47 protein-coding genes (2 of these 47 cut by a window edge) are annotated in these 57671 nt (G+C 44.3%); 21 read left to right on the top strand and 26 right to left on the bottom strand.

Going from position 1 to position 57671, the window contains the following annotated elements; genetic code table 11:
* Both GJV22_RS17580 and nifH read right to left on the bottom strand, forming a co-directional pair.
* A protein-coding gene (locus GJV22_RS17580; protein WP_163716915.1) for a P-II family nitrogen regulator crosses the window boundary here: on the bottom strand, positions 1-147 show its 5' portion. The gene continues 180 nt to the left of window position 1, outside the view; the window shows 147 of its 327 coding nt (coding positions 1-147); the start codon lies at positions 145-147; its stop codon lies beyond the left edge, outside the window.
* A 53-nt stretch (positions 148-200) separates the two neighbouring features.
* Complete coding sequence (gene nifH / locus GJV22_RS17575) at positions 201-1025, bottom strand: nitrogenase iron protein (protein ID WP_163716912.1); 825 nt, start codon at positions 1023-1025, stop codon at positions 201-203.
* A gap of 362 nt (positions 1026-1387) precedes the next feature.
* Between nifH and GJV22_RS17570 the strand changes: the two genes are divergently transcribed.
* The 5 genes from GJV22_RS17570 (at position 1388) to GJV22_RS17550 (ending at position 8912) form a co-directional block, all read left to right on the top strand.
* Positions 1388-2464 (top strand): CNNM domain-containing protein, encoded by a 1077-nt coding sequence (locus GJV22_RS17570; protein WP_238480354.1) that lies wholly within the window; start codon positions 1388-1390, stop codon positions 2462-2464.
* Between the two features lie 193 nt (positions 2465-2657).
* Positions 2658-3107, top strand: a complete 450-nt coding sequence (locus GJV22_RS17565; RefSeq protein WP_163716909.1) for a MarR family winged helix-turn-helix transcriptional regulator — start codon at positions 2658-2660, stop codon at positions 3105-3107.
* A gap of 41 nt (positions 3108-3148) precedes the next feature.
* Positions 3149-4333: an efflux RND transporter periplasmic adaptor subunit gene (locus GJV22_RS17560; protein WP_205461930.1), complete on the top strand. Its 1185-nt coding sequence runs from the start codon at positions 3149-3151 to the stop codon at positions 4331-4333.
* A 13-nt stretch (positions 4334-4346) separates the two neighbouring features.
* The gene (locus tag GJV22_RS17555) at positions 4347-7496 is read left to right on the top strand and encodes an efflux RND transporter permease subunit (protein ID WP_163716906.1); all 3150 of its coding nucleotides are present in this window, start codon (positions 4347-4349) and stop codon (positions 7494-7496) included.
* Positions 7497-7520: 24 nt separating this feature from the next.
* The gene (locus GJV22_RS17550) at positions 7521-8912 is read left to right on the top strand and encodes an efflux transporter outer membrane subunit (protein ID WP_163716904.1); all 1392 of its coding nucleotides are present in this window, start codon (positions 7521-7523) and stop codon (positions 8910-8912) included.
* A gap of 626 nt (positions 8913-9538) precedes the next feature.
* Here GJV22_RS17550 and GJV22_RS22480 read toward each other — a convergent pair.
* The 16 genes from GJV22_RS22480 to GJV22_RS17470 all read right to left on the bottom strand — a co-directional run bounded on the left by GJV22_RS22480 (position 9539) and on the right by GJV22_RS17470 (position 25955).
* Positions 9539-11821, bottom strand: a complete 2283-nt coding sequence (locus GJV22_RS22480) for an NADP-dependent malic enzyme (RefSeq protein WP_163716901.1) — start codon at positions 11819-11821, stop codon at positions 9539-9541.
* 273 nt (positions 11822-12094) lie between these two features.
* Complete coding sequence (locus tag GJV22_RS17540; protein WP_163716898.1) at positions 12095-13327, bottom strand: acetate/propionate family kinase; 1233 nt, start codon at positions 13325-13327, stop codon at positions 12095-12097.
* A gap of 331 nt (positions 13328-13658) precedes the next feature.
* Entirely contained in the window at positions 13659-14471 is an 813-nt protein-coding gene (locus GJV22_RS17535; RefSeq protein WP_163716895.1) for a YybH family protein, read from the bottom strand.
* Between the two features lie 344 nt (positions 14472-14815).
* Positions 14816-15139 carry a hypothetical protein gene (locus GJV22_RS17530; protein WP_163716892.1) on the bottom strand — a complete coding sequence of 108 codons (324 nt, stop codon included), beginning with the start codon at positions 15137-15139 and terminating at the stop codon, positions 14816-14818.
* A 16-nt stretch (positions 15140-15155) separates the two neighbouring features.
* Positions 15156-16580 carry an NADH-quinone oxidoreductase subunit N gene (locus GJV22_RS17525; protein WP_163716888.1) on the bottom strand — a complete coding sequence of 475 codons (1425 nt, stop codon included), beginning with the start codon at positions 16578-16580 and terminating at the stop codon, positions 15156-15158.
* Between the two features lie 27 nt (positions 16581-16607).
* Positions 16608-18113: a complex I subunit 4 family protein gene (locus GJV22_RS17520; RefSeq protein ID WP_163716885.1), complete on the bottom strand. Its 1506-nt coding sequence runs from the start codon at positions 18111-18113 to the stop codon at positions 16608-16610.
* Between the two features lie 34 nt (positions 18114-18147).
* The gene (gene nuoL, locus GJV22_RS17515; RefSeq protein ID WP_163716882.1) at positions 18148-20067 is read right to left on the bottom strand and encodes an NADH-quinone oxidoreductase subunit L; all 1920 of its coding nucleotides are present in this window, start codon (positions 20065-20067) and stop codon (positions 18148-18150) included.
* Positions 20068-20175: 108 nt separating this feature from the next.
* Entirely contained in the window at positions 20176-20493 is a 318-nt protein-coding gene (gene nuoK, locus GJV22_RS17510) for an NADH-quinone oxidoreductase subunit NuoK (protein WP_163716880.1), read from the bottom strand.
* A 4-nt stretch (positions 20494-20497) separates the two neighbouring features.
* Complete coding sequence (locus tag GJV22_RS17505; protein ID WP_163716877.1) at positions 20498-21013, bottom strand: NADH-quinone oxidoreductase subunit J family protein; 516 nt, start codon at positions 21011-21013, stop codon at positions 20498-20500.
* Positions 21010-21492 (bottom strand): 4Fe-4S binding protein, encoded by a 483-nt coding sequence (locus GJV22_RS17500; RefSeq protein WP_205461929.1) that lies wholly within the window; start codon positions 21490-21492, stop codon positions 21010-21012. The genes GJV22_RS17505 and GJV22_RS17500 overlap by 4 nt, the downstream gene beginning before the upstream one ends.
* A gap of 11 nt (positions 21493-21503) precedes the next feature.
* A complete protein-coding gene (gene nuoH / locus GJV22_RS17495) occupies positions 21504-22592 on the bottom strand; it encodes an NADH-quinone oxidoreductase subunit NuoH (RefSeq protein ID WP_163716874.1) in 1089 nt (362 codons plus the stop codon).
* Positions 22593-22604: 12 nt separating this feature from the next.
* Complete coding sequence (locus tag GJV22_RS17490) at positions 22605-23732, bottom strand: NADH-quinone oxidoreductase subunit D (RefSeq protein ID WP_205461928.1); 1128 nt, start codon at positions 23730-23732, stop codon at positions 22605-22607.
* A gap of 9 nt (positions 23733-23741) precedes the next feature.
* A complete protein-coding gene (locus tag GJV22_RS17485; RefSeq protein WP_163716870.1) occupies positions 23742-24197 on the bottom strand; it encodes an NADH-quinone oxidoreductase subunit C in 456 nt (151 codons plus the stop codon).
* Positions 24198-24206: 9 nt separating this feature from the next.
* On the bottom strand, positions 24207-24746 hold the full coding sequence (locus GJV22_RS17480; RefSeq protein ID WP_238480353.1) for an NADH-quinone oxidoreductase subunit B: 540 nt from the start codon (positions 24744-24746) through the stop codon (positions 24207-24209).
* Positions 24747-24757: 11 nt separating this feature from the next.
* Complete coding sequence (locus tag GJV22_RS17475) at positions 24758-25108, bottom strand: NADH-quinone oxidoreductase subunit A (RefSeq protein WP_163716866.1); 351 nt, start codon at positions 25106-25108, stop codon at positions 24758-24760.
* Positions 25109-25586: 478 nt separating this feature from the next.
* Positions 25587-25955 (bottom strand): DUF423 domain-containing protein, encoded by a 369-nt coding sequence (locus GJV22_RS17470; protein ID WP_163716864.1) that lies wholly within the window; start codon positions 25953-25955, stop codon positions 25587-25589.
* A 1432-nt stretch (positions 25956-27387) separates the two neighbouring features.
* On the opposite strand from GJV22_RS17470, the gene GJV22_RS17465 reads away from it, so the two are divergent.
* The 4 genes from GJV22_RS17465 to GJV22_RS17450 all read left to right on the top strand — a co-directional run bounded on the left by GJV22_RS17465 (position 27388) and on the right by GJV22_RS17450 (position 33487).
* On the top strand, positions 27388-27927 hold the full coding sequence (locus GJV22_RS17465; protein ID WP_163716861.1) for a T9SS type A sorting domain-containing protein: 540 nt from the start codon (positions 27388-27390) through the stop codon (positions 27925-27927).
* A gap of 3 nt (positions 27928-27930) precedes the next feature.
* Positions 27931-29463 carry a hypothetical protein gene (locus GJV22_RS17460; protein ID WP_163716858.1) on the top strand — a complete coding sequence of 511 codons (1533 nt, stop codon included), beginning with the start codon at positions 27931-27933 and terminating at the stop codon, positions 29461-29463.
* A gap of 904 nt (positions 29464-30367) precedes the next feature.
* On the top strand, positions 30368-30877 hold the full coding sequence (locus GJV22_RS17455) for a T9SS type A sorting domain-containing protein (RefSeq protein WP_163716855.1): 510 nt from the start codon (positions 30368-30370) through the stop codon (positions 30875-30877).
* A 3-nt stretch (positions 30878-30880) separates the two neighbouring features.
* Positions 30881-33487, top strand: coding sequence for a right-handed parallel beta-helix repeat-containing protein (locus GJV22_RS17450; protein ID WP_163716853.1), 2607 nt, complete (start codon positions 30881-30883; stop codon positions 33485-33487).
* Positions 33488-33649: 162 nt separating this feature from the next.
* On the opposite strand, the gene GJV22_RS17445 is transcribed toward GJV22_RS17450, so the two are convergent.
* Together GJV22_RS17445 and GJV22_RS17440 are read right to left on the bottom strand one after the other, a co-directional pair.
* Positions 33650-34117, bottom strand: coding sequence for a GNAT family N-acetyltransferase (locus GJV22_RS17445; RefSeq protein WP_163716850.1), 468 nt, complete (start codon positions 34115-34117; stop codon positions 33650-33652).
* Between the two features lie 51 nt (positions 34118-34168).
* A complete protein-coding gene (locus tag GJV22_RS17440; protein WP_163716847.1) occupies positions 34169-35731 on the bottom strand; it encodes a sigma-54 interaction domain-containing protein in 1563 nt (520 codons plus the stop codon).
* A gap of 222 nt (positions 35732-35953) precedes the next feature.
* Between GJV22_RS17440 and GJV22_RS17435 the strand changes: the two genes are divergently transcribed.
* Together GJV22_RS17435 and GJV22_RS17430 are read left to right on the top strand one after the other, a co-directional pair.
* A complete protein-coding gene (locus GJV22_RS17435) occupies positions 35954-36703 on the top strand; it encodes a polyprenol monophosphomannose synthase (RefSeq protein ID WP_163716844.1) in 750 nt (249 codons plus the stop codon).
* A gap of 103 nt (positions 36704-36806) precedes the next feature.
* The gene (locus GJV22_RS17430; RefSeq protein ID WP_163716840.1) at positions 36807-38150 is read left to right on the top strand and encodes a dihydroorotase; all 1344 of its coding nucleotides are present in this window, start codon (positions 36807-36809) and stop codon (positions 38148-38150) included.
* A gap of 58 nt (positions 38151-38208) precedes the next feature.
* Here the strand turns inward: GJV22_RS17430 and GJV22_RS17425 are convergent, their stop codons facing one another.
* Together GJV22_RS17425 and GJV22_RS17420 are read right to left on the bottom strand one after the other, a co-directional pair.
* Entirely contained in the window at positions 38209-39081 is an 873-nt protein-coding gene (locus tag GJV22_RS17425; RefSeq protein WP_163716837.1) for a Cbp1 family collagen-binding glycoprotein adhesin, read from the bottom strand.
* Positions 39082-39245: 164 nt separating this feature from the next.
* Positions 39246-39611, bottom strand: coding sequence for a helix-turn-helix domain-containing protein (locus tag GJV22_RS17420; protein ID WP_163716836.1), 366 nt, complete (start codon positions 39609-39611; stop codon positions 39246-39248).
* Between the two features lie 516 nt (positions 39612-40127).
* Here GJV22_RS17420 and GJV22_RS17415 point away from each other — a divergent pair.
* From GJV22_RS17415 to GJV22_RS17390, 6 genes are all read left to right on the top strand, one after another.
* On the top strand, positions 40128-41447 hold the full coding sequence (locus tag GJV22_RS17415) for a serine hydrolase domain-containing protein (protein ID WP_163716831.1): 1320 nt from the start codon (positions 40128-40130) through the stop codon (positions 41445-41447).
* Positions 41448-41505: 58 nt separating this feature from the next.
* Positions 41506-42918, top strand: a complete 1413-nt coding sequence (locus GJV22_RS17410) for an alpha/beta hydrolase family protein (protein ID WP_163716829.1) — start codon at positions 41506-41508, stop codon at positions 42916-42918.
* Positions 42919-42960: 42 nt separating this feature from the next.
* Positions 42961-43971: a glycoside hydrolase family 43 protein gene (locus GJV22_RS17405; protein WP_163716827.1), complete on the top strand. Its 1011-nt coding sequence runs from the start codon at positions 42961-42963 to the stop codon at positions 43969-43971.
* A gap of 100 nt (positions 43972-44071) precedes the next feature.
* A complete protein-coding gene (locus GJV22_RS17400) occupies positions 44072-44482 on the top strand; it encodes a Fur family transcriptional regulator (RefSeq protein ID WP_163716824.1) in 411 nt (136 codons plus the stop codon).
* A gap of 62 nt (positions 44483-44544) precedes the next feature.
* Positions 44545-46710 (top strand): TonB-dependent receptor, encoded by a 2166-nt coding sequence (locus tag GJV22_RS17395; protein ID WP_163716821.1) that lies wholly within the window; start codon positions 44545-44547, stop codon positions 46708-46710.
* Between the two features lie 192 nt (positions 46711-46902).
* Positions 46903-47478, top strand: a complete 576-nt coding sequence (locus GJV22_RS17390) for a CDP-alcohol phosphatidyltransferase family protein (protein ID WP_163716819.1) — start codon at positions 46903-46905, stop codon at positions 47476-47478.
* Positions 47479-47610: 132 nt separating this feature from the next.
* On the opposite strand, the gene GJV22_RS17385 is transcribed toward GJV22_RS17390, so the two are convergent.
* Complete coding sequence (locus GJV22_RS17385; RefSeq protein WP_205461926.1) at positions 47611-47955, bottom strand: thioredoxin family protein; 345 nt, start codon at positions 47953-47955, stop codon at positions 47611-47613.
* 164 nt (positions 47956-48119) lie between these two features.
* Between GJV22_RS17385 and mfd the strand changes: the two genes are divergently transcribed.
* The 3 genes from mfd (at position 48120) to GJV22_RS17370 (ending at position 53711) form a co-directional block, all read left to right on the top strand.
* Positions 48120-51443, top strand: a complete 3324-nt coding sequence (gene mfd / locus GJV22_RS17380; protein ID WP_238480352.1) for a transcription-repair coupling factor — start codon at positions 48120-48122, stop codon at positions 51441-51443.
* Positions 51444-51714: 271 nt separating this feature from the next.
* Positions 51715-52104: a BlaI/MecI/CopY family transcriptional regulator gene (locus GJV22_RS17375; protein WP_238480351.1), complete on the top strand. Its 390-nt coding sequence runs from the start codon at positions 51715-51717 to the stop codon at positions 52102-52104.
* A 2-nt stretch (positions 52105-52106) separates the two neighbouring features.
* The gene (locus tag GJV22_RS17370) at positions 52107-53711 is read left to right on the top strand and encodes a M56 family metallopeptidase (RefSeq protein ID WP_163716817.1); all 1605 of its coding nucleotides are present in this window, start codon (positions 52107-52109) and stop codon (positions 53709-53711) included.
* A gap of 73 nt (positions 53712-53784) precedes the next feature.
* Here the strand turns inward: GJV22_RS17370 and GJV22_RS17365 are convergent, their stop codons facing one another.
* From GJV22_RS17365 to GJV22_RS17355, 3 genes are all read right to left on the bottom strand, one after another.
* Positions 53785-54165: a VOC family protein gene (locus GJV22_RS17365; protein WP_163716814.1), complete on the bottom strand. Its 381-nt coding sequence runs from the start codon at positions 54163-54165 to the stop codon at positions 53785-53787.
* A gap of 87 nt (positions 54166-54252) precedes the next feature.
* Positions 54253-54876: a hypothetical protein gene (locus GJV22_RS17360; protein WP_163716811.1), complete on the bottom strand. Its 624-nt coding sequence runs from the start codon at positions 54874-54876 to the stop codon at positions 54253-54255.
* A 487-nt stretch (positions 54877-55363) separates the two neighbouring features.
* Positions 55364-56200, bottom strand: coding sequence for an ATPase (locus GJV22_RS17355; RefSeq protein ID WP_163716808.1), 837 nt, complete (start codon positions 56198-56200; stop codon positions 55364-55366).
* Between the two features lie 216 nt (positions 56201-56416).
* On the opposite strand from GJV22_RS17355, the gene GJV22_RS17350 reads away from it, so the two are divergent.
* Positions 56417-57671, top strand: partial view of a glycoside hydrolase family 10 protein gene (locus tag GJV22_RS17350; RefSeq protein ID WP_238480356.1) — the 5' portion only. Its footprint extends 251 nt past the window's final position; the window shows 1255 of its 1506 coding nt (coding positions 1-1255); its start codon is at positions 56417-56419; its stop codon lies beyond the right edge, outside the window.

The following is a 57671-nucleotide window of genomic DNA, read 5'->3' as shown; positions in this document are numbered from 1 at the left end:
GTAGGTAACATCACCAATTTTGATACCTCTTTGTTTACCACGACCAACAACCGGAATTTTTGTTACTGCAGGGTAGCCAGCTTCAAAAAGAGTTGTCAATACTTTGCTTGATTTTTCGGGGCGGATGATTGCTCTTATCATTAACATATCTGTGTTCTCCTATTTTTAGTTTTAGTTAGTTGATTTAAAAAAGGGTTTGACTAGTTGGCGATACCGAAGTCGATCAACAGTTTTTCCAATTCTTCCATTTCTAATGGAGTAGGAATAATGAACATTTGGTTTGCATCGATAGCTGCAGCCAATGTTGCATATTCGCCAGCTTGTGGATGTTCAGGAGCAAATTCGATTACGGTTTTACGGTGAATCTCTGCTTGCTGAACCATGTTGTCACGTGGTACGAAGTGAATCATTTGAGTTCCCAATTGACGAGCCAACTCTTCGATCATTTCACGTTCGTTATCAACTTTACGAGAGTTACAGATAAGTCCTCCAAGACGAACAGTACCGGCTTGAGCGTATTTCTTAATACCTTTACAGATGTTGTTAGCAGCATACATTGCCATCATCTCACCAGAAACTACAATGTAAATTTCTTCTGCTTTACCATCACGGATAGGCATTGCGAAACCACCACATACAACGTCACCAAGTACATCATAGAAAGTATAGTCAGTTTCATATTTAGCATCCCAAGCACCTAATTGCTCCAACAAGTTGATTGAAGTAATGATACCACGACCTGCACATCCAACACCTGGTTCCGGACCACCTGACTCAACACAACGAACTTCTCCGTAACCTCTTTTGATTACATCATCGATTTCAACGTCTTCACCTTCTTCACGAAGTGTGTCCAAAACTGTTTTTTGTGCAAGACCACCTAATAAAAGACGGGTAGAATCAGCTTTAGGGTCACAACCCACAACCAATACGTTTTTTCCCATTTTTACCAAACCTGCAACTGTGTTCTGTGTAGTGGTAGATTTACCGATACCACCTTTTCCATAAATAGCTATCTTTCTCATCTTTTTAAAATTTTGAGGGTTCAACATTTTTTTCTTTGCTCCCTTAATAGCGAGAAGAGTGCCAAGATGCCAAACAACATATAAACGAATGCAACGAAACACAACCAAATATCTTATTTACTGATACTTGAGTTGTAATTTATTTTTTGGCACGCTTTGGCACAGGTCAAAATATCCTACATTTTGGTAGGAAGGACCTTATTCAAACACATTCTATGTTATAGAGCATAATATCCCATTTTACAGGGGGTTCAGGAAGAAGGACAGGAATAGTGGTTACAAATATGTAAGAAACCCCACTTTCATCATTTTGGTAGATTAACCGATAAATATCTAAATTATCGTTTCAATATGACAGCAAAATGAATTATCTTGTAGCAAACCGGCACACAATGGCTAGCATGTTGATTTTCTATTTGGTTCTTGCTCTAGGTATATCCTTTCTATGTTCTGTTTTGGAATCGGTTATACTTACAGTGAGTCTACCTTTCATTTATTTGAAAAAACAGGAAGGGCACCGCTCTGCTTCTTTGCTAAAGAAAATCAAACAGGACATTGACCGTCCGCTGGCAGCTATTCTTACTTTAAATACTATTGCACACACGATCGGGGCTGCCGGAGTCGGCTCTGAAGCCACTAAACTTTTTGGAGAAGTCTATTTCGGAATTGTCAGTGCTGTTTTGACTTTACTTATATTAATTGTCTCCGAAATCATACCAAAGACGATTGGTGCCCTCTATTGGAGAAGACTCGCTCTACCTGCCGCCCGAATGATTCAGTTTCTTATAATAATAACGTATCCTCTGGTGCTGTTATCCGAATTAACAACCAAAGCTTTCTCTCATGGTAAAGTTTCGGACACCGTAAGTCGGGAAGAAGTGGCCATGCTAGCTTCGCTGGGCGGAGAAGAAGGTGTGTTTGATGAAATGGAAAGCAAAACCATTATTAACCTGATTCAACTGAAGGATATCAAAGCGAAGGATATTATGACGCCCCGAACGGTATTGATTGCTGCTCCTGAAAACCTAACGACAAAAGAATTCTTCGCGAATCAGGACTTTCTACAAGTTTCGCGAATTCCGATTTACAGAGATAATGTAGACCAGGTAACCGGCTATGTATTAAAACAGGATATCCTGGAGCATCTTTTGAGCGATGAAAAAGAAAGAACATTAGAACAGGAAAAACGGTCGATCGTAACCTGCTACGAAAATATTAGCATCCCCAAGGTGTTCGAAAAGCTACTTGTCAAAAAGGAACACATTGCGTTAGTCATTAATGAATATGGTGGTACCGAAGGAATTTTAACCATGGAAGACATTATTGAGACAATCCTGGGATTGGAAATTACTGACGAGCGAGATACCCAAACTGACATGCAGCAGCTGGCTCGTGAACGCTGGTCCAAACGAATCAAGAACAGTAATCTGAATAACTAGTCGAAACGACACCTAAAACCGGCCATTTCCACGGAGCCGATTACATTTGGTTAACATTCAATCAAAAAACCAATCACATTACAATCAACAACTTAAGACATCAAGGTCTTATTTATTTATTATCAAAGCTCAATTTAGTTGACTTTTGCAACTAAATCGTTGTATATTTGCGATTCGTTAAGCAAAACAAAGCATGAATACAGAAAAACCGTTAACATATTTGCTTGGACAAACCATGAATATGGTTAAGTTAAAGCTTTTGTCCACCTTCAAAGACAACAGTATTGAATTGACTCTGGAGCATTTTATTATCCTTCATTACCTCAGCGAAAAGGAAGATTTGACACAACAAGACCTGGCGAATCATTTCTTACGAGATAAATCAATCATATTGCGTCAAATAAACACACTAATTGATTTGCGGTATATAGTCCGGATTACAGACAAAGATGACAAACGAAAAAAAAATCTGATTCTGACTAAAAAAGGATATGACATGCTCGTTACTGCAAGGCAAACCGCCGAGAAAATTTCAGCTGAATTATTAACAGGAGTGACAGAAGAAGAACTGATTCATTTCGAAAATGTAATTCAAAAAATTCAACATAACACAGGCCACAAAAACGAAGGTTGCAACTGTTGACATATGCAACCAAATCAGAAAGATATTAACAAACAGATACCATGAAAACAATTATGCATTTAAAAAATCTCAGTTTTATCGCAATTTTATTGGCGGTATACTCGTGCTCGAACAGCAAAGGAGGTCAAGCCGGAATGGCTGGCCAGGTTCGGGAGTATCAAGTAGCAAAAGTTCAGCCGCAAAGCACGACGCTATTTAAAGACTACCCCACTACCCTTCAGGGTGTGCAAACCGTAGAAATTCGTCCGCGCATTGCCGGCTACATCGAAGAAATTTTGGTCGATGAAGGCGACTTTGTTAAGAAAGGCCAAATCTTATTTCGCATCAATGCAAACGACGTTCAAGCTCAGGTACGTTCAGCCGCAGCCCAGGTAAAAGTAGCTGAAGCCCAGGTTTCGACTGCGAATATTAATGTCGAAAAAACAAAACCGTTGGTTGACAAAAATATTGTCAGCCAGTTTGAACTTCAATCAGTTGAAACCAATCTGACAGCAGCAGAAGCGCAACTAGCGCAAGCGCAAGCGAATTTAGCTAACGCTAAAGCAAGTTTAGATTATACAATAATTACCAGTCCGACGAATGGCATTATTGGTAACTTCCCTTATCGCGTGGGTAGCCTGGTTAGCAGTAGTATCACTCAGCCGTTAACGACTGTTTCGCGTACCGATAACATGTATGCCTATTTCGCAATTAATGAGCGGGACTTCATAACCATGATCCGCAACTTACAGGGAGCAAGCACAACGGAAAAGTTGAAACAACTTCCGGCAGTGGATTTGGTATTGTCTGACAATTCGATTTACGAGCAACAAGGAAAAATTGAAACCGCCAGTGGTATTGTAGATCAGGAAACCGGCTCAGTAAACATCCGGGCAATATTCCCGAATACATCCGGCATGTTGCGAAGCGGAACCAGCGGTCTGGTGCGTATTCCCCAACAAATGGATTCCGTTTTAATTATCCCGCAGGATGTTACCTTCGAGCTACAGGGAAGACATTTTGTGTACACGGTTAATAGCGACAGTAAAGTGCAGAGCACTCCTATCGGCGTGATCGTTGGTAATCTGAAAGACTCCTACATTGTAACAAGCGGATTAAAAACCGACGACCAAATTGTAATTGAAGGGATCGCGTCTTTACGCAACGATACACAGATCAAGCCTAAATTAGTTGAATTACCAAGTTTAGCTGAGAACTCTGATTCAGTAAATCCAGCGAAAAACTAATACACGGAAAACAATGTTTAGAAAATTTATAGAACGGCCGATTTTATCATCGGTCATTTCCATCATTATTGTCATTTTGGGGGTACTTGGCTTACTGAGTCTCCCAATTGAGCAATATCCGGACATCGCTCCGCCAACGATCCAGGTTTCGACCACCTACACCGGTGCCAATGCCGAAACTGTTTTGAAGAGTGTGATTACCCCGCTCGAAGAGCAAATTAATGGGGTTGAAGATATGACCTATATGTCGTCGACTGCCAGTAACAATGGAACTGCTACGATACAGGTTTTCTTTAAACAAGGTACCGACGCCGATATGGCTGCCGTTAACGTACAGAACCGGGTTGCTCGGGCAACCAGTTTGTTACCGTCCGAGGTGACCCGTGCCGGCGTAATTACAGCCAAACGGCAAAACAGTATGTTGATGGTATTCTCGCTGTATAGTGAAGACGGCCGGTACGATGAGACCTTCCTTCAAAACTACAGTAAAATCAACTTGCTGCCTCAAATTCAACGGGTGAACGGTGTTGGTGAAGCGATGGTATTCGGTTCGAAAGACTATTCCATGCGTATATGGCTGAAGCCGGATGTGATGGCAACCTACAACCTGATCCCATCGGATGTTGTTGCCGCATTAAGTGCACAAAACCTGGAAGCTGCTCCCGGACGTTTTGGTGAGCAAAACAACCAGACGTTTGAGTATGTGTTGAAATACAAAGGGAAACTATCGATGCCCGATGAGTTCGAAAACATCATTATTAAAGCCGATAAAAACGGGAATATTCTTCGCCTTCGCGATGTGGCCGATGTAGAACTTGGTTCATTAAGCTATGCTTCGTCAACTGCAGCGATGGGTAAGCCGGGTATCGCCATGGCCGTTTTCCAATCTCCGGGGTCCAATGCCCGCGACGTGATCATTGAAGCACAAAAAGTGCTGGACGATGTTGCGAAAACATTCCCCGAAGGTGTAAAATACCACATCCTGATTAACGCGAACAACTTCCTGGACTCATCGATTGAAAAGGTAATTCATACGCTGATCGAGGCGTTCATCCTGGTATTCTTTGTGGTTTTCATTTTCCTTCAGAATTTCAGGGCAACATTAATCCCGGCGATCTCGGTTCCGGTTGCGATCATCGGTACATTTTTCTTCTTAAGTCTTTTTGGCTTCACCATTAACCTGTTAACCTTATTTGCGTTAATTCTCGCCATTGGGATTGTGGTCGACGATGCCATTGTGGTCGTCGAAGCGGTCCATGCCAAGTTGGACCAGGGAGCTAAAAATGCCAAAGAAGCTGCGATCTCTGCCATGAGCGAGATTTCGACTGCAATTGTTTCCATCACCCTGGTAATGGCCGCGGTATTTATCCCGGTAACCTTTATCACCGGAACAACCGGCGTATTTTACAAACAATTCGGGATTACCTTAGCGGTAGCAATTGTCTTATCGGCAATTAACGCATTAACGCTTAGTCCTGCACTTTGTGCCATATTCCTAAAACCGCATAAAGACAGCGAACTACATAACAAAGGATTTTTGCAGCGTTTTTACAGCTCCTTCAATGTCGCTTTCGACACCATGACTGCGAAATACCGGAAGACAACCCACTTCTTCATGGTAAGAAAATGGATGTCATTCGGACTAATCATTGTGTTCGCCGCTGCATTGGTCTATTTGACCAAAACAACCCCAACAGGTTTTGTTCCGTCGGAAGATACCGGGATCTTAATTGTTGACATCAGCATGCCACCGGCTACATCTGCTGAAAAAACACAGGAAGTCGTTGACAAGGTCGACCAAATTTTACAACAAACACCCGAAATTCAAGGTAGGGCAATGGTTGTGGGACGATCAATCATCAGTGGGCAAGGGAGCTCGTATGGGATGATGTTCTGTGACCTCAAGCCATTCGACGAGCGAACAGAAAAAGGCCACGATATTAACAGTGTTATTGGTCGTCTTTACGGTGCAGCGTCACAAATTAAAGATGCCCGTATCCTGTTCATCACTCCACCAATGGTTCCGGGCTTCAGTATTTCCGGTGGTGTCGAGTTCCAGTTGCAGGATAAAACAGGTGGAGATATTCAAAAATTCGAAGGAATCGCACAGCAGTTCCTGGGAGCGCTCAACCAACGCCCCGAAATGCAGTATGCAATGACTTCGTTCAACACCAGGTTCCCGCAGTTCGAGGTTGACGTGAATGTTGCCAAATGTATGCAGTCGGGTATTACAACCAGCACTGTGCTTTCTGCTTTGCAGGGCTATATCGGTGGCTTTTATGCTTCCGACTTTAACCGCTTCGGTAAACAATACCGTGTAATGATGCAAGCTGATGCAAGCTACCGCGGAAACCCCGACGACCTGAATAACATCATGGTACGCACCGGAACCGGCGAGATGGCACCCATCACGTCATTTATTACGCTAAGCCGCGTTTACGGACCGGAAAACATCACCCGCTTCAACATGTACACCTCTATTTCGGTGAACAGTGCTCCAAATATCGGGTACAGTTCCGGTGACGCCATTAAAGCGGTTAACGAAGTGGCTTCACAAACACTGCCACCGGGTTATACTTACGAATTCTCCGGTTTGACCCGTGAAGAAATTGCTTCGGGAAACCAAACGATTTTCATCTTCATTCTCTGTCTGGTCTTCGTTTACTTCTTGCTGGCAGCCCAGTACGAAAGTTATATGCTACCGCTGGCCATCTTAATTTCATTACCAATTGGTATTGCCGGAGCATTCATTTTCGCTTGGGTTATGGGCGTGGAAAACAACATTTACCTGCAAATTTCATTGATCATGTTGATTGGTTTGCTGGCTAAGAATGCGATTCTGATTGTAGAGTTCGCTTTGCAACGACGTATGGCCGGTATGACCATCATTCAATCGGCCGTTGAAGGTGCAACAGCCCGTTTGAGACCAATCTTAATGACCTCTTTCGCCTTCATCTTTGGGTTGATTCCATTGGTTATCGGTGGCGGTGTTGGTGCTAATGGTAACCGGTCGATCGGTGTTGGTGCCGTTGGTGGTATGTTTATCGGAACAATGATCGGAATCCTGATCATCCCGGCCATGTACGTGGTATTCCAAACGCTGCAGGAAAAAATTAAGAAACCGGAGATCACGGAAATATCTGAGATGAACAGTCTGGATTAATAAACGGAATAAGTTGATAGAAATATGAAAACAAATTCATTTAAAAATATAACACTCGTGCTGGTTGTCACTGCGACGATGCTTTCGTGCAGCAGCAGCAGACATTACGAGCGAAGTTCGGAGGCTACGAACGGAATTTTCGGTTCGGTCACCAGCGACAGCACCAGTAACCTGGCAAACGAAGCCTGGGAAGGCCTGTTCAACGATCCTATTCTGGATAGTTTAATTGCTGAAGGACTGCAAAACAACCTGGATCTGCAAGCTGCAATTCAACGCGTTTACGCATCCGAAGCCTACTTTAAACAAGGCAAAGCAGCAATGCTGCCCGGTCTTACAGCACAAGGCGGCTATACTTATGTACGCAATTCAGAATCGACCTATCCTGACGGCCCCCGGGAATACCAAGGGCAACAACTGGCGTTGCAAGCCAGCTGGGAAATTGATATCTGGGGAAAATTAAACAGTGCCAAGAAAGCTGCTTACGCTGACTACCTGGGTACCGACGCTGCCCGCAAAGCAGTACAAACCAGTTTAATTGCCAACATTGCTTCGGCTTACTATAATTTGCTTGGCCTCGACAGCCAACTGGCGATTACCAAAGAGACCGTGCAAACGAATGCCGACCTGGTTGAAACCATGAAAGTGCTGAAAGATTTTGGAAGTGTTACCGGTGCAGCGGTGGTGCAAAGTGAAGCAGCCCGCTATGCCGCTGAAGTGACTATTCCGGATTTGGAGCAACAAATTAAGGCAACCGAGAATACCATTTGCCTGCTGCTCGGCCGTACACCGGGACCGATTGTTCGCGGCGAACTTGGTCAACAACAAGCCAGCGAAATGCTAACCATCGGCGTTCCTTCTGAGTTACTGGACAACCGCCCGGATGTGATGCAAGCAGAATATGCCGTGATCAGTGCCTTTGAAATGACCAACAGCGCGAAGGCTTACTTCTATCCGTCGGTTACTTTAACCGCCAACGGAGGTTTCGAGTCACTGGATTTGGCCGATTTACTCGATCCGGGTTCTTTTGCAGCCAATGTTGTGGGCGGATTGGCAGCTCCTATTTTCAATAAACGCGGAAACCGCACACGACTCGAAGTCGCCAAAGCCCAAAAAGAAGAGGCTTTACTGAATTTCAGAAGTGCCCTGTTGAATGCCGGCGCCGAAGTGAACGATGCCCTAAATACCTATGACGCATCTGTCCGGAAAATGGACCTTCGCCAAAAACAACTGGCGTCGCTCGAAAAATCAGTTGAATACACCAAAGAATTATTGACATACGGATCGGCAACCTATACCGAAGTATTGAATGCACAACAGAGCTACCTCGGAGCCCAATTGAGCAATGTAAACGACCACCTGCAACAGCTAACCGCTGTTGTCACGCTATACCGTGCACTGGGTGGTGGCTGGAAATAGCACACAGAAAAACAAGAAAACAAACAATTACAGTAAAGGCATTCCCCGCCATGGGAGTGCCTTTTTTTATGTCCCAATTGACCGGCTGAACCGCAGTCGCCGGGGTCAAAGCAAGCCCCCCGTTGCCGGAAGAACCAGCAGAAGCTGCCTGCCCGGGCCTGTTAGCATTGAATACCGACTTCGCGAACAGCCGGGGCCGTGTTTCATAACCGGATGACGAGCTAACCGGACAAACGAAACCGTGAAGCACGCCTGGAAATTCGCTTGCGGATGGCCGGGCAAGGCAAGCACCGATGGAAATTGGCTCGCGGATGACCGGGCGAGGCAAACACCGATGGAAATTGGCTCCCGGATGACCGGGCGAGCTAAGCACCGATGGAAATTGCTTCCCGAACCGTCGGTGGAGGCAAGCACTGATGGAAATTGCTTCCCGGACGGCCGGGCGAGGCAAGCACGCATGGAAACGACCTACCCAAACGAACAACCCGTTTCCATCTGTTCACGCCGCCATATTGCTTTTCGAATGCCCGCGATTAGCTGTTGACAGACCGAAAACAGGGCTTCCGCCAAACACATCAACTTGTCTGAACAGAACGGACGCCCCGCGAAACCATCCGGTTGACCGGTCATTTGATTCTTTCTTCAGCTTCCTGAGCATCGACCACCGCAATGGCCACCAGGTTGACAATCTCTCGAACCGAGCTTTCCATTTGCAAGACATGAATTGGCTTTTTCATCCCCAACAAAATCGGTCCAATCGCTTTGGCCGTTCCCAATTCCTGCAAAACCTTGTAGAGAATGTTTCCGGAACTCAGATTTGGGAAGATCAGCACGTTTGCATCCGAATCGCCAAGCTTCGTAAATGGAAATTTCTTCTGCCTCAGTGCTCCGTTCAGCGCATAATTCGCCTGCATCTCGCCGTCGACAATTAAATCGGGATATTTTTGATGAAGAATTTTCACCGCTTCTCCCGCCCGAACCGGACTTCCTTTTCCTTTGAAGGCGCCAAAATTAGAATAACTCAAAATGGCAATCCGCGGCTCAATCTTGAACCGTTTCACTTCGTTGGCTACTAAAACCGTGGTGTCGGCGATTGTTTGCGGTGCAGGATCTGAATTAACCGTTGTATCGGCGAGGAACAAAGGCCCTTTCGGGGTGAGCATGATGTACATCCCCGCAATGTGGTTAAATTCTTCTTTTACCCCGATCACATGAATCGCCGGCCGGATGGTATCGGCATACTTTCTTGAAAATCCGGAAATGAACGCGTCGGCCTCCCCGGTTTCAACCATCATAGAACCGAAGTAGTCGTTATTGTACATTTTCTCCAGCGCTTCGTCATAACTCATCCCTTTCCGTTTCCGCTTTTCGAATAATACCCGGGCATACTGGGTTCGCTTTTCATCCGTCACATCCCGAAAGATGTCAATGATCGGCACATTGTCCAATTCAATTTTATTGTCGGCCATAATGCGCTCGATTTCCGATCGTTTCCCAAGTAACACCGGAAAAGCAATCCCTTGATTTAAAACGAACCGAGCTGCTTTCAACATCTTCAAATTATTCGCATCGGCAAAAACCACGCGCTTCGGATTCAGCTTGGCCTTGTTGCAAATCGTCATAATCAACTTATTCTCCGACCCCAAACGAGTGCCCAGCTCCCGTTCATAGTCATCCCAATTTCCGATGGGTTTACGGGCCACACCCGTTTCCATTGCTGCCCGGGCAACAGCCGGCGCCACCGTCGTTATCAGTCTTGGGTCGAGCGGTTTTGGGATGATGTATTCTTTGCCGAAAACAATATTTTCCATGTTGTAAGCCTTGGTTACCAACTCGGGAACGTACTTTTTAGCCAAAGAAGCAAGCGCGTGTACCGCAGCAATTTTCATCTCTTCGTTGATCTCCCGCGCCCGCACATCGAGCGCACCCCTAAAAATGAAGGGGAACCCAAGCACATTGTTAATCTGGTTGGGATAGTCACTTCTGCCGGTGGCCATAATGATATCGTCACGCGCACCGGTCGCTTCGTCGTAGGAGATTTCGGGGGTGGGATTCGCCATCGCAAATACAATCGGGTTAGCGGCCATGGAACGAATCATATCTGCTGAAACCAGGTTGCCAACCGACAAACCCAGAAATAAATCGGCATCGTGCATCGCTTCAGCCAAAGACTCATAATTTTGTTTGCAGACAAACTGCAGTTTGGCGGGATTCAAATCAGTCCGATTCTCCGAAATAGCCCCTTTACTGTCGAACATGACAAGATGTTCCGGTTGCACGCCCAGTTTCAGGTATAATTTGGCACATGAAATAGCTGCTGCCCCGGCACCGCTAATCACCACATGAATTTTCCCGATCTGTTTTCCGGTCAATTCCAGCGCGTTCAGTAAAGCGGCACCCGAGATGATCGCCGTTCCATGCTGGTCATCGTGAAAAACAGGAATATCCAAGGCTGCTTTCAGGCTTTCTTCGACATAAAAACATTCGGGCGCTTTGATATCCTCCAGGTTGATCCCGCCAAAAGTTGGCGAAATGGCTTTGACAACTTCAATCAACCGATCCGGATCTTTTTCATTCACTTCAATATCGAAAACATCAATGTCGGCAAATATCTTAAAGAGCATCCCCTTCCCTTCCATCACGGGCTTCCCGGCAGCAGGGCCAATATCGCCCAACCCCAGAACCGCTGTTCCGTTCGAGACAACGGCAACTAAGTTTCCTTTTGAGGTGTAATGATAGATTTCTTCCGGATTTTTCTGAATCTCCCGGCATGGCTGAGCCACCCCCGGAGTATAAGCTAAAGAAAGGTCGTATTGTGTTTCGTGTGGCTTGGTGGGAACAACTTCTATTTTCCCCGGCCGCCCCTTTTCGTGATACCGCAACGCATCGGTGTAGACAGATTTTTCCATGACTAGTGATTTTTGGCTCTTTATAAAAGTTACGACAAAACCACGCCAAATCCCAGAACATTAATCAGTTCCTCTTTTAAATCCGGAAGCCTGCGTCATTTGAAAATGTTAAATTTAAAGTCGAAAATCCGCTAAACAATAGCGGAATATATTGACTTAGTAGATAGCCGTTGGCGGTAATTTAAAGACATGGGGCGCTCGTCTCCCCTCACACGAACTTTGATCTGAAGGAAAAAAACACAAAGTCCGGCAATGCCGGACTTTGCAGATATGCTAATTTAAAGCAATTGCTTTTAATACATTGACGGTATCGACTGCGATTACCTTTTCTTCATTGGTTGGAACAACCATTACTTTTGCCCGCGAATCGGGAGTACTCACCACTTTAAGCTCTCCCCGTACGCCTTTGTTGGCATTTTTATCGAATGAAACACCCATGTATTCTAAACCGGAACAAACTGCTTCGCGTGTCTCCGGGCCATTCTCTCCTACTCCGCCAGTGAAGATTATCAAATCAATTCCGCCCATTTCAGCCGAAAATGCTCCAACATAGCGCTTCACACGCGAGTAATACATCTTCAGCGCTAAGGCTGCCCGCGAATTATTTTTATTCCACGCTTGATCTTCAATATCGCGCATGTCTGACGAAACGCCTGAAATACCCAACATTCCACTTCTCCGGTTGATTAAATCGTTTGCTCCCTGCAGATCCAATCCTTCTTTTTCCATTAGGAACAACAAGGCTCCAACATCCAGGTTACCAACACGGGTACCCATAATTAATCCTTCAACCGGCGTAAACCCCATGGAGGTATCGTACGATTTTCCTTTTTTAATGGCAGCAATAGAAGCTCCGTTTCCTAAATGACAAGTCACGATGTTAATTTTGTCCATTTCCAGGCCCAAATGCTCACAAGCCTTCTCGGCTACATATTTGTGGCTGGTTCCGTGGAAACCATACCGGCGTAATTTATGCTTGCTGTAATATTCGTACGGAATGGCATAAAGGAACGATTCCGGCGGCATGGATTGATGAAACGACGTATCGAAAACAGCGACCTGGGGTACATCTGCCAACAACTTCTCCATGGCTTCAATACCTGCAATATGAGCCGGGTTATGCAACGGAGCCAAATCACTCAGCTTGTTAATCTGCGCTTTAACGCTATCGTCAATTAACACACTCTCACTAAACGACTCACCTCCATGAGCGACCCGATGTCCAACTGCCTGAATTTCTGAAACAGCCTCAATTACGCCATGCACCTCGTTAACCAGTGAATCCACAATCAGGCTTATCCCTGCTTCATGATCCGCTATATGACCGGTGAATTTGAATTTCTGATATTCACCGTTGATCAATGGCTTATGTGTTAAAACGCCCTCGTCTTGGCCGATGCGTTCCACAACGCCAATGGCCTTCACCTCCGGATCTTCAATACTCAACATATCAAGCAATTGATACTTAATAGATGAACTACCACAATTTAAAACTAATACGATCATATAATACTTTTCGATTTTGATGGTTGATGCTCCATTTTTCTGCTAAACAAAAAACACAAGCGATAATTTTCCACTAAAAGGGCCGCAAATATACTATTCAAGTTCAAACAAAAAAACGACTTAAATTATGCTGCCGTTTCGCGATGAATCCCAATTAAGATTCAATTGATCAAATGATTACTAAAACTGAATGGTCGAGTGGAGTTCGGTTTTCCCCGGCTAACGTAAAGAAGCCTGCTTTCAGAAAGCAGGCTTTCCTCAAAGCCAAACAATACAATCGTGCGGTAGCAGGGATTACTAAGGATATCAACCTGCTAAATATTTCACTTTTTTACCATGCTGTCTGGACGGTTACAACCCATTGTTGTTTGCCACCCTTCAGACAATCCTCAAACATCTTTAAATACTCGTCAGCTTTTTCTTCTCCGTACTTTGCTGCCAAAGGAAGTTTCATGCTGTATTCTGAACTGATCGCAGGGTCCATCAGGTATATATAAGTAAACGTGCCATCGTCATTGGCTTTTACCGGCCTTAGCGTGCGGACGGTATTCCTCATTTCAGGATAAAACTCTTTGGCTGCAGGATCCAGATAGTTGAAATTGAAATCCTCAAACTGTTGTACCTTGTTGGGTTTAATAATATTCCAGACAACCCAAACACTATCGTTTTCCATAGCCCTTACCGGAGCAGCAGGATTACTCGAATTCCATATATCCTTGGTGATTTTCCATTCCCCGGTGGAAAAGTCCCAAGTCACCAAATACTTACCTTGACCAATCAGTTGTCCGCTTTCTGCATAAATTTTATAACGCCCCTCTTCTATTGCAACGTTACCATATTTATCGGCAGAAATTGTTTCAAGCTCAACTCTATTCCCGCCTGCACCAATTGCTCCGGCCCAAAATTCCTCAATCGCATCTTTACCCTGAACAACATCGGCATTTTCCGGAAACAACTTCGCGTCCTCCATATAGTTTTGGGCTAAAGTCTGCGCGTCACCATTATTATAAGCCTCCTGAAAATTTCCATTTGCAAGTTTTATCTCGTAACTCACATCAACGGGCTCATGGGTGCAACCGCCAAGAATCAAAAAGAAGAGAAAAAAGAAAATCACGTTTTGCTTTAGAATCATTTTTTGCTCCATCAGATTAGGTTTTTACTGGTTAAATGAATTTAGTTTTTCATTGATTATTACTTCAATCAACATGACAGAGAGCGAATAGGATTTCATCTTTTTTACGACAGCAAGCTGATTTTGATTCTGATTTGATTTATTAGTTTTTTTATTCAAAAAGAGAACTGTTATCACTCAGCACATTTTACGTTGGTTCGTGCCCGAAATAACCCTATAATTAGAAACAATCTTCAGTTGCCAATTTTCATTCTCTCAAAGCGATCCAAGTTCAAACAAATCTTTGTTTTGCCCCAAAACAAAAGCGGCCGTCCCTAAAAGAGACAGCCGCTACTATATACTTAAGATTGTATTGGTCATTTCCCAAACGACCAATAATTGACTTCAATTTCCGTTTCTTTGTTTGATTGCTGCAACCAGTAAGCCGGTGTTACTTTCTTCCCGGACGGGCTTTTCAGGTAGCGACCGTAAACCGATAGAATCACATTAAAAACGATATCGGTTACGCCTACTGTTACCGTTCCGCTTTCTCCTTCAGCTTTTGTTTTTACTTCGTAGTTATTCAACTCCAGCAAGTTTTTCAGAAAAGCTGCACGTTCTTCGCTTACGCCTTTTTCAATAATTGAGCAACGTACGCCGTCAATTTCCTCAATGCTGTGTTGTGCTTTATTTAATGCCATTTTCATTCAATTTTAATTAGAAGAATAACTGGCTGATTTCGCGAATGTATTCGAAAATACCGCTGGCAAAACCAACCACAAAAATACCGGACACACACATAATTAGGCTGATGCGCATTGATATTGAACTGCGGAAAGCGGCAATTGGCTCGTCGGTTTGATCAATAAACATCGACTTGATTACGCGCAAATAATAGTAGAGCGATACTGTCGCATTCAAAACGGCGATCAACACCAGGATGTAGTAACCACGGCTGGCTGCCGATGTGAACAAGAAGAATTTTCCAAAGAAACCAGCAACCGGCGGAATACCAGCCAGCGAGAACAAAGCCACCGTCATCAGCAAACTTAGCTTTGGGTTGGTTTTATACAGGCTTTTGTAGCCCGATATGGTCTCGATACCTGAAGCGTTGAAAACGGATGTTGCCACGCCAAAAGCACCAAGGTTGGTAAACACATAAACCAGTACGAAATAGACAACTGAAGCCATTCCCATTTCGTTGGCTCCCAAAATACCCAACAGGATGAAACCAGCTTGGGCGATGGATGAGAATGCCAGGAAACGCTTAATATTATCCTGCCGAAGAGCAAACAGGTTGGCAATGGTCATGGTCATTACCGCTAAAGCGTAAACCAAATGCTGCCACTGTTCGAACAGAGCTCCGAAAACTTTAAACACAATAATACTAAAGGTAAAAGCTGCTGCACCCTTTGATACGACCGACAAATAAGAGGTGACGTTGATCGGTGCACCTTCGTATACATCCGCTGTCCAAAAGTGAAACGGCACCAGTGATATTTTGAATCCCATACCGGCGACAAAAAAGATGAAAGCCAGAATGATGATTGGCGACGGTTCTATTTTTGCAACAATATCAGCAAAATAGATGGAGCCGGTTGCCCCGTAAATCAGAGACAAACCGAACAACAATATCCCCGATGACAAGGCCGACGACAAAATCAGTTTAATACCTGCTTCGGCCGAATGGCTTTTCAAGCGATCGAATGCAACCAAAGCTGCTGCCGGAATAGTAGCAGTTTCCAGACCGAGGTAAAACATCAGGAAGTCGCCTGATGAAATCATGAAATTCATCCCCACCAGCGTCACAATCGTCAAGATAAAATATTCGCTGATCCGTTCGCTGTTTTCCGGTTTCTTCAACCAACCTTCAGACTGCAGGAAGATAATCAGAACCGCCAGGTTCAAAACGTTCTTCATAAACAGCGTCAACGATGACGTTTGAAACGAACCGCCAAAGAGCGTTCCCGTTTCCGCAGGAATGAAACCAATTGCCGTCACCAAGGCAAACAAGCCAGCGGCAAAGGGAATTATTTTTGTTTTGCCCGATTCGCTGACTGCCAGCTCGGCAATCAGCACGATGATTGCTGCGAGAATCAGCAACAATTCGTGGCGCATGAGGAAAAATTGTTCGATAGTCATGATTCTGTATTTTTCAGAATGAATTCGTTAAAATGGATTGAAAACCGTCAGTTTCGCAATGATCGGCCCCAGACTTTGCTGAATAGTGTCCGACAACCAAAGTGGCGCAATACCGATTGCGGCAACAGCCAGTACCAGCGTAATTGTGCTCAGTCGTTCAAACCAAACAGCATCCGTCAGCTCCAGGTGATGTTCATTTTTAATTGGCCCCAACAGGATGATACCTACGACACGCAAAATATAAACCGCAGTCACCACAATGGACGAAGCTGCGATAATGGTCACTACCCGATGAAATAAATCCTGATGCTGGAATGAACCGACAAACACGGTCATCTCGGCGACGAAACCGCTCAATCCCGGTAAACCTAAAGAAGCGAAACCGGCAATCATATAAACCACTGCCAGGAAAGGGATCACTTTCATCAAACCACCCATTTCGCGAATATCGCGGGTGTGGGTACGTCCGTAAATCATCCCGATCAAAGCAAAGAAAAGTGCGGTCATCAAACCGTGTGAAATCATTTGTAGGATCGCACCGTCCATGGCCGTTTTATTCATCATCAACAAGGCGAAGATCACCAAGCCACAGTGACTCACCGAGGAATATGCATTAATAAATTTGAGGTCTTTTTGCCAGATAGCACCAAAAGCGCCGTAAACAACCGAGATCGTCGTCAGGATAATAAAGATCCAGGCCATCTCATGAGCCGCTTGTGGCATCAGGAACATGGCTACGCGGAAGCAGCCGTATCCTCCCAACTTCATCAACACTCCGGCATGCAACATCGAAACAGCTGTTGGCGCTGAAGCGTGACCATCGGGCGACCAGGTATGAAAAGGAAACAAAGCTCCCAGCACACCAAAGCCAATAAAAGTAAACGGAAAGAAAAAGCGCTGTGCTGCGTCAGGAATATGCACTTTCGCAATCTCCATAATATTCCAGGTCAGCGCACCGCCATCGGGCGCCGAGTTAAAATACAATCCAAACAAACCAACCATCAAAAGAGCTGAACCGCCCATCAACATCAACGTCAGTTTCATGGCCGATGATTCTTTCGGCCCGCTTCCCCAAACTCCAATCAACAGGTACATCGGAATCACCGCTACCTCGTAGAACAGGAACATGGTAAACAAATCGAGCGAGATGAAGAAGCCAAATACGCCGGTTGCCAGCAATATGAGCGAGATAAAAAACTCGCGCGACAAATATTCAACTCCCCACGAAGCGAAGATCCCGGCAAACACAACGATACCCGTCAAACCGATCATCGCCACAGCAATCCCGTCTACCCCGATAGCATAATGGATATTCAAACTCGGGAACCACATGTAATCGGCAGTCCACAACATTTCGTCGGTAACACCGGCCTTGCGTGCGCCCAGGTACATCAGCACCAGAGCAGCGGCCAGCACCAGTTGGATGCTCATGCCGATAGCAGACACCACGCGGGCGCCTCTAAAATCTTTGGTAAATAGTATCCCCACTATCGTAAGGACCGGAACCACTACAAACAGACTCAAAATATTCATTGCCGTGCTGGTTTATCGTGTTAATTTTCTAATTCTAGACTAAGCAATACAGCAGCGATAGCACCAAAATCAAGGTACCGGCCACAAAGGCAAATGCGTAATGTTGCAACTGCCCCGACTGCATTTCTTTTATTTCGTATGATGTTTTCTCTGTCACTTTTCCGATGCCCACCATGAATCCGTCGATGATTTGCCGGTCGAACCAGGCAACCGGACGTGAGATATAATTGAAGATGACCCGCTTAGTTACGAACAGGTAAACCTCGTCGATATAAAACTTGTTAAAAGTCGCTGTGTAAACGATGCCCAGCTTTTCGGTGATCGATTTTGGAACCAGGCTTTCTTTTTTGTATAAAATCCAGGCTACAACAATTCCTAAAACACCAATCAAAACTGAAGGCAATGCCACCATCAGGTGTGTTTCGGTTTCGAAACCAATTTTGTCTGACGTTACCAGCTCACTGAATGGCAAAAAGCCGGAAAAAATGGATGCGAAGGCAAGTACCATCAACGGGATGGTCATTACCAGTGGCGATTCGTGTGGTGTGTGATGGTAATGGCGTTCATTCCCCCAGAATACACGGAAGTACAAACGGAACATATAGAAAGCAGTTAAACCTGCAGTGATGTATTCAATCGAAAACAGCGTGTTGCTGTAATTATGGGCCGCCACCAAAATCTCGTCTTTACTAAAGAAACCAGAGAATGGCGGAATACCCGAGATTGTCAAACAGGCAATCAGGAAGGTGATGTGGGTAATCGGCATGTATTTGCGCAAGCCCCCCATGTCGTTCATATCATTCGAGTGCACTGCATGAATAATGGAACCGGCCCCCAAGAACAGTAACGCTTTGAACATGGCGTGTGTAAACAGGTGGAACATGGATGCCATATAGCCTAAACCTTCTTCACCGCCATAGCCTGATACCCCCAGAGCAAGCATCATGTAGCCAATTTGCGATAAGGTTGAAAAGGCCAGCACTCGTTTTATATCGAACTGGGTCATTGCAATTACCGCAGCAAACAGCGAGGTGAAACCACCAACCCAGGCCACCACCTCAAGGGCACCAGGGGCTTGAAAATGGAACACCGGAAACATCCGGGCAACTAGGTAAACGCCTGCAACAACCATGGTTGCGGCGTGAATCAAGGCTGAAACCGGAGTTGGACCTTCCATCGCATCGGGTAACCAGATGTGCAGGGGGAACATGGCCGATTTACCGGCACCTCCCATAAAAATGAGGAGCATAGCCCAGGTAAATACCGAAACGCCGATGAAACTTACCGAAGCACTTTCAGCAAAAATGGTTGTATTGGGCGCTGTTAAATCAGCAAAATCGAATGTTTTGGTATAGAATGAAAGAACCAGAATACCGATCAAAAAACCCAGGTCGGCAAATCGGGTTACAATGAAAGCTTTCTTGGAAGCCGCTACAGCCGAAGGTTTTTCGTAGTAATAACCGATCAACAGGAAGGACGAAACACCCACCAACTCCCAGAAAATATACATCTGAAAAATGTTGGTAGCCAATACCAGTCCAAGCATCGAAAAGGAGAATAATGACAGGAAAGCGTAAAAACGTTGGAAACCAACTTCACCTTTCATGTAGCCCATGCTGTAGAGGTGAACCATCAGCGATACTGTGGTTATCACGACCAGCATCATCACTGAAATCGGATCGAGCATCACACCTAAATCGATGTGCAAAAACTCGGTCAGGCGCAGCCAGGTCACTTTGGTCGCGATGATCGGCTCAAATCCATTGGGCCCCGGACCAACTACAAAAAAATAGTTGATAGCCGTAATCAGCGAGAGCACAAATGAAGTTCCCATGCCAACGGTTCCCATGATTCCAAAAACGATGGGCTTCCACTTCACCGTCAACAATCCCAGCACCAAAAACATGCACAGTGGAATTAACGGAATCAGTACAGTATAAGCGTATCCTGTCATGATGTAATTTTTTTCTTTTTTAGTATTAAGATATGAGCCTTGAGTATCGAGTCTCACTACTTAAGACTCCTGTTTCACGACTCAAATTCATTAATCAATAATCAATCTCTAAAATTTCATCTCGCTAACATTCTGCACTTCAATACTTTTAAAGCGTCGATAAATGTTAATGATGAGTGCAATGGCCACTGCTGCTTCCGTAGCTGCGACTCCAACAATAAACAGGGTGAAAAAATGCCCCTGCAATTGATCGGGATATAAATAGCGGTTGAAAACCACAAAGTTGATATTCACCGAATTCAGGATCAGTTCGACTGCCATAAGCATGGTGATCAGGTTTCTCCGGATGATGAATCCGCACACACCAACAAAAAACATGATGGTGCTGACAATGAGAAAATGGTAAATTGGAATTCCCTCTATCATGATTTTAAAGTTCTTCGGTTTCTTTTCCTTTTTTCGCTACTACAACTGCCGAGATCAAAGCGGCCAGCAACAAAATACTGATCAGCTCAAACGGCAGTACATAGCCATTTTTATCCATTCCCAATAGCTGCTCGCCAATCGCCGTCATGTTCACATCGAGAGCTGGAGCCGTGGATGCGACAAACTGATGATCGAAAACAGTGTACAAGACAGCACCAGCACCGATCGCTGCCACAGCAATACCGCCCAGCAAATTAAAAAGTGCCGGCCGTTCAAATTTGTGACTGATATGGTGTGTCAGCAAAATGCTGAAAATGATCAACACCACAATACCACCCGCATATAACGTCAGCTGCACAGCGGCCAAAAACTCGTAATTCAGTTGGAAATAGATTCCGGAAGTACCAATCAGCACAAACAGCAAATAAACGGCTGCGCGCAAGATCTTCCGGGTGGTTACCGACAATACCGAGAATATCAGGATTATCGCTGAAAGCAGGTAAAACATCGCTACATTCATGATTTAACCTCCTTTTTAAGTGACGAACCTTCGCGGTTCAAAATCTTAGTCAGTTTATGACGATCGAACACCGCATGCTCAAACTTTTGGCCGAACGCCAGTGCATCCGACGGACAGGTTTTCACACACAGGCCGCAAAATGTACACATTGACAAATGATACACGTGCTTATCAATCACACGTACCACTTTACCGTCTTCATTCGGAACCCTGTTCGTCAGTACTTCGATGGAGCCGTTCGGACAGTTCATCTCGCAAATGCCACATCCAGTACAACGGTGTTGGTTATTATCGTCGTGCGGCATGATGATCTCACCCTTGAAACGGTCAGCCATTTTCAGGGTCGCCCGGTTCTCCGGATACTTCTGGGTCACAATCTGGCCCGGGCTCACAAAATACTTTCCGGTGACGCGCATTCCTGCCCACAAGGTGGAAACACCGTAAAAAATATCTTTGAAATATTTGATTACACTATTCATCTTCTACTCGTTTAAAAGTGCCATCCCATGAGGACGATAAAAGCAATGATGATGATATTGATGAGGCTCAGCGGCATCAGATACTTCCATTCCAGCGTTAGCAACTGGTCAATCCGCAAACGCGGGAAAGTCCATTTGAACCACATGATGATGTATATGATGAAAAAAGCTTTCAGGAAAAACCAAACCATCGACGGAATGAAATCCATAACATGATTGAAAGCATCCCACGATCCAATATGGAAAGGCATCCAGCCCCCCAGAAATACTGTCGCACCGATAGCAGCTACAATAAACATGTTGATGTATTCGGCTAAGAAGAAAAAGGCGAACTTGATACCGGAATATTCCGTGTGGAATCCGGCTGTCAATTCCGATTCAGCTTCAGCTAAGTCGAATGGGCCACGATTGATTTCAGCAGTACTGGCAATTAAATAAATAATAAATGCCACAATAGCCGGTATGTGTCCTTTGAAAATCCACCATCCATCAGCTTGACTTTCCACAATTCCGGAGAGTTGCATGGTTCCGGCAAAGGTTACAATTGCCAACAACGACAAGCCTACCGAGAGTTCGTAACTCACAATCTGCGCCCCACTGCGCATGGCACCGATCAGTGAATACTTACTGTTACTCGACCAACCTGCAATGAGGATCCCCACGACGCCAAGCGACGAAACAGCCATCACATAAAACACCCCAATATTCAGATCGACGGCTTGTAAACCTTTGGCAAAAGGTGTTGCCGCAATCGCCATAAAGGAAGCGATGATAACAATAAACGGCGCGAGGTTGAACAAAAACTTATCCGAGCGTTTAATCGAAATCAACTCCTTCATCAACAACTTGATGAGGTCGGCTACTGTTTGCAGCAAGCCCATCGGGCCAACACGGTTCGGACCGTAGCGGTTTTGAATGACTGCACAAACTTTGCGTTCGAGGTACACCAGGAACAAGCCCAGTAAAGCATAAAATGTCAGGAAAGCGATTCCTACTAAAACCATTTCGGCAATCACTGTTCCGGTATTACCGAACCAGCTGTGCAAGGTTGAATCGATTGATCCTGTTAAATCGTGAAAGTTATAAATCGTTGACTGCATAGCACACAGATATTATCGGTCAATGTCAGGAATTACCAAGTCCAGCGAACCACTGATGGCGATCAGGTCGGCAATTTTACCGCCGCTGGCCAGTTCATTCATCACAAACAGGTTGCTAAAGTTGGGCGAACGGAATTTGATGCGGTACGGCGTTTTGTTGCCATCGCTAACAATGTACACCGCAAACTCACCACGAGCCGTTTCAACCCGCTGAAAATATTCGCCGGCCGGCAACTTGATGATCGGCTTCATTTTGGCTGTGAACCCATCATCGGGAATGTTGTCAATCAATTGCTCAATGATATTCATCGACTCCCACATTTCATCCATACGGACTTTGTAGCGAGCAAACGTATCGCCTTCGTTATATAGAATTTCGTTGAATTGTACTTTATCGTAGGCGCTGTACGGCGCGTGTTTACGCAAATCGCACGAAAAGCCCGAGCCGCGTCCTGACGGACCGGTTACTCCGTAAGCAATCGCTTTCTCTTTGCTCATTAACCCCACCCCTTTGGCGCGTTGTTGAAAGATGACATTTCCGGTTAGCAACTGATCGTATTCAGGTAGCTTTTTGCGGAAGTATGTGATGAAATCTTTTACCCGTTTCTGAAAATTCGGATGAATATCGTGCATCAAACCTCCCGGTGTATTAAAGCTGTGCAACAAGCGTGAACCGAAGGATTCCTCAAAAATATCGAGGATCAATTCCCGGTCGCGAAGGCCGTAAAAGAAGGTAGTCAGCGCTCCGAGGTCCATCCCGAAAGCACACCACCACAACTGGTGCGACGCAATACGGTTCAGTTCATCCAAAATCGTACGAATGTATTTTACACGCTCAGGCACTTCAACCTGCATCGCGTTCTCTACGCACAAGCAAACAGCTTCGTTGTTCATGTGTGCCGAGAGGTAATCCATCCGGTCGGTCAGGTGAATGATCTGCGGATAGCTACTGGCCTCGCACATTTTCTCAATCCCGCGGTGGATATAGCCCACATGCGGAATCAAGTATTTTACAGTTTCCCCTTGCAGGCAAACTTCAAGTCTCAAAACCCCGTGCGTTGACGGGTGCTGAGGCCCCATATTAATGATGTAGTCGTCGCTTTCGCCGATGATGACATCTTTAATGATTTCTTCGCTCATAACAAGAGATTAACGTTCAATGAAATTGACTTCGTCGCGGAAATCCTTCCGCAGAGGATAGCCGTAATCGTCTTCCAAAAACAAGCGGCGCAACGCCGGATGGTTGTTGAATCGAATTCCAAACAAATCGAAAACTTCGCACTCGTGCGGAATGGCAGTTGGCCAAATATCAGAAACCGTTTCAACCTGCGGATTTTCACGATCTGCAACGTCCGCTTTCAATACCAGCGTATGACGATGCTTTACGGATTCGAGGTGGTATACGAGGGTCATTTTTTCTTTCCAATCCACCGCCGTCTGACTGATTAAATAATCGAAAGCCAATGTCTCGTCAGCTTTCAAAACAGCCGCAACTTCGTGGATTTTATCTTTGGAAATCACCATTTCGGTGAGTTGCGTATTTTCGGGAAATTCTGCTTCGGGAAAATGCTTTTGTAATTCGGCTAGTAATTCCAGTTTTTGCATAACTTTCGATTAAAGCAGGTTATCGTTAGCTTTCCGGGGTTCCCGGATCGATTCGGTCTTAATTTTTCGTTGCAACTGCATGACACCATAGAGCAAAGCTTCGGGGCGCGGTGGGCAACCCGGAACATATACATCAACCGGAATCACGTGGTCGACACCACGAACAACAGAGTACGAATTATAGTAAAAGGGACCGCCGGAGACGGCACAAGCTCCCATGGCAATAACATATTTCGGATCGGCCATCTGATCGTATAGGCGTTTCAGGACTGGTGCCATTTTGTGAACAATCGTTCCGGCAACCACAATCACATCAGCCTGACGCGGTGTGGCACGGTAAACTTCAATCCCGAAACGGGCAAAGTCGTGCCGCGATGCTCCCGCTGCCATCATTTCAATACCACAACAACTGGTGGCAAAAGTCAGTGGCCAAACCGAGTTCGAACGTCCCCAGTTCAGCAGATTATCAATACTGGTCAGCAAAATGCTACCACCTGATTTCTTGAAGATTTCCAAAGAGTCATTGTCTTCGAAATCCTCGTAATTCATTGATTTAATTTTTATACCCATTTCAGTGCTTGCTTTTTCCATGCGTACAACAGTCCGATTCCCAGAATAAAAAAGAAGATGATTATTTCGACAAAGGCTCTCATGCCGATATTGCGCATCACTGTTGCCCAAGGGAACAGAAAGACGGTTTCAACATCGAAAATGAGGTAAATAATTGCGAACAGGTAATAACCAACGTTAAATTGAATCCAGGCAGGACCTTCGGTTGGAATACCACATTCGTAGGGTTCGGACTTCGCAGGATTAAGCGAGCTGGGGGCAGCCAGAGAGGAAAAGACAATTGCTCCTCCAACTAAAATTATGGCTACAACGAAGAATAAAATTAACATTTCACTACTCATAACACAAGCTTAAGTAATGTCAGTGAAACGGACACACAGTGTACTTACTCTTCGAAGACTGAAGAGCATCACATACACAAAGCATGAGGGTTTCATCCGGCATTGAATATTTTTAATATTCGGATGAAAAATGAGCTAGCAAAAGTAAATTTTTAATTATTCCGAAAAATTAACAGACGTTTTTTTTTGAAAACAACAAATCAATATATCTGGATATATAATTGACTTAATCTCACTATATATTTTCAATACGGCCTAAATAACAGTGTAATAAAAAATATAAAGACGGATATGTATTTAATATTATAGAACCTATGATTTATATTGGATCTAAATAAAAAGGGCATGATTTCTTAACAAAAGATGGCAAAACGATTATCTCAAATTCCAAATCCTATCTGTCTTAGCCCAGAAATCGCCCTTTTTATAGCGTTGGACGAAAATTGCCCTGTCCCTGGAATTCAATTGGAAGTGACACCTAGTTCTTTAAAACTGCAACAACAAGAAGCACCCATCCTGCGATAAAACTCAAACCGCCAATCGGAGTTATCGCACCAAGCCATTTAATACCGGTTACAGCTAACGCATAAAGGCTCCCCGAAAAAACCACGATTCCTAAGAAAAGAAACAAAGCGGATAAATTGAGCAATGATGAAGGCATTTGAAGAGCCAACACTCCAACCAGCAACAAACCTAAAGCATGGTAAAAGTGGTATTCCACTCCTGTTTTATATACAGTCATCATTTCGGGCGAAAGTTTCGACTTTAACCCATGTGCCCCAAATGCACCAATCGCAACGGCTATCGCCAAACAGCCTGCAGCAGTAATTATTATAGTTTTTGTCATGACTCTAGTTATTTAAATCATTTCTTGAAACACACAACACCTAAAATTGTTAGCCTCACAATTTATCGAAAATAAATCCACTTTACTACTCCACAGGTGAAACGAGAAAACGCAAAAAAATAAAAAATTCCCCAAGGAAGAAATACCACGATAGAATTTTCGCGATCACTTACAAAGGTCAAACCATTAGCAAATAATACTTTTTCAAAAGAATCAGCTCAAATAGGCATCCACAAAAAGCGTTTTAACATCTTTCACAAACCTTATTTACATTAATTAAAGATTGAGCATTTTTCTTAAAAAATCCATTGTCCATTCGAACATTTTGAACATCTTGCACCCAACTCATACATAAACGGACATCTAAGTCTTTATATGTACTGGATGTTTTGAGGATCATCCCATATGATCTGTTGCAATTAAGAAACGTGGAAAAGAAAGTGGAAAATACGACTTCCCTTAACCCTCGTGTTATATTCAATTAAAAGCACTAAAATTTAGAGAAAAGGACTAGAAACTGAAATTTCCGGTCACCAGAAAGCTTGTATGCGATAGGACAATCTACTTGATTGGTTTTACGATCAGTAAGTTATCTCTGATTTATTTACAAAATAGATCAGCTAAAACTTAGCGGCTTCACTGGAGGAAATGGATTCGTTTGATCGACCTAAAATTGGTCTGTAGTGTTTTGAGTGGAATTTTTATTGAATATAAAGCTGTGCGCATTTCTGAATGTTCCCCTTACACTAAATATTTCGTTAGGTATTTGAAAATTAATGACGAACATTTCCGGTCACTTGGAAACCTTGTTACATTAAAACAATCTCCATCGATTGATTTTATTGTAGGTGAAGCTCAACAGGTATATTAAACAAGTAGCTCTGCACCACCGGAAATAAAAGCGTTTGACCGGCCATAGATTGGCCCGTAGTGTTTGAGTGGAATCTATTTTGGATAAAAAAATGTGCGTATTTCCGATTGATCCACCCTCCACTATATATTTATTCAGATACCTGAAACCTAGTTACGAACATTTCCGGCTAACCGGAAGCCTTAATTACAATAAGCCGATCTCAATTGATAGATTTTATTGTAGGTTAATACTAGCAGACTTATCACACAAACAGGTCTGTCAGAAATAGAGGGTTTACGGCAGGAAATGGATGTAGTTGACTGACCAGAGATTGGTCTTGTAGTGTTTGAGTGGAATTTATTTTGGACATAACACTGTGCGTATCTCCGAACATTCCCTCCGACGCTAAAATGTTACATCAGCTTTTTAAAAATTTAGTTGTGAATGAATGTCTCCATGGTGATATCATTGGAATGATAGATGAAAAAATCAACGTCGTCCGCCCCAAAGACACAAGCAACTTAACATTTACTCTTTTACTAAGAATTGAAGACAGCTAGAATTACTTAATCACAAAAGATGAACAAGACACTAATTTTACTTTTGTTATTGGCAATACAATCACCCAGTTTTGCCCAAACTCTCAGCTCCCTTAAAATTAAAGCGCTAGAACGAGACTTACAGGGAAGTGCGGGAAAAACAATGACAACTCAAAACTACATCGTCGATTTTGCAATCGGCGAAGCAATTACGAATGTCGTAAAAACAGACTCAATCATGCTAACTCAGGGATTTCATCAAGCAGCGTACTTATCCACTCCTAAAAACAAACAAACTTTAAACGAAGTGGAAGTCGTGGAATTTTCAGAAGGAGAACTAAGCGCTTACCCTAATCCCTGCCAAACAACGTTGAACATTACTTACTCTTTCATTGAGAATCAAGAATTGGCTGTTTCTGTGTACGACGGCACAGGGAAGCTACTTTTGAACTTTGACCAGGACTACACGAAAGGAGTTCAACAACTAGACTTTTCAAATTATTCGAAAGGAGTCTACTTTATCAAATTCTTGAATCAAGAAAATCTGAAATCTAAAACATTTAAAATAATAAAATCATAAAAAATGAAAACATTAGCTTTAACATTAACGATTTTATTAACGCAATTGATAGCTTTCTCTCAAACACCAGATGAATTTAATTACCAGGCCGTCGTAAGGGATTCACAAGGCAACATACTGGCAAACCAAACAGTGGATTTTAAAGTTGCAATCAGACTCAACAACACAACGGTATACTGGGAGCAACACAATGGGATTAATACCGGGCTGAACGGACTAATAAACTTTAAGATTGGGGCGGGAACATATCCCAGCAGCGACTTCTCTGCTATCGACTGGGGAGCCGGCAGATATACCCTTCGCGTGAGAATGAATGATGAACTAATCGGGGAAACCGATATAAGCCCCGTCCCCATCGCATTATATGCAGTAGAATCAGCGGACAACCCCTGGACCTATAACTCCAGCGACAAGTCCCTTTCATATACAGGAGGGATGACCGAAGTTTTAGACCTAAAAATTTCTGGCAGTAGTAATTTGGCAGCAGAAGCGGGAATGATACGCTGGGACAAAACCAATAAAGACTTCCTTGGATATAATGGTTCAAAATGGCAATCATTAACTGAAAACGCAAGAAACGAATACATTAGCAATGAAACTGAATTAAACGCAGCTCTTGAAGCCGGGAGTTCCCATCTGATCATCGTTGATGATTTCACAATATCAAAACCGATTACCATTACATCCAGTCTCACGCTAACATCTTCCGGAGGAAGAAAAACAATTAGCACAAAGGGAACTAGTGGTATAACGATAAGTTCATCAAACATCTCAATTCAAAACATTAATTTAAATTCATCAGGAGGAGGTACAGGATGTACTATTACCTCAGGCTTCTCTGATATAGCGATTGAGAATGTAACAATGTCTGGATTTGAGAGGGGAATTTTCAAAAATTATAGTTCTTCTTCCACGTCCAGAATAATCATCAAAAACGTAAATGTGTTGAACTGCATAGGAGATGAAAACATTTCGGCACTGTGTCTCCTTCAAAATATTGAATACCTTTCAATCGAAAACGTAGTCATTAAAGATGTGGGAAAAGGATTAACTGTCCTAAAAGCATGCAATGGCACAATAAGTAATGTCCAGATATCGAACACAAAAGGCGATGGCTTGACTTTAGTTGACACAAGCAGCTCCGACAAAAGCTCAAACAGGATACAATTAAACAATATATCAATTAGCAACACCTCCGGAATTGGATTTACTACGTCGAATTCATCTATTTCAGCCTCTAACATTTCAGTAAATCAAGCAACTGGTTGTGGTATAAAGATCGTGGGCAATACTACGGCAACTCCAGTGCAAATCTCAAATGTAAATATCTCTGCCACAAAAGTGTCCGGAACCAGTTCTTACGGTGTCCTATTGAAGGATAACGCAGTTGCCAGCATTTCTGATTTTTGTATCTCGGGCACTAGTACAACAAGTACCGACTATAGTGCCGTTGGAATCTATGCCCTTAATAGTCAAAAATTCACCGTTAACGGCGGAATATTCATGAAATTGGGGAAATTGATTTTAGTAGAGTAGTGAGCCAAATAACTGACCTACGCAACACAATGTTTTCACTTTCATAGACCGTCTTCTACAACCGAATGATGGAAGGGGCTGCAGAAACCAATACTGAAGCCTCTTCTATTTTCTTTGTTCGACCACTGACATTATTACGCCGAACTAAAATCAAGTAAATCTGGAAGTCAATATTCGCTGTGATAAAACTGAATCTCTGCAATAGCCAAATTTGCGTCTTGAGATATTCTGAACTAAGACAAGGTTCATTAAAAAAAAATCGACAAAACTGATAACAAACACTAGATCACTACATATTATATATCGTATTCTTATTTTTGTTCATCTAGATTTAATATCTTGGGAATAATCCAACCAATTATTTATAACGCCCCCTGCAATCTGTAGCTCTTCTCACCCATCCATTTTTATTCTTATTAATTTATATGTTTACCTATGGGCTAATTACGCCCCTGATTCGACTAAGTAACTGTGCTTTCACTATTTGGATTAAATTAAGATTGCGTATTTATTTTAAAAAAGTCATTTGCAATGCGGAACCTTTTTTGCACTTTCGGCATTAATTCATGTTAAGTAATCATTTGCGTAAGATTATTTAGCGGAGTTTCAGGAAAGAGAGCGTTTCGAGTGGAATGAAAGAATTTTCAAAATTATCACCCTTTGCCATTTCTCCAATGGCCTGAAGATTCTCAAATAGAAATACTCATCTTTTCATTGATTAACGCATTAATTACACTACTGCTTTTAGAGTGGCAGTAGTGGCGACTAGTAAGGGATTATTAGGTCAAACGTGTGCGCTATTACGTTTGACATAGGCTAGGAATGTGGAAAAAAATGAAAGAGAGAAATGAACAAAATTATTTTGTTTAGTGTACTATTATGCTCCATACTGAGCATACGTACAATGGCACAAAATCGTAAAGCTGATTTGCTGGTCACCGGTAATGCTGGCGGCACTTTGAAATCTACTAGCTATACGATTGATTTTACAGTTGGTGAAACTATTACGGAAGCATTTCAAACAGAGACAGTGATGCTTACACAAGGCTTCCACCAAGCCACGGCGGAATCGACTTCGACTGATCAAGGTATTGTTGATGGTAGTGATATAACCACTGATGGTCAAGATATCGTGAGCAGCATTGAAGAGGAGGACTTCATGGACGATGAATTAAATGTCTATCCTAACCCGTTCAAATCAAAACTAAGCATTGACTACTCGTTTGACCAAAGTTTAGCTATGGACATCTCCATATTCGACATCGCCGGCAAGGTTGTCTTGAATTTTGCTCAAACTTTCGATCAAGGGACCCAACAACTTGATCTATCCTCTTATCCAAAAGGAATTTACTTCATTAAATTCTTTAATCAGGAAAATCAGAAATTGCGAACATTTAAAATTATTAAATCTTAAGAGATGAACAGGATTCTAATTATACTGGTACTTCTAATATTCCAGATTGGAAGCTTTGCCCAAACGCCCAACTCATTTAACTACCAAGCCGTCGTGAGAGACTCAAGAGGCAAGGTCATGTCTAATAAAACGGTAGACTTTAGTATTGACATAATTCTAAATGGACAAACCAAATACTCGGAGCAACACAACGGGATCGACACCGGCGACAATGGCATTGTGAACTTCAAAATCGGAGAAGGCTCATCTCCCAGTAGTGATTTTTCGGCTATTGACTGGGGAGCCGGCAGCTACAAAATCCGGATCACTATGAACGGTGAGTTACTGGGAATATCAGATATTACAGCTGTTCCGATCGCTTTATACGCCGTTCATTCTGCAGACAATCCCTGGAATTACGACAGCAGCTATAAGACTTTAACTTATACGGACGGGATGACTGAAGTGCAGGACTTGAAAATCGCTGGAAGCAGTGATCTTGCTCCCGAAGCAGGGTTAATCCGCTTCGACACCCAAAACAACGACTTTATCGGATACGATGGAAATGAGTGGAAATCACTGACAGCGACATCTGCATCAAGCGGATCGACAAATACGCCATGGGTATTTAACCTTGATAGTAAACTGCTATCCTTTACCGACGGCATGACTGAAGTACAGGACTTGAAAATTGCCGGCAGCAGCAACCTCACTCCCGAAGCCGGTATTATCAGGTACGACACAGCAAACAACGATTTCATAGGCTATAACGGCGCAGAATGGAAATCTCTAACAGAAGCTCCAAGCTCAGAAATAACAATTGCAGACACCTTATGGACGGTCAATGCAGAGAACAAATCGATTTCCTATACTGCAGGCTTGACAGAACTGAAAGACCTTAAAATATTCGGGAGCAGCGATGTGACACCTGAAGAAGGAATGATGCGATACAGCAGCGACACAAAAGATTTTGTCGGATACAATGGTTCTGAATGGAAATCATTAACAACTGCACCAACAACGGAAGTCAATACTCCGTGGACCTATGACACAAATAACAAATCAGTATCCTTCACCGAAGGAATGACCGAAGTTCTGAATCTAAAGATTTCAGGAGGTAGCGATCTTGGGGCAGAGGCCGGCGTTATTCGCTACGATACGCTGAAAAATGATTTCATAGGATATGACGGTTCTGAATGGAAATCATTGACAACTGCACCAACAACGGAAGTTAATACTCCCTGGACCTATGACACAAGTAACAAATCAGTATCCTTCACCGAAGGAATGACCGAAGTTCTGGATTTAAAGATTTCAGGAAGTAGCGATCTTGGGGCAGAAGCCGGTGTTATTCGCTACGATACGCTGAAAAATGATTTCATAGGATATGACGGTTCTGAATGGAAATCACTAACAACTGCAACAGCCATCGATACAACGGAAAATCGGTGGGTTTATGACAGCAACGAAAAATCAATTACCTATACCGAAGGGATCACAAAGGTTCAGGATATACAAATCACTGGCAGTAGTGATTTCGAGGCCGAGGCGGGTGTTATACGTTACGACACCTTAAAAAATGACTTTATCGGATACGATGGAACAGAGTGGAAATCACTAACAACGGTTACCATTACAGATACAACAGACAATTACATAAGCAATGAAAGTGAATTAAAAGCAGCAATAACAAACAAGCTAACAGATCTTGTCATTGACAGTGATTTCAACCTCAACGAAACCGTAACAATCGAATACAAACTAACTCTCAAATCTTTAGGCGCTAGAAAAACCATCTCTACAAACGGCAATACTGCATTCATTATCAATGCCACTGATGTTTCCTTCAGCGACCTGACGTTCAAGTCTACCTCTGCTGGCAAAGGCGTTCAAATTAACTCCGGCAGCTCCAATATCAGACTGGAAGCCTTGGACTTTATCGGTTACGCTCAGGCAATCGTAAAAAATGGCGACATCAGTTCTCAGTTAACAAGCAATATTTCCTTCAATAAGATCCATATTACTCAAAGTAAAAGTGCCAGTACTTATGGAACAATAAACCTTAGTGGAAACATTGAAAACTTAAACATCGACCAGCTAATAGTTGACGAGTCAGATGGTGTAGGAATTAAAATCGCAAATGGCTGCACCGGAAACCTAAACAATATTACCGTAGCAAACTCAAGATCTGATGCCATCATCATCGCGGATCTAAACGCTTCTTCAAGTTTATTCGGGACTTTGTCGCTAAATAATATTGAGATAAAATCAGCGTCAGGTGCCGGAATCGACATCTCAAACTCATCAGTTTCTGCTACGAACGTCCGAGTTAATAAAGCCACCGCGAGCGGAATAAATGTAACAGGGAACGGGACAGACACACAATTACCCGTTATGCTTTCAAACGTAACCATTACTGAAACACAGGTTTCCGGCAGTTACTCATACGGAATATCCCTAAAGAACGAGGCTGTAGCGAACATATCGAACTTCTATATCATAGGCAACAATACAAGCGCTGTGGACGATCAAGCTGTAGGGATCTATGCATACGATAGCCAAAACTTCATTGTGAACGGTGGTATTTTTATGAAATTAGGGAAACTGATTTCAGTAGAGAATTCAAACTAATTCAACAATACCCGGTGATTCAATAGCAGATTAAAAGGGCGATAAACAGAATTAAAAATCACTCCCAATGAGGGAGTGATTTTTTTATATAAATACCGAACTGTGAGTAAATTATTAAAAAATAGGTGAGTTTGAAAAACAGCGCTATGTGGCGAATAACACTTACCACGACCGCTCCCAAAAATACATTGGAGGATTGCACTCGCCAAAACTGCTTTTCCTGTATAGTTTTTGAGCATTTACATTATCATGCCGCACTTCGAGATTTACCCGGCAGAAACCGTTTTTCTCACCGTAGGCCGCTATCTCATCCAATAAAAATTGACCAACTCCTTTTCCCCGAAAATCCGGATGAACAATAAAATCATGAATATTGATCAAAGGCTTTGCCTTAAAGGTTGAGAAATTTCGATTGCAGTTTGCCAGCGCGGCATACCGTTCATCGGCCTTTGTCAAAAAGCCCAAATAAGATGGGTAATCGCGTAATCCCGAAATAATTTTGGGCCCCAACCCGGCTGGCATTGGTGCGTTGTTACCCATCGGATCTAGCATATAGCAATCCAATAAACTGATCAAAGCATCAACATGCTCTTCATTGTTCAGATCGATTTCAACAAAAGTCAATTGCATTTTTTTGCGATGAAAATAACCAAAAAATCAGGGGATGAAAAGCGCCCATCATCAAACCTTGAAACGCCAGGCATCAATTTCATATTTCTTCACCCTTGTCCCCAACATTCTTTCGGTAACCTTCAATATCTCGGCAGCCTTCGCTATATTCCCTTTGGTCGAAGTCAATGCTTCCCGAATCAGCTGCTTCTCAACTTGTTCCACGGTATACATTAATCCTCCTCTGGCCTGCGTATTTGTTGAGTCTGCAGTCTGCAATGATGGTGGCAGATTATAGGAATGAATCACATCGTCAGTTGTCAGGATACAGGCGCGCTCAACACAGTTTTCCAATTCACGGATGTTACCCGGCCACGAATAAACCATCAGCATATTCAGAGCACTGGTTGTTATTCGCTTGACTCCAGTACCGTTGCGCTTATTGAATTTTTCGATAAAATGATCGACCAACAATGGAATGTCATCACGACGCTCACGCAAAGGTGGAATAAATAGCGGGAATACATTAATCCGGTAGAACAGGTCTTCACGGAACTCCCCATTCTCAATCATTTCTTCAAGTTTCCGGTTCGTAGCAGCAACAATCCGAACGTCAACTTTAATGGTTTCAGTTCCTCCAAGCCGCTCAAATTCCCGCTGTTGCAGAATTCGCAAAATTTTAACCTGGGTCGACAACGGAATATCTCCGATTTCATCCAGGAATATTGTGCCGCCATCGGCCAGTTCAAAACGTCCTTTCCGACGACTATCAGCTCCGGTAAAAGCACCTTTTTCGTGACCAAACAATTCGCTTTCAATCAACGAATCGGGCAACGCTGAACAGTTTACTTTTACAAAGCTATTTTTTGCGCGTTTGCTGGAATAATGAATCGCATCGGCAATCAATTCTTTACCAATACCACTCTCTCCCCGTATTAATACTGTTGAATTCGTTTCAGCTACCATATTGACAAGGGAATACACATCGCGCATTTTTCCCGAATTACCGACAATATTAACTGGCCGCTGTCCGTCATTCAATTTACTTTCCAATTCCTTATTTTTCTGACGCAATACCTCAAGTTCTTCGACTTGTTCTTGTTTGGAGCTGACAACACGTGAAACAAGGCCACCAATAACCGACAGCAAATAAAGGTTCTCGGTTTTGGTAATAAACGGATTGTACAATCGAATCATACTTAGCGCACCTGTCACCTGTCCTTCTTCCATAACCGGAACACAGACATAAGTTAACTCCTCGCCGTCTTTTGATTTTAAATCCTGTTGTGTCTTGTTCAGAAACAAACTTGACTGTGATATTTTGTCGACCACAATCGGTCTCGCTAACTCAACAACACGTCCAATAATTCCTTCGCCTAAATCGTATTTTCCCCTGGCCTGCTGCGCTGAACTATAGCCATACGCTGCTTCAATATAAATGGTTGAATTTTGCCTGTTGAAAATCGTCAGAAAACTTCGTTCTGCGTTCAGGTTCTTCACTAAAAGTTCCAGAATTACCGACAAATCATTTTTAAGCTCCTTACTCTGAATGAGCCGTTGACTGATTTCGGACAAAAGGGTTAGCTCCTTTACGCCATAACATTCATCTCCTGCTTTCTTGCATTTAAATTCCATACTTCTCCCGCGTAAACAGATTTGATCTCGGTTTCTTTTTGTTACAAAATTTACAAGAATAATGCACCCTGCAAACTACTAATCATTTTATGGTATCATTTTAACGATATCATAACACCATGCCTGTCATTTCGACAACAAGACCTCTAAAAATATTCCGATGCGTTTATCCAGATATGCTCAAAAAGTTTAAATTCGCATAGAACAAAATGGAAACTTCACGTGAAAGTAAATCTGGTAATCATTCCCACCTATAACGAAAAGGAAAACATCGAACGGATGATCCGCAAGGTTTTCTCGTTATCTACCCCTTTCGAAATATTAGTTCTTGATGACAATTCACCTGATAAAACGGCTGAAATTGTCAAAAAGTTGCAGGTTGAATTTAAGGATAAACTTCATTTATTGCAACGCCCAGGAAAATTAGGTTTAGGTACCGCCTATTTAACTGGTTTTAAGTGGGCATTGGAGCATGGCGCCGACTATATTTTCGAGATGGATTGCGACTTTTCGCATAATCCCGAAGACCTGGAAAAACTGCTCAAAGCCTGCGAAGAAGAAGGTGCCGATGTCGCTATTGGCTCCCGCTATATTAAAGGAATCAATGTGATCAACTGGCCTCTTGGCCGCGTGCTGATGTCTTATTTCGCATCGGTTTATGTGCGAATGGTAACCGGCATGAAGGTCATGGACACCACCGCCGGATTCAAATGTTTCCGCCGGGTAGTGCTGGAATCGATCAACCTGGATGATATTCGGCTGAAGGGATACGGGTTTCAGGTAGAAATGAAATTTACCGCCTGGAAACATGGGTTCACCTTAACTGAAGTGCCCATTATTTTCACCGATCGCCAGGAAGGAAGCTCTAAAATGAGCGGTGGTATTTTCAACGAAGCACTTTGGGGTATTCTGAAAATGAAGCTCAGAAGTTGGTTCAAACATTATGAGCCTCAGAAAAGTAAAATTTCGTAATCAACCAAGTTCGTGAACAAAACACCTAAAATATTTGCTTAAGGCTGCAGGAATGTAGCCTTTTTGATTTTCTAATCGTAATTATGTATAAAAACCAACTTATATGAAGCAGACCATCATCCACAACGCAATCGTCATTAACGAAGGGATGCGTTTCCGGGGAGGAGTTATTATTGAAGGTGAATTCATCTCCAAAGTTTTCAAGGGAGATCTTCCTGAATCTCAACTGGAACATGCCGAGTTAATTGATGCAGAGGAACGCTGGTTGATTCCGGGAGCGATTGATGATCAGGTTCACTTTCGCGAACCAGGCATGACCCACAAAGGTGAAATTGCCACTGAATCGCGGGCAGCTTTAGCCGGTGGTGTAACTTCATATATGGAAATGCCCAACACCAATCCGCAAGCAACAACCCAGGCGGAACTGGAGAAAAAATACGTTCGCGCAGCCGAAGTTTCCGCAGTGAACTATTCCTTCTACATGGGAGCAACCAACAACAACCTGGATGAAGTATTGAAAACCGACCCGACAAAAATTTGCGGAATTAAAGTTTTCATGGGCTCATCAACCGGGAACATGCTGGTAGATGACCAGGAAACACTGTCCGAAATTTTCAAACATGCACCAACATTGGTGGCAACACACTGCGAAGACGAAGCCATCATTAAACGCAACATTGAAATTTACCGCCAGAAATACGGCGAGATTGTACCGATCTCGCGCCACCCGAAAATCAGAAGTGCCGAGGCTTGTTTCAAATCATCGTCGAAAGCTGTTGAGCTGGCATCGAAGTACGATACCCGGCTGCATGTGTTGCATATTTCTACGGCTGATGAGATGTCGCTCTTTCAACCCGGACCGGTAAAAGATAAAAAGATTACAGCCGAGGTTTGTGTACACCACTTGTGGTTCGACGAGCAGGATTACATTGCTTACGGCACCCGCATTAAGTGGAACCCTGCCGTGAAATCGGCCGACGATAAAAAAGCCTTATGGGAAGCCCTGTTATTGGATAAAATTGATGTGATTGCGACAGACCATGCGCCGCATACGCTCGACGAAAAATCGCATCCCTACTTCAAAGCGCCATCCGGCGGACCATTGGTGCAACATTCGGTAACAGCCATGCTAGAATTTGCCAAACAAGGCAAGATCACCGCTGAACGGGTTGTTGAGAAAATGTGCCATGCACCGGCCGACTTATTCCGGATCGACCGCCGCGGCTACATTCGCGAAGGTTATTATGCCGACCTGGTTTTAGTCAACCCACAAAAAGAATGGGTTGTTTGCCCGGAAAACATCATTTACAAATGTGGCTGGTCGCCTTTCGAAGGAACCAAATTCACGACACAAGTATCAAAAACATTTATCAATGGTCAGCTGGCTTACGACCGGGGACACATTGAAGACAATATTCGGGGCAAACGCCTGGCCTTTACGTACTAAAAAGAAAGTCCGCTACTCGAACCGAATAGCGGACTTTTTATTTTAACAGCTTGTCTGTTTAATCCACAACAACAATCAGGAATTTAGATGTTCTCCAAAACTCCTGTGGATCGTCAATCACCAACGATTCAACGACATCTTCTCCTTCAAAATGGTACGATCCAGCCGGATGAGTAGTCACCAGTTTTGCCTTTTTAGCGTGCAATTCCAGGCTCGAAAATTCGCGGATATCAATCTCTGTGAAATAAGCCCGATTGAAATCCTCTTTCATTTTCAAGCTTTTACCAATGCCTAAAAAGCCACCGGCTTTCTCCACCAAATCATTTTCAATCAATTCTTTTTGACTGCCAAAAGCATAGAATGCCGTATTAATGGCAATCGTTTGCGATTCGATGGTCGATGTTTTTTCCTGCAACACTTCATCCTTACGCAAGCCCTCTGCAGTCATTTCATCAATGCGGGTGTTCAGTCCTGTAATATCCAGGTGTAACTGCTCAACTTGCGTATTAAGCTCGGCAATGTCCGCGTCTTTTTGCTCAATTTGCCGGTTCAAAACCACAATGGCCTTTTGCAACTGGGCAACTTTGGCATTGGAACTTCCCAACTGTTTCTGCAGTTTATTAATCAGCTCTTTATTCTCGATCATGAGCTGATGAATAATTTCAATATCGCTCAGAATGTGATCTTTGTCGCTGGGTTTTCCCTCGCTGACCTTAGCCGATTCAATGCGAACAATATCTTCCATCTGTTTGATTGAATCCAGGTTATCCTGGATGGCAGTCATCGCAGAAACGAAGTTGACGATAGCAGAATCTTTTTCAACAGCAGCTTGCGCCAGGCTATCCTGGGTGGCCTGCATTTGCTTGATTTTACCTTGCTGACAAGAAACGATGGTCAAAACAAGTGCACATAAATAGATAAGCTTTCTCATAACGTATAGCTGATTAATTTTCTATCAAAGTTAAGGGCTTTTCGGGACTTTGGCACGCGCAAGCCCGGAATTTTCGGAAGCGCAGAAACTTGAAAGTTCCGGCTGTCGCAAAAAAACAACAGGAAACCCAGTGGATGCGCCCCGCCAAACCGTTAAAAACGCGCCTATCCTTTCGACTGCTGTAAAACGGCCAGCAACGTCCGGTTTTCCACTTCCAGGTCGTGTATGCGTTCACTCAGCTCGGTCACTTGTTGTTGTAAGCTGCTCACGTGCTGCCCCGCGGGCGGTCCTTCCAGGTTCTGCAATTCTTGCTGCCGACTTATTTCTTCGAAGAAATTGTATTGCAAGGCCACCGACAAACTAAACAGTCGATCGAGAGTTACCGCCCGTCCCTGATTGACGATTTTGGTCACAGCACTCGCCGTAAGCTGCATTTTACGGGCCAGCTGGGTCTGATTCAGGCCCTGCTCGGCCATTTTACCAGATATCAACCCTATAGTCTGATGGCTTAATTGATTCGGTCGCTTCATGGTTCTCCTTTTTTCAACAAGTTACAGCAATCAAGCAACTCTTACGAAAGAGTCTGCCCGTAATTTGAAGCGATCCTGCTGTAGAACAGGAGAACTAAGCCTTCAATTCAGCCTAACCCTCTTAAGAACATGCTGAATACTCCCAAATATCGGCTGTCTAATCTCCTATATATGCCTGTTATTCTCTTGCAAATTCCGGATAGTCTCCAAAAAATGCCATTTATTCTCTTACAAATTCCTGATCCTCTGTTTGAAATGCTGTTTATTCTCTTAATCCTTCCTATTATTCATATATGTATGATTAATATTCTCCAGTAAATATCTAATAATCCCTATAATAGGAATTATATTCTCTATATAAGGAGAATTATTCCTTATAAAAAGATCCTCTTCCCGTAAAACCGTCTGTCTTCCCTATCCGTCCATCCTTTTATTCAGATCGAAAACAAATAAGATTAACAGGGATCTATCTTTTGATAGGTTTATGTAAATTGAGGATCAAAAAAATAAACCAAAATGAAAATCAAGATTCTACTTACCCTGGTCGTTGGACTACTCTGCCAACTCGCATTTGCCCAGGAATTCGATAAAGCAAAGCTCGATCAGTATTTTGACGTGCTTAACGCGAACAACAAGTTCATGGGGAGCGTGGCCTTGTCGAAAGATGGACAACTGCTGTATACCAAAGCCATTGGTTTTGCGGATGTGTCAAACGGGATTCAAGCAAATCCGGATTCGAAATACCGCATCGGGTCGATCTCGAAGACCTTCACAACCGTTTTGGTGATGAAAACGGTGGAAGCCCACAAATTGGATTTGGATGCGACCATTGAGACTTACTTCCCGGCTATTGAGAATGCAAACAAAATAACGATCAGCTATTTGCTGAGTCACCGAAGCGGGATTCACAATTTCACCAACGAAAAAAGCTACCTGGATTGGAATAGCGAAGCCAAATCGGAAGCGGAAATGGTGGAGATCATCGCAAAGGGTGGCAGTGATTTTGAACCGGGATCGCAAGCGGCCTACAGCAATTCCAATTTTGTATTGTTGAGCTACATCCTCGAGAAAATCGATGGCGAACCGTACGCTGATCTGCTGACAAAATACATTACAAAACCGCTCGGACTGACAAACACCTTCTTTGGCGGGAAAATAGATCCGTCGAACAACGAGTGTTACTCGTACAAGCCCGGCGACGGCTGGAAGCTTGAAGAAGAAACAGATCTGTCTATTCCGATGGGGGCCGGCAGCATTGTTTCGACGCCAAGCGATTTGGTCCGGTTCAGCGATGCCTTGTTTGGTGGAAAACTGCTCACCAGCGAAAGCCTGGAACAAATGGAAACCATGACCGATGGCTTCGGCTTTGGACTCTTTCAGTTTCCGTTTTACGACAAAAAGGGATTTGGCCACACCGGAGGGATTGATGGATTTACCTCGCTTTTCACCCACTTCCCCGACGGTAATGTTTCTTATGCCTTAACGTCGAACGGCAGCAGCATGAACAACAATGATATTTCGATCGCTGTATTGAGTGCCGCCTATAATAAGCCCTTTGAACTGCCTGTGTTCACAACTTACGACGCTCAAGCGGAAGATCTGGATCAATATGTCGGGGTGTATGCTTCCGCTCAACTTCCGATGAAAATTACCATCAGCCTAAAAGACGATAAGCTGATTGCCCAGGCAACCGGACAAGCCTCCTTCCCGCTCGAAGCCACGGCAAAAGATAAATTTGAGTTTGCACAGGCAGGCGTGGTTATGGAATTTAATCCGACCGAAAAAACAATGATTCTAAAACAAGGCGGTGGTGTGTTTAACTTCGCTAAAGAATAGGAACAGCAGTGAAATCTCTTATTTTTGTTGATTCTGCAATCTAATAAAAAAACAAACCGTGAAAAATTCGACCAATCAACAAAAGTCACAGCCACTAATCTCCCGCCTTCGATCATTCATGTTAGTCCTGTTCCTGCCGGTTGCCTGTACGGCCTCAACGGGGAACCGGGCCAATGAAGCAACCGGAGAAGAGATTCGCGTTACGGCAACAGATGCGCAGTCGCCGGCGCTCGATTATGACGGCAATCCAATGACGGTTGTCTACCTGGAGAACCTGGGCTTTGAGAAAATCGGGAAAAACAGTAACGACGAAGATGTTGCCTGGCTGCTTTCACAAGGCTATCGGGTTATTGAATTGGATTACGCCCATCATGCGAAAGCCATTGCGCCAACGATCAACAAAGACATTATCGCCATTAACGACTCGATAGCCGCCGGATCATTTTGCGGGTACAGCGATTGTTCGCATTACCGCTCGTACGTCCTTTTTGAAGGCTACCGGCTGGCCCGTGACGTTCCTTATTTTGTAGACGATCCAACCGTTTATAATACGCCGGCCGAATACACTGTTGGCGACTCTTTGTACATGGACCTTGTTTACCCGGCAAACCCATCAGTGGCCGTGCCGGTTATTTTGTCCTTTTCGTACAGTAACAGCTATGCCACCTGGGACTCGGATAAAAAGATGCTCACGGCAGCCAATCAGAATCAGCGGTTGAAACTGGATTATACCCTGGCCGGGTTCAACGATTCGTTTTTGGAAGGAGCACCGGCAAATGGAATTGCCTGGGCCATTGCCGATCATCCCAAATATTGTTCGTGGGGAAAAGGCAAGCCGAAGGATGGTCCGAACGATGCCTACAAATCGTACGAAACCAACCCTGATGCTGCTCAAAAGGTAAAGTCAGCTATTCGTACGTTACGTGTTTGGGGCGACCAGCTGGGGCTCTCCGGAAAGATCGGCATTTTTGGTTTCTCCCGCGGATCGACTGCCGGTTCAATGGCTATTGGCGACCGTACTGTTCCCCAGTTTGAAAATGCGGGCTTCAATATTGGTACTTCCGACGATGTACAGGCAGCTGCGCTCGGTCCGGGCGTTTTCGACTATACCTTAATCTATGATGCCAGCGACGATGGAGACAAAAACATGGAAGCCCGTTGCCCGTGGGTTTGGGGTCCACTCGCAGACAACTACCAACACTGGAAAACCATGGGTTCTGAATATCTTGTTGAGACATCGGCTACTGCGCCGGTGCTGTTCTTCTATAATACGGACGATGAAATTTACTACCAGGACCAGGTGGCACATCTGAAAGCCAAACTTGACTCGCTGGGCGTTCCCACTTCCAGCCTGATCGACTACGGAACCGGTCACGCCATTCCGCAAACAGAAGCCTCCTTAACCGCACTATACGCGTTTTTCAAACAACATTTGGTTCCGCCGGCGTTAAGCAACCGGAAAGAGGATTAAGCAAAAAACGACTTCATTAAAAACTGAAAACAATTTAAATTCATGAGTCCATTCAAATCATTTATAGCCGCCTTTTTTGCAGCAATCATCGTTGCAAGCTGCGGAACATCGAAGAAACCAGCCTCAACCGACGATACGAAATTCACCTCGCTGGATTCAATCCGGCTAAGCGATCCCTTTATCTTAGCCGACTCGGCAAGCCAAAGCTACTACATGACCGGAACCGGTGGCCGAATGTGGAAAAGTAAGGACTTGAAAAAATGGGAAGGTCCTTTCATCGTCACGCAAACCGACTCCACCTCGTGGATGGGTCCCAAGCCCATGATCTGGGCAGCGGAACTTCACCGGTACAACGACAACTATTATTACTTCGCCACCTTCACCAATCGGGCCGTGACGATTGATACTGTTGCCGGAAATGTCATCGAACGGCGGGCCAGCCACATCCTGGTGAGCGACAAGCCCGATGGTCCGTATGTGCCAATGGCTGATTCCATTTATTTGCCAGCCGACAAACCAACCCTCGACGGCACTTTTTGGGTCGACACCGATGGCAAACCGTACATGGTGTATTGTTACGAGTGGCTGCAAAACGGGAACGGTACCATTGAGAAAATTGAACTGAAACCTGATTTAAGCGGATCGGTTGGCAAAGGAAAACTGTTGTTCCGTGCGAGCGATTCGCCCTGGAGCCGCGAAAAAGATGCCGATGGCAACGACAAGCCTAACAAGGTAACCGACGGGCCCTTTCTATTTCACACCGGAACCGGTCGTCTGGGGATGATCTGGACCAGTTGGATTTACGATGTGTACACACAAGGAGTAGCTTACTCGGAAAGCGGAACACTGGATGGTCCCTGGATTCAGGAGCCGGAACCAATCACACCGCCCAATTATGGACACGGCATGCTTTTCAAAACCCTTGATGGCAAATTACTGATGTGCATCCACAGTCACAAGGAGATCGATGGCCGCTATCACCGTGTTCCCCATTTGTTCGAAGTGGACCTGTCGGGAGATAAGCTGATTCTTGGAAAACCGTTTATCCCCTAGCCTTTCGAAGCCTCGTTATTTTTGTTTCCTGTAAACAAAGGGAACAATCTGCAGAGAAGCCGTGTTCTTAATGAACATGACCGCCTAATTGTTTTTATTTATGCTAGGATCAGCAGCCGAACTACTGGAACAAAAAAATATAAAGCCCACTGCCATGCGGCAGTTGGTACTGGATATTCTGCGCAACAATCCGCAAGCGATCAGCCTGCTCGAGATTGAACAACAACTCGGTCATGTCGACCGGTCGACCGTCTTCCGAACATTGAAAACCTTCCAGGAAAATTGCATCATCCACAAAATTGATGACGGAACCGGTGCAACGAAATTCGCTTTGTGCAGCGAAGGCTGTTCCTGTAACCTGGGCGATCTGCATGCCCATTTCTACTGCACGAAATGCGGACAAACAACCTGTTTAAAAGACCACCTGATTGAGCAACCGGTTTTACCGGAAGGCTTCAATTTTGAAAGCGCCAATTACGTGATCAAAGGGATTTGCGCCGATTGCCGGTAAATTTGCAATCCTGTTGCATTTCAATTCGTCGTATTTTTAGCCCTTCAATTAAACAACCATCTATGAGAAAACTCTTGCTTGTACTGGCCATTTTAGCCTCTTTGGCTTCGTACGCCCAAAATACCGTCAACTTTATTGTTAGCGACGAAGATGAGAATCCGCTCGTCGGGGCCAACATTGTGTTGAAAGGAACAACAACCGGAACCGTAACCGATGAATCGGGGAAAGCACAACTGAACAATCTTCCGGACGGCAAGACGACGGTTGAAATCAGCTTTATCGGTTACGAAGCGCAACAGCTGGTTCTTCATTTTCCGGCCGACAATGGCCACACCTTCGAAGTTGAACTGGAAGAAGGTGAAGAAATCGAAGAAGTGGTGATTGCCTCCACCCGATCGTCCCGGACCATCGAAGATATCCCGACACGAATTGAAGCCATTACCGGCGAAGAGCTGGGTGAAAAGGCAGCGATGAATTCGAGTAACATTGGCATGCTGCTCAGCGAAACAACCGGTGTGCAAATGCAACAAACCTCTTTAAGTTCGGGGAACATGAGTATCCGGATTCAGGGACTTGATGGTCGCTACACACAAATCCTGAAAGACGGCTTTCCGCTTTACGGAGGTTTTGCGGGTGGCTTGTCGATCATGCAAATTCCCCCCTTGGATTTAAGGCAGGTTGAGTTGATCAAAGGAAGTAATTCGACCTTATATGGCGGTGGCGCCATTGCCGGATTGGTTAACCTGATCTCTATTCAGCCGGAAGAGAAAGCTGATCTGTCAGTAATGATTAACCAGACCAATGCCAAAGGAACAACCGGGAATTTGTTTTATGCGCAAAAGTTTGACCACATCGGTGTCTCCGTTTACGGTTCTGCCAGCCGGCAGTCGGCTTATGATGCCGATGAGGATGGGTTCTCCAATATTCCCAAAGCCAAGTCATTCAGTCTGAATCCGAAACTTTATTTCTACCTGAATCCAAATGCAACGATCCAGTTTGGGGTGAATGCCAACGTGGACGACCGCACCGGTGGCGACATGCAGGTAATCAAAGAAAACCCGGACACTGATCATGTGTTTACCGAAGCCAACGAGTCGAAGCGTTTCTCAACGCAGTTCCAGTTCCTCAACCAAAAAGACAAAAGCAGCTTCAGCCTAAAAAACAGCGTGACTTATTTCGATCGCGACCTGCAGATTCCGGATTACCAATTTAAAGGCAATCAACTTTCGGGATTTACCGAGCTCTTGTACACCCTGCGGAAAGGTGAAGATTCGGATTGGCAATTGGGAGCCAACCACTATTTCGAGCAGTTTGACGAGGACCTGCTGGGCAATAATGAGGATCGAAGTTACACCCATAACACCGTGGGTGCGTTCGTGCAAAACACCACCGATTTCAATGAAAAGACAGCCCTCGAGAGTGGACTCCGCTACGACTATGATTTCGATTTCGGATCGTTTGTGTTGCCACGAGCCTCGCTGCTTTATAAAGCGACGGACAAACTGACCATGCGACTTGGAGGTGCGTTGGGTTACAAGCTGCCAACCATTTTCACCGAGGATGCCGAGCGTTTGTATTACCGGAATATTCAACTATTGAATAACGAGAACGCCAAAGCAGAACGGTCGATTGGCGGAAACTTCGACCTGAACTACCGCACCGCGTTCTTCGATAAACTGACCTTCTCGATTAACCAATTGTTTTTTGCCACCCAGCTAAAGGACGCACTGGTACTGCGCGATGGCACCAACAACGATTCTTATTTTGAAAATGCCGATGGTAATATCCTGAGCTCGGGTTTCGAAACGAACCTGAAGTTCACTTACAGCGACTTCAAGCTGTTTGTGAATTACGCGCTAAACAATACAAAGCTGAAATACGACAACCTGAACAACCAGAAGCCATTGACTCCCAAGCACAGCGCCGGGGCGGTTTTGATGTTTGATCAGGAAGAAAAATGGTCGATTGGCTATGAGCTTTACTACACCGGCTGGCAGTACGACGAAGCTTACGACCGCAAACCAAACTATTGGGTCATGGGATTTATGGTCATGCGCCATTTTGAGAAGTTCTCAGTCTTCCTGAATTTTGAAAACTTTGGCGACACCAAGCAGACCGATTTCGAGCCGTTGGTTTTGCCTCCGTACAATAACCCGGTGTTTCCCGACATCTGGGCACCAACAGATGGTTTTGTCGTTAATGGCGGTGTGCGGATTCGATTGTTGTAAAAGCAGGCTCAGGAAAGAGCCGCTAAAACCGACTCTTTCCTGAGCTTAAAACCGGAGTGGCCAATGGCCTCATTCCGGTGATCGGGCTCCTCGTTTAAGGAGCTGTCTCTTTTTTATGGCTGCAGTACACTTTCCGGAGGTAACTTTTGAGCGGGTTTTCTCGTTACCGGTTTATTAACTAAATCTCCCCCTATGATCGACAAAAAACTGCTGACCGTACCGAATGTCCTGTCGTTTTACCGGTTGGCTTCGTTTCCTTTTGTATTATACCTGGCCTTACACCACGACGAACGCCTCTTTGTCGTGTTTCTCGTGATCAACCTTGTAACCGATGCGCTCGACGGTTTCATCGCCCGCACGTTCAACCAAAAGACCGAAATCGGAGCCCGACTCGATTCAATCGCAGATGTAGGAACCTATATTCTTGCGGTCACCGGCATATTTGTCTTCAAGATGCAGGAATTTAATCCTTATATGACCAGCTTCATCGTTTTAATTGTCCTGTTTTTCTCGACAGATATTTTGTCTCTGATAAAATTCAAACGGGTGTCAAGTTTGCACCTTTATTCCTGGAAAATAGGTGGCTATATTCAAGGCGGGTTCTTTCTTGTGCTGTTTACAATCGGCTTTTTCCCGGCCTTTTACTATTTCACGTTGTGGTGGGGAATCCTATCATCTCTGGAGAACATCCTGGTTCAGCTATTTCTCTCTGAAATGAAATCGAATCAAAAGGGACTTTATTGGGTATTGAGGAACCAACGATTATAACCGAAAGGGAATAGCGTTGGGGGGAAATCATGCAAAAAGGCTGCCCCGGAGAGCAACCTTTCACTACTACAAAACAATTAAACCCAGATAACTACTGTTGTTATTTACAGCAAGCTTCTGTCAATTCAAGATTTATTTTAAAAGCTTTTCTTTCAATATTTTTTCAACCTGCCCTTTTTGCTGGATACTGCTGGTGGCATGCACCAACTTCCCATTCTTATAATACACAACAAAAGGCAAACCCATAAAACCACGGCATTCCTGCGCATTACGAATGACTGCCGCATCCGGAATGTCAAATTCCATATCCGCAAAAGTTACCTGATCGTATTCGTTTTCCAACTCAGTCATCGCTGCATATACCGGGATGCACATGGGTCCCATCCGGCCACAACAGATCATCACATTTTCATTTTCAGAGATCAACTTTTGATGTTCCTCTTTGGACAAGACGTGTTTTAAGTTTGTGTGTAGCATGATTGTTTCGAATTAAATATTTAGATATCTGCATACTTCAATTATTATGCCATTCTTTTCGCTGACAGCCTGTCAGATTCGAATATTAACTCCGCCACCAAAGCGAAAGGATTACACCAGTTCAACCGAACTAATTTGTATCTTTGGCGGCAAATTATTGTACTTTGGACTTAATTGAATTTCGGAAAATTTATCAGGATCACCAGGCTTTCAAAAGTGTACTGGAAAGCATTCAAGCCCCCCAAGCCAAAGTTCATCTGCATGGACTGGTGGGTTCCCTGAAAACCATTTTTGCTTCTGTTCTGGCAGAGAATCAGCAACAGGTCGCGATTTATATTTTAAACGACCGGGAAGAGGCTGCCTACTTCTTTGATGATCTGAACAACCTGCAAACCGGCGAGAATGTACTTTTCTTCCCCAGCTCCTACAAACGCGCTATTCAGCACGAACACCTGGAGCAGGAGAATATCATTTTACGTACTGAAGTACTGAACCAGATTCGCGAAGGCAACCCGGTTAACCTGGTAACTTATCCTGAAGCGCTGGTTGAAAAAGTCATTACCGGCGAAGCACTTGCGTCAAACAGCTTTGCGGTCAACAAAGGCGACAAGCTGTCAATCGAGTTTTTGAATGATGTGTTGTTTGAATATGGTTTCGAACGGGTTGACTTTGTCTTTGAACCCGGTCAGTATTCCATTCGGGGGAGCCTGGTCGATATTTATTCGTTTTCGAATGAAGACCCTTATCGCCTCGATTTCTTTGGCGACGATGTGGATTCGATTCGGAGTTTCGATATTGAAAGTCAGAATTCGAAGAAGCAACTGTCGAAAATTGTCATCATTCCCAACATTCAAAGTGGACTCGACAACGAGCTGCGAGACAATTTTCTGAGTTTCGTTCCTGAAAACAGCATCCTCTTTTTTAACGACCTGGAACTGATCAGTGAGTTAATCGAAAACAGCCACTCGCAGGCACTTCAAGCCGAAAATGTTCCCGAGGATATTCAGGGAAGAATCATAACCGGCGCGGAGTTTCGCGAAAAAGCGCTTCAGTTTAAGCTGATCGCTACCGGAAGCCGGACCAATTTCGACGCCGATGCCGTGTTCGAATTTAACAGTTCGCCTCAACCAATCTTCAACAAAAATTTCCAGTTGCTGGCTGAAAATATGCAGCAGAACCTGGCCAATGGTTACCAAAACTACCTGCTGTCGACCAGCGAAAAGCAGATTGAGCGCTTGCATGCCATTTTCGACGATCAGGGACTGAACGTGAAGTTTACCGATCTGAATTTCACCTTGCATGAAGGCTTTGTTGATCACGACGCACAGATCTGTTGCTACACCGACCACCAGATTTTTGAACGTTACCACCGTTTCAAAATTAAGACCCGGAAAGATCAGCGCGAAAGTATCACCATTAAAGAACTGAATAAACTGCACCCCGGCGACTACGTGGTCCATATCGACCATGGAATCGGGAAGTTTGCGGGACTGGTTAAAACCGAGGTGAACGGCAAAATGCAGGAAGCCATCCGACTGGTGTACCGCGATAACGGCATGTTGCTGGTCAGCATTCATTCGCTGCACCGCATTTCGAAATACAAAGGCAAAGAAGGGCTCGAACCGAAAGTCAACAAACTGGGTGGCGGTGCCTGGCAAAAACTGAAAGAGCGCACCAAAAACAAGGTTAAAGATATTGCCCGGGATCTGATTAAGCTCTATGCCAAGCGCCGGCAGGAAAAAGGTTTTGCCTTTGCCCCTGATTCCTATTTACAGGATGAGCTAGAAGCTTCCTTCATTTTTGAGGATACCCCCGACCAGTTGAAAACAACACAGGCTGTCAAAGAAGATATGGAACGCCACATTCCGATGGACCGCCTGGTTTGCGGCGACGTTGGTTTTGGTAAAACTGAAATTGCTGTTCGCGCAGCCTTTAAAGCAGCTACCGACAGCAAACAGGTCGCCGTTTTGGTTCCGACAACCATTTTGGCTTTACAGCACTTCAAAACCTTTTCCGACCGGTTGAAAGATTTCCCCGTTAAGGTGGAATACATCAGCCGACTGCGGCCAACCGGTGATGTCAGAAAGATTTTAAAAGAAGTTGAAGCGGGGAATGTCGATATTTTAATTGGTACCCACCGACTGATCGGCAAAGATGTGAAGTTCAACGATCTTGGGCTTCTAATTGTCGATGAGGAACAGAAATTTGGAGTGACAGTCAAAGAAAAGCTGAAGCAGTTAAAGGTGAATGTTGATACCCTGACCCTGACAGCGACTCCAATTCCGCGAACCTTACAGTTCTCGTTGATGGGTGCACGCGACCTGTCGATTATTCAAACGCCTCCACCCAACCGCTACCCCATTATTACAGAACTACACGGTTTCAATGAAGATCTGATTCGCGATGCCATCAATTACGAGTTGGCCCGAAACGGCCAGGTTTTCTTCATCCACAACCGCGTGCAAAATATTTATGAGGTCGAAGCGACTATTCGACGCATTGTTCCCGGTGCAAAAACAGTCGTTGGACACGGACAAATGGAAGGGCCGAAACTCGAAAAAATCATGCTCGACTTTATCAATGGTGAGCAGGATGTGCTGATTGCGACCACCATTATCGAATCCGGGCTGGACATTCCAAATGCCAACACCATCATTATTAACCATGCCGAAAACTTTGGATTGAGCGATTTGCACCAGTTGCGCGGTCGCGTTGGACGATCGAACAAAAAAGCTTTCTGTTACCTGCTCACACCACCCCTTTCTCTGGTAAGTACTGAAGCGCGCAAAAGATTGCAGGCCATTGAAGAGTTCTCCGAACTCGGCAGTGGGTTCAACATTGCCATGCGCGACCTGGATATTCGCGGAGCCGGAGATTTGCTGGGAGCCGAGCAAAGCGGCTTCATCGCTGATATTGGTTATGAAACCTATCACCGCATTCTGAACGAAGCGATTCAGGAATTGAAGCAAACCGAATACAAAGACCTGTTTGAGGAAGAACAAACGGCAGCTGCCGGAAAAGCCTTCCTGCAAAATAAATTCACCAACGATTGCCAAATCGACACCGACATGCAATTGCTGTTTCCCGATTCGTACATTCAAAGTGTGTCGGAACGCATGCTGCTCTACCGGCAACTCGACAGCATGGAAGATGAAGAAAACCTGCAGCAATTTGAAGCAAGTTTAGCCGACCGTTTTGGGAAACTCCCTCAACCCAGTCTTGAACTCCTCGAGGTTGTCCGCCTGCGTTGGGTCGCCATTGAACTCGGTATTGAACGAATTATTTTGAAGAACAAAAAGATGATTTGCTATTTCGTTGCCGACCAACAATCGCCCTATTATCAATCCGAGGCCTTTACAAAAGTACTGGCTTTTGTACAAAGCAATCCGGGGAAATGCCGGATGAAAGAAAAGATGGATAAATTGAGCCTGCGGTTCGAAGAAGTTAGTTCTGTTGTGAAAGCCAAGAAGATTCTGAACGAAATCTAGCAGGCAACCAGATCTTGTTGCCTGTTTCCCGGATGCCCTGAAGCCACGAAGGCCCTGCGTGGAAATAAGAACAGGCTTTCACGCAAAAAAATCGTTTCAAAAAGCTAACATAATGTATTCTACAAGAAAACAAACACTCCCGACCGTAAAAGAACACTGATTTCTAACGATTTCATACCTATTCTACTATTTTTATAGTAATTATTCTAAGAACATAGTATGAATTCGAAATACATCTACTATATTTGTAGTAGAATTTAAATTTAGACGGATGGAACTGATTCAATTGACCAAAGCAGAAGAGCAAGTGATGCAATACGTGTGGAAACTGAAAGAAACGATCGTTAAAGACGTTGTTGATCAGTTTGACGATCCCAAACCGGCCTATACAACCGTTGCAACGGTTCTCACCGTACTGGAGAAAAAAGGCTTTGTGAGCCGGAAAAAGATTGGCAACACGAATCTCTTCTTTCCCGCCGTTAGTAAAGCCGACTACACGAAATTCCAGTTCAGCTCTTTGCTGAAGAACTATTTCAACGGCTCGTTCCCGAAGATGGCTACTTTCTTTGCCCGGGAAAACCAGCTGGACATTGCCGACCTCGAAGCCATTTTAAAAGAAGCCGAACAGGAACTGAATAACGACAATCAAAAGGAGGGTTAACCATGGAAACAATCATCCCTTTTTTGTTACGCGTTTGCATCGGTAGCGCCCTGTTCTATGCGTTCTATGCGCTGCTGCTACGTAAAACAACCTTCTTCCGCCTAAACCGGGTGTATTTGCTGGCTGCTGTTTTACTCCCGCTAGTCTTCGCCTTATTCCCGTACCGGTATTCGGTATTGGTTGAGGGGGCCACTCCCCTGCAAACAGAAGATTGGAGCGAGCTTTTCAGACAGACCACTCCAATTGCGAAAGATCAGCTACTGCCAACAGAAACGGCTTTCAACTGGTCCTCAATTCTGCTTGCGATATACTGCACCGGCTTGTTTTTACTGGCTTTGCGCCTTCTGATCCAAAGCATCAAACCCATCCGACTCATCTTAACCAATAAAAAAGGAAGAACCGGTAGTTACCCGATTGTTGAGAACCGGCACTTTCCGGTGCCCTTCTCCTTTTTCAACCATATTTTCATTCATCCTGAATATCACCAGCAGGAAGATTTGGATGTCATCCTGACTCACGAAGAAGTGCACATTCGTGAGCGGCACTGGATCGACTTGCTCGTTATAGAACTGTTTACGCTGGTCTTTTGGTTTAACCCCATCAGCTGGCTACTGGAACAGGCCATTAAACAGAACCACGAATACCTGGCCGATCAAGGTGTACTATCCCGGGGCCAATCACCAGCCAGGTATCAGCTTTTATTAGTTAATCAGCTGATGGGCATGCAGGTGCTCGGCTTGTCGAACAACCTGAACTTTGCCCTTGGCCCAACCCGTTTAAACATGATGAAAAAACAAAAAACATCGCGCAAACAGCTTTTGCGTTTCGCTTTAATCCTACCAATTGTTGCCGGACTACTGTTTGCCTTTGCACAGCCGAAGTATCAAACTACCGAAAGTCCGCAAGTGCAATCCACGCCCGACATTTCAACAGCAATGACCTCAGAAAAAGAGACTGTTATCACAGGCATCGTGCTCGACGAAAAGGGTGAACCTCTTCCAGGCACGTCAATCGTTATGAAAGGGACATCCTTGGGAACAGTTGCCGACATGGAAGGGAAGTTTACACTAAAGGTACCTTCGAATACTGAGTTTGCCCTTGTAGCCTCGTTTGTTGGTTACAAGACCGAAGAAAACGAAATGACCATTGACGAAAAAGAGAAATCTTTCAATCTGAAGTTTGTCATGGAGAGAACGGTCACTGCTATCTCCACCGAATATCACGAAGGAGATGTTCCACCACCTCCACCACCACCGGTCCCTGATGAAATGAATACGAAGGACGGAGAACCGGTATTTATTATTGTTGAAGATATGCCTCATTATCCCGACGGGCACTACGCATTGGCAAAGTACATCGCCGAGAAGAAAAAGGAAATGAAAAACCAAAATTTCTTCGAAGGAAAAAACCTCAACGGCGAGGCGACAGTTGGTTTTACTGTTCCGGCAAACGGCAAAGTAACTAATGTAAAAATTCTTAAGAGCAGTGGGTCGGAATTAACTGACGACGCAGCATTATTGATCGTCAACGGCATGGAAGACTGGACTCCCGGTAAGCAACGTGGAAAAGCTGTTCCGGTCGACTACGCTGTACGGATTGAATTTTAAAGAGAAGCTTGTTCCGAAAGCAAAACAAGAGGATGTCATGTTGAACTTCCCCTAAAAGCTTTCGGGACAACCTTTATCCTTCCACTCGCTGGTGGCTAATGATTAACTGGTAGCCATCAGGATCCTGAACACAAATACCATGTTCAAGCCAATAGGGATTTTTAGGCAGAACGAGTCTCACACCGGCTTCGCGAATAGCCGCCAAAATAGCATCGTACGCTTCGTGCGTTTGGGGATAAAAAACCAACAGATCATCGTCGTCGGGTTGGTGCTCCGGCAAATCAGCCGACTGCGTAAATTCCAGGTGCCAGTCTGCTCCTTCTTTTCCCAAAAACACACCATCGTAGCCCGCATGGTTTTCAAAACGTCCCAAAACCTGAAGGTCCAACACCTGTGTATAGAATTCTTCCAATACGTTTAACCTGGAAGTATGCCGGGCACATCTGAATTTCATGAGCAATCAATTTAGATACAAAACAAAAAAGGATGCCCTGGGTTTTAAACAGGCATCCTTTCCTTGAGATAAGAATCTTTTAAAGTCTTACTGAACAAGTTGACGATTTTTCATGAAGCTCGTTTTAACGGCCACGTCTTTACTCATTCCAAAAAGGTCTAAATCAAGAACGGTCAAAGATCCCTTAAAATAGCCGGTTACCGATTTCCCGGTTGACGTCGTACAAACGACTGTGATTTCGTAAGTACTTCCGCTCTTACTCACAGACACGGTCCCATTCGTAAAGAACCCGGCATCATCATACTCATCAGTCGATATGTCATAACCGATATAATACTCACCGTAGTCGAAAGAACCGGTGGGATAGGGCTCCGAACTACTGTAGACGTAATCCCCCACATCCAACTGATCGGATTGGGAACTATACATTTCAAAATATAACGCGTCACCTGCTCCCGATAAATCGAGGCTTTCTCCACCGAGACTAAAACCGTCGGAAACGAGAACCAAGTCCGTGTTATAGCCTTCGTAAAAACCTTCATCCATGCCCCAGTTTTGCAGGTAGCCTACTTTCAATTCATAATACTTGCCGTCAACCTTAAAATAGTTCGACGGATTCGACGTGTCCTTCTCATCATCATCTTTTCCACAGCCGGAAAACAAAGCAACGAATAGCACTAAGCTCAAAAGAAATCTGAATTTGTTTTTCATAGAATGGTTTTATGTGGTTTGACATTTAAAGCCAAAATCTGGCCGGGAGCAAAATGAGATCGGTACTGTGGGGCGGTTTGAAATAATATTTTGTACCGATTCTTTCTTAAATGTAAGACATTTCGGATAATCAATCATCAACTCAATCAAAGATTTACGAAAATTGACTGCAATAAGGGGATACGAAAAAAGGCAACCTGCCGATTGCCTTTCCGCTCCGGTCTCCCGAAACTAACCTAAACCAACTAAACCTATTAAACCATGAGGCTTTCCGAAAATCGCTTTTCGGATCACAACTTGATTCTGTGTTCGCATAACAAATTGGATTTGAAACACAAACACATTTGTTTATGGCGGCAAAGATATTAATTTCTGGAAAAAGAGCGGCTATTGTGAATCTTTTTTAAACGTGTTTTTTACTTTTATCTAACACGCTTATATTCAATCAGCTCATTTGCAGTGCAATCGATTACGCAGATTTATCTGATTAATGTTGAAAATGATAATCCAGCAATGCTTCAATGGGTTCTTTCAGAATGATACCGGCTGTCAAACCTTTCTTTTGCAATTCGTCTTTTAAAATATCCTGGAAATGGTAAGCAATAGATCCGATAAAATTAACCGGGACGTTCTTTGCTTCAACCATTTGCACCACATTCCGACTAACAAAAGCATGAAACTGATCTTGTAATAACTTTTTGCAATACGAATGCTCCACCTCTTCGCTCAAGAAGACGGTAAAAGAAGCCAAATACTTGTTCGGTTTTTCGGTCCGGTAAACACGCTCCAGCACGGCGTCCTTCTCTACCCCAAATCGCTGATAAAACTTCGTCCGCAACTCATCCGGCATGACATTTTTAAAATAATCGCCGATCAGCTGCCGGCCAATAACTGCCCCACTGCCTTCGTCGCCTAAGATGAAACCCATCGGAGGAATACCCTTCACAATTGTTGAGCCGTCGTAATAACAGGCATTCGAGCCGGTGCCCATAATACAGGCAATTCCGGGTTCATGACCGCAAGCGGCTCTGGCAGCACCCAATACATCGCTCGAAATTTCACATTTAATGTCGCCAAACAAAGCAACCAAAGCCTGCCTGATGACGGCTGCTTTTTCCTCGTTGACAACGCCTGCACCGTAAAAATAAATCTCCTCAACCGGTAGGTGTTGATCCTGAAAGAGCGGCTTCAACTCAGCAAGGATATCGTCAGTCGACCGGAAAAACGGGTTAATTCCTGAACTTTGAAACCGGCGGGTTTCCCCGAAATCATCCGATACCAACCAATCTGTTTTCGTCGAACCACTATCAGCAAGCAAAATCATATCTGTCAATTTTTAATGAAAAGGTGCTCAAATTTAGCTCATCCTCCTGAGTTCGCTCCGGTTTTAGTCCAATAAAATATTATTAGATTTGTTTACGTTGATTCAAGCAACACGCTTTTGTAGTGCTAAAACTTGAAAACCCCGGAAATTCAAAACATTTTTGTCCTTTTATAGTCCTTATTTCGAATGAACACTAAAATCAATTTCATTTTGAAGATGCGAAAATACACCCTCTTGCTCACGCTGCTGCTTTGTGCTGCCACATTCGTTCAAGCCCGAAACCAGCCAAAATACGAATTCAGGGCCGCTTGGGTAGCAACCGTTAATAATATCGACTGGCCGTCGCAATCGGGGCTAACCGTTCAAGAGCAGAAAGCCGAAGCCATCGACCTGCTTGATCTAATGGTCAAAAACGGACTGAATGCAGTCATCTTTCAAATTCGTCCGACTTCCGACGCGTTTTATCCTTCAACACTGGAACCCTGGTCGCGCTATCTGACCGGAACACCCGGAAAAGATCCGGGCTACGATCCCCTGAAGTTTTGGATTGATGAATGCCACAAACGCCACATGGAGTTTCATGCCTGGATGAATCCGTTCCGGGTAGCGCAAAAGGCTGATGAACCATTAGCCGCTTCGCACATCGCCTTCAAACATCCGGAATGGATTATCAAATACGGCGGCAAATTGTATTTCAACCCGGCCCTGGACGAAACACGCCAGTTTATTGTGCAGGTTGTAAAAGACGTGGTTTCCCGTTATGATATTGACGCCATCCACATGGATGATTATTTTTATCCTTACCCGGTGGCCGGCGAAGCCTTTCCCGATGTCATTCAGTTCACCAAGAACCCAAGGCATTTCAACGCAGACCAGCTGGAAGACTGGCGTCGGAACAATGTGGATCTGACCATTCAATTGATTTCAAAAACAATTAAAGAAACCAAACCCTGGGTGAAATTTGGCATCAGCCCCTTTGGTGTTTGGCGAAATATCGACAAAGATGCCCGCGGATCAATGACCAAAGCCGGCGTTTCAAACTACGACGATTTGTATGCCGACATTTTAAAGTGGCTGCAATATGGCTGGATCGACTATGTCACTCCGCAGCTTTACTGGCGAATCGGCCATCCGGCAGTCAACTACATTACACTGCTTGACTGGTGGAGCAAAAACGGGTTCAACCGCGATGTTTATATCGGCCATGGCCTTTACAAAATTGATGCGAAATCGAGTATCCCTGAATGGACGGATCCCAACCAAGTACCCAAACAAATTGAAATGACCCGCGAGAATCCCAACGTTCACGGCAGCGTGCTCTTCAGCGCCATTCAACTGAAACGGAATCTGTTGGGACTTCAGGACACCTTGCAACACCAATTGTATAACTACACCGCTCTAACGCCGTCGATGCCCTGGATTGATTTTCTGCCGCCTAATAAACCGGTCAAATTCAATAAAAGAGGGCGTA

Origin of the sequence: Mangrovibacterium lignilyticum (genome assembly GCF_010882175.1) — a bacterium.
GTDB classification, from domain to species: domain Bacteria; phylum Bacteroidota; class Bacteroidia; order Bacteroidales; family Prolixibacteraceae; genus Mangrovibacterium; species Mangrovibacterium lignilyticum.
This window is presented reverse-complemented; position numbering and strand designations above follow the sequence as displayed.

Excerpts from the sequence above, each read along its gene's own strand:
- nifH (WP_163716912.1), bottom strand. The coding sequence starts at position 1,025 with ATGAGAAAGATAGCTATTTATGGAAAAGGTGGTATCGGTAAATCTACC.
- GJV22_RS17570 (WP_238480354.1), top strand. The coding sequence starts at position 1,388 with ATGAATTATCTTGTAGCAAACCGGCACACAATGGCTAGCATGTTGATT.
- GJV22_RS17565 (WP_163716909.1), top strand. The coding sequence starts at position 2,658 with ATGAATACAGAAAAACCGTTAACATATTTGCTTGGACAAACCATGAAT.
- GJV22_RS17560 (WP_205461930.1), top strand. The coding sequence starts at position 3,149 with ATGAAAACAATTATGCATTTAAAAAATCTCAGTTTTATCGCAATTTTA.
- GJV22_RS17555 (WP_163716906.1), top strand. The coding sequence starts at position 4,347 with ATGTTTAGAAAATTTATAGAACGGCCGATTTTATCATCGGTCATTTCC.
- GJV22_RS17550 (WP_163716904.1), top strand. The coding sequence starts at position 7,521 with ATGAAAACAAATTCATTTAAAAATATAACACTCGTGCTGGTTGTCACT.
- GJV22_RS22480 (WP_163716901.1), bottom strand. The coding sequence starts at position 11,821 with ATGGAAAAATCTGTCTACACCGATGCGTTGCGGTATCACGAAAAGGGG.
- GJV22_RS17540 (WP_163716898.1), bottom strand. The coding sequence starts at position 13,327 with ATGATCGTATTAGTTTTAAATTGTGGTAGTTCATCTATTAAGTATCAA.
- GJV22_RS17535 (WP_163716895.1), bottom strand. The coding sequence starts at position 14,471 with ATGGAGCAAAAAATGATTCTAAAGCAAAACGTGATTTTCTTTTTTCTC.
- GJV22_RS17530 (WP_163716892.1), bottom strand. The coding sequence starts at position 15,139 with ATGGCATTAAATAAAGCACAACACAGCATTGAGGAAATTGACGGCGTA.
- GJV22_RS17525 (WP_163716888.1), bottom strand. The coding sequence starts at position 16,580 with ATGACTATCGAACAATTTTTCCTCATGCGCCACGAATTGTTGCTGATT.
- GJV22_RS17520 (WP_163716885.1), bottom strand. The coding sequence starts at position 18,113 with ATGAATATTTTGAGTCTGTTTGTAGTGGTTCCGGTCCTTACGATAGTG.
- nuoL (WP_163716882.1), bottom strand. The coding sequence starts at position 20,067 with ATGACAGGATACGCTTATACTGTACTGATTCCGTTAATTCCACTGTGC.
- nuoK (WP_163716880.1), bottom strand. The coding sequence starts at position 20,493 with ATGATAGAGGGAATTCCAATTTACCATTTTCTCATTGTCAGCACCATC.
- GJV22_RS17505 (WP_163716877.1), bottom strand. The coding sequence starts at position 21,013 with ATGAATGTAGCGATGTTTTACCTGCTTTCAGCGATAATCCTGATATTC.
- GJV22_RS17500 (WP_205461929.1), bottom strand. The coding sequence starts at position 21,492 with ATGAATAGTGTAATCAAATATTTCAAAGATATTTTTTACGGTGTTTCC.
- nuoH (WP_163716874.1), bottom strand. The coding sequence starts at position 22,592 with ATGCAGTCAACGATTTATAACTTTCACGATTTAACAGGATCAATCGAT.
- GJV22_RS17490 (WP_205461928.1), bottom strand. The coding sequence starts at position 23,732 with ATGAGCGAAGAAATCATTAAAGATGTCATCATCGGCGAAAGCGACGAC.
- GJV22_RS17485 (WP_163716870.1), bottom strand. The coding sequence starts at position 24,197 with ATGCAAAAACTGGAATTACTAGCCGAATTACAAAAGCATTTTCCCGAA.
- GJV22_RS17480 (WP_238480353.1), bottom strand. The coding sequence starts at position 24,746 with ATGAATTACGAGGATTTCGAAGACAATGACTCTTTGGAAATCTTCAAG.
- GJV22_RS17475 (WP_163716866.1), bottom strand. The coding sequence starts at position 25,108 with ATGAGTAGTGAAATGTTAATTTTATTCTTCGTTGTAGCCATAATTTTA.
- GJV22_RS17470 (WP_163716864.1), bottom strand. The coding sequence starts at position 25,955 with ATGACAAAAACTATAATAATTACTGCTGCAGGCTGTTTGGCGATAGCC.
- GJV22_RS17465 (WP_163716861.1), top strand. The coding sequence starts at position 27,388 with ATGAACAAGACACTAATTTTACTTTTGTTATTGGCAATACAATCACCC.
- GJV22_RS17460 (WP_163716858.1), top strand. The coding sequence starts at position 27,931 with ATGAAAACATTAGCTTTAACATTAACGATTTTATTAACGCAATTGATA.
- GJV22_RS17455 (WP_163716855.1), top strand. The coding sequence starts at position 30,368 with ATGGCACAAAATCGTAAAGCTGATTTGCTGGTCACCGGTAATGCTGGC.
- GJV22_RS17450 (WP_163716853.1), top strand. The coding sequence starts at position 30,881 with ATGAACAGGATTCTAATTATACTGGTACTTCTAATATTCCAGATTGGA.
- GJV22_RS17445 (WP_163716850.1), bottom strand. The coding sequence starts at position 34,117 with ATGCAATTGACTTTTGTTGAAATCGATCTGAACAATGAAGAGCATGTT.
- GJV22_RS17440 (WP_163716847.1), bottom strand. The coding sequence starts at position 35,731 with ATGGAATTTAAATGCAAGAAAGCAGGAGATGAATGTTATGGCGTAAAG.
- GJV22_RS17430 (WP_163716840.1), top strand. The coding sequence starts at position 36,807 with ATGAAGCAGACCATCATCCACAACGCAATCGTCATTAACGAAGGGATG.
- GJV22_RS17425 (WP_163716837.1), bottom strand. The coding sequence starts at position 39,081 with ATGAGAAAGCTTATCTATTTATGTGCACTTGTTTTGACCATCGTTTCT.
- GJV22_RS17420 (WP_163716836.1), bottom strand. The coding sequence starts at position 39,611 with ATGAAGCGACCGAATCAATTAAGCCATCAGACTATAGGGTTGATATCT.
- GJV22_RS17415 (WP_163716831.1), top strand. The coding sequence starts at position 40,128 with ATGAAAATCAAGATTCTACTTACCCTGGTCGTTGGACTACTCTGCCAA.
- GJV22_RS17405 (WP_163716827.1), top strand. The coding sequence starts at position 42,961 with ATGAGTCCATTCAAATCATTTATAGCCGCCTTTTTTGCAGCAATCATC.
- GJV22_RS17400 (WP_163716824.1), top strand. The coding sequence starts at position 44,072 with ATGCTAGGATCAGCAGCCGAACTACTGGAACAAAAAAATATAAAGCCC.
- GJV22_RS17395 (WP_163716821.1), top strand. The coding sequence starts at position 44,545 with ATGAGAAAACTCTTGCTTGTACTGGCCATTTTAGCCTCTTTGGCTTCG.
- GJV22_RS17390 (WP_163716819.1), top strand. The coding sequence starts at position 46,903 with ATGATCGACAAAAAACTGCTGACCGTACCGAATGTCCTGTCGTTTTAC.
- GJV22_RS17385 (WP_205461926.1), bottom strand. The coding sequence starts at position 47,955 with ATGCTACACACAAACTTAAAACACGTCTTGTCCAAAGAGGAACATCAA.
- GJV22_RS17375 (WP_238480351.1), top strand. The coding sequence starts at position 51,715 with ATGGAACTGATTCAATTGACCAAAGCAGAAGAGCAAGTGATGCAATAC.
- GJV22_RS17370 (WP_163716817.1), top strand. The coding sequence starts at position 52,107 with ATGGAAACAATCATCCCTTTTTTGTTACGCGTTTGCATCGGTAGCGCC.
- GJV22_RS17365 (WP_163716814.1), bottom strand. The coding sequence starts at position 54,165 with ATGAAATTCAGATGTGCCCGGCATACTTCCAGGTTAAACGTATTGGAA.
- GJV22_RS17360 (WP_163716811.1), bottom strand. The coding sequence starts at position 54,876 with ATGAAAAACAAATTCAGATTTCTTTTGAGCTTAGTGCTATTCGTTGCT.
- GJV22_RS17355 (WP_163716808.1), bottom strand. The coding sequence starts at position 56,200 with ATGATTTTGCTTGCTGATAGTGGTTCGACGAAAACAGATTGGTTGGTA.